Source organism: Sphingomonas sanguinis, from assembly GCF_001476905.1.
Lineage (GTDB): Bacteria > Pseudomonadota > Alphaproteobacteria > Sphingomonadales > Sphingomonadaceae > Sphingomonas > Sphingomonas sanguinis_B.
The window spans coordinates 1-56,041 of sequence record NZ_LDTE01000077.1 but is presented as its reverse complement, the minus strand read 5'-3'; the positions used below and the strand labels follow the sequence as shown (position 1 = coordinate 56,041).

Here is a 56,041-nt window from a genome sequence, read left to right as displayed (position 1 = left end):
CGCAGCGGTGCGAAGCAGCACGGCGGCGCGCTCCTGCGGCGCGGTCTTGCGCCACTGCTCGAAGCCGCGCGCGGCGGCCTCCAATGCGCGGTCCATATCGGCGGTGGTGGCCAGCGGCAGATCGCCGAGCGCTTGGCCGGTGGCGGGGTTCAGCACCGCTTGGGTCTCGCGCCCTTCCGCACCCAGCCATTCGCCGCCGATATACAGGCCGGTTTTCACGTCGAAATTAGGGGCGGTCATGCGCGTCCTTTCACAATGGTAAGCGATTGATGCGGGCGGAAGATCGTCCCTCATCCGTGCCGTTACAAGAGTTGGTCGTGCCAAACAGGGCGTCTGTCGGGATCGGGGGAGCAAAAGCAGGGCTTTGTGCGTCCCAAGCTTTCCGGCATTTCCTATCGGGGGGATCGAGATAGGGTGTGCGGCGAAACGAAAGGGACGGGTCCAGATGCGAGCACCATTTCCGGCCATGATGGCCGCCTTGATGATCGGTACGATTGGCCTGTCCGGCTGCTCAGGCGGAGGCAACGGCAAGGGCACGGTCGAGCTGCTGAACGTCAGCTATGATCCGACGCGCGAGCTGTACAAGGACGTCAACGCCGCCTTCGCCAAGGACTATCAGGCCAAGACCGGCAAGACCGTCTCGTTCCGCATGAGCCATGGCGGATCGGGCAAACAGTCGCGATCGGTGATCGACGGGCTGTCCGCCGATGTGGTGACGCTGGCGCTGGCCTATGACATCGACGCCATTGCCGAGCGCGCCAAGCTGCTGCCCGCCAATTGGCAGAGCCGTCTGCCCGACAATAGCTCGCCATACACCTCGACCATCGTGTTCCTGGTGCGCAAGGGCAATCCCAAGGGCATTCGCGACTGGGCCGATCTGGTGAAGCCGGGTGTGCAGGTCATCACGCCCAGCCCCAAGACGAGCGGCGGCGCGCGGTGGAATTTCCTGGCGGCCTGGGCCTATGGCAAGAAGGCGGGCGGATCGGACGCGGCGGCGCAGCAATATGTCGCCAGCCTCTACGCCCATGTGCCGGTGCTGGACTCGGGCGCGCGCGGGGCGACCACGACCTTTGTCGAGCGGGTGCTGGGCGACGTGCTGATCGCTTGGGAGAATGAGGCCTTGCTGTCCGAAAAGGAACTGGGTGCGGGCAAGTTCGACATCGTGGTGCCTTCCATCTCGATCCTGGCCGAGCCGCCGGTCGCGGTGGTCGACGCCAATGCCAAGGCGCATGGCACCGAACAGGCCGCGACCGAGTATCTGAAATTCCTCTACACGCCGGAAGGGCAGGAAATCGCTGCGCGTAACTTCTACCGTCCGCGCGACCAGGCGGTGCTCGCCAAATATGCAGCGACCTTTCCCAAGGTCGATATGGTGACGATCAAGGATTTCGGCGGCTGGGGCGCGGCGCAGAAGCGGTTCTTCGCCGATGGCGGGGTGTTCGACGCCATCTATGCCGGCGGCACGCGGCGCTGATCGCGGTGTTCGGAACGAAGCGCCGCTCGGCGCTGCCCGGTTTTGGCCTGACCATGGGGATGACCCTGTTCTGGCTCGGCCTGATCGTCCTGCTGCCCCTGTCCGCGCTGGTCATCCGTGCGGCGGGCATGGGGTGGGAAGGCTTTGCCGCGGCCGGGCTTTCGCCTCGGGCGCTCGCCGCCTATCGCCTCAGCTTCGGCGCGGCGCTGGCGGCGGCGGCGGTCAATGCGATGTTCGGGTTGCTGATCGCCTGGATTCTCGTGCGCTATGATTTTCCCGGCAAGAAGCTGATCGACGCGGCGGTGGATCTGCCATTCGCGCTACCCACGGCGGTGGCGGGTATCGCGCTGGTGGCGCTGTACTCGGACAATGGCTGGGTCGGGTCGCTGCTCGCACCATTGGGCGTCAAGGTGGCCTATACGCCGTTTGGTGTCGCGATTGCCCTTGTTTTCATTGGCTTGCCATTCATTGTTCGCTCGGTTCAGCCGGTTCTGGCCGATCTGGGCCGTGACGTAGAGGAGGCCGCCGCGACCTTGGGGGCGTCGCGTCTTCAGACCTTCGCCCGGATCATCCTGCCCGCGATCACACCCGCACTGCTGACCGGCTTCGCGCTCGCCTTTGCGCGCGGCGTGGGTGAATATGGGTCGATTATCTTCATCGCGGGCAACAAGCCCTTTCATTCCGAAATCGCGCCGCTGCTGATCATCACACAGTTGGAACAGTTCGATTATGACGGCGCGACGGCCATCGCTTGCGTGATGCTGGTTCTGTCCTTCGCGATGCTGTTGGTGGTCAATCTGCTCCAGGCGTGGCGCGCCAAGCGGGGGACGCGATGAGCGGCACCAACCCCACCACCGTCGAAAGCCCCTGGGCACGCCGGGCCTTGATCGGTTTGGGCTTCGTGCTCCTGGCGCTGTTTCTTTTTCTACCACTTGTCATGGTGTTTGCAGGTGGCCTTGCCAAGGGATGGCAGGTCTTTGTCGACGCGCTGGTCGACCCGGATGCACTGGCGGCGATCCGCCTGACCCTGCTGGTCGCGGCCATTGCCGTGCCCGTCAATGCCGTGTTCGGCGTCGCGGCGTCCTGGGCCATCGCCAAGTTCGACTTTCGCGGAAAAAGCCTTCTTATCTCCTTGATTGATCTTCCTTTCTCGGTGTCGCCGGTGGTATCGGGCCTGATCTTCGTACTGCTCTTCGGGGCGCAGGGCTGGCTGGGGCCATGGCTGACGGCGCATGGCGTGCGGATCATCTTCGCGGTGCCGGGCATCGTGCTGGCGACCGTCTTCGTGACCTTTCCCTTCGTTGCGCGGGAGCTGATCCCGCTCATGGCCGAACAGGGGCGCGACGACGAGGAGGCGGCACGGTCGCTGGGCGCAAACGGGTGGCAGACCTTCTGGCATGTCACGCTGCCCAATATCCGCTGGGGGCTGCTTTATGGCGTTCTGCTCTGCAATGCCCGCGCGATGGGCGAGTTCGGCGCGGTGTCGGTGGTGTCGGGGCATATCCGAGGGCTGACCAACACCATGCCGCTGCATGTCGAGATCCTGTACAATGAATATGACTTTGTCGGCGCGTTCGCGGTGGCGTCTCTGCTCGCCTCGCTCGCGCTGGTGACCTTGGGAGTGAAGACCGTGCTGGAATGGCGTTTCGGCATCCACCGGGCGGGAGCCGCGCATTGAGCATCGTTGTCGAGAATATTTCCCGTCGGTTCGGGGGCTTCACCGCGTTGGACCGCGTGACGCTGGAGACGAAACCGGGTGAGTTCCTGGCGCTACTCGGCCCCTCGGGTTCGGGCAAGACGACGCTGTTGCGGACCATCGCCGGGCTGGACTTCGCCGATGAGGGTCATGTCCTGTTCGATGGGCAGGACATGACCGGCACGCCCGCGGCCGAGCGCCAAATCGGCTTCGTCTTCCAGAATTATGCGCTGTTCCGCCATATGACGGTGGCCCAGAACATCGCCTTCGGCCTGACGGTCCGCAAGCGGCGCGACCGGCCAGCCAAGGCGGTGATTGCGGCCAAGGTCGCCGAGCTGCTGGAACTGATCCAGCTGCCGCAACTGGGCGACCGCTACCCCGCGCAGCTGTCGGGTGGCCAGCGCCAGCGCGTCGCGCTCGCCCGCGCCCTGGCCATCGAGCCGCGCCTGCTGCTGCTCGATGAGCCGTTCGGCGCGCTCGACGCCCAAGTGCGCAAGGATCTGCGCGGCTGGCTGCGGCGGATTCATGACGACACGGGCCTGACCTCGATCTTCGTCACGCACGACCAGGAAGAGGCGCTGGAGATCGCCGACCGCATCGTCGTGATGCGCGGCGGCGTGATCGAGCAGGTGGGAACGCCCGCCGAGGTGCAGGGCGCGCCCGCCACCGCTTTCGTCTCCTCGTTCATCGGTGAGACCAACCGGCTGCCCGTCACCCGCCAAGCCGGTGCAGCAGTGATCGGCGCGCAGCTCGCCACCGTCGCCGACGAGGCGCGAGGGCAGGGTGAGGGTGAAATCCATATCCGCCCGCACGACGTCGAACTGGCCGAACCCGACGCCGCGGATGCGCTGTCGATCCTGGTGCTGGCCAGCCGCCCGATCGGCCGTTCCCGCCGGATCACTGCCGAGCTCGCCGGTGTGCCCGAGCCGCTGACGTTTGACCTGCCCGTCTCGACCGAAGCGACGCCGGGCCAGTCCCTGTCGATCCGACCCGTCCGCTATCGCATCTTCTGAACGCCATCTGTGTTTGGACGGTCGCAACGTTTACGCACCGGCCCCCGTTTCGCCATTTGCCAGCGCGGGATCGCCGGGGCATGACGCGCGCGGACATGGGGAGATCGTCGTTGAAGGTCGGACAGGAATGCTGGCGGATCGAGCAGGCCGACCGGATGGCGGTCATCATCGATGCCGAGAAATATTTCCGCATGGCCCGGCGGGCAATGCTCAACGCCCGGCGCCAAATCCTGCTGATCGGCTGGGACTTCGACGCGCGCATCGTCCTCGACCATGACGAGGCGCCGGGCGAGACGGTCGGCGACTTCATCTATTCGCTGGTCCAGCGCCAGCCCGAGCTTGAGATATTCCTGCTCCGCTGGGATACCGGGGCGATCAAGTCGCTGTTCCGGGGGCGGACCTTCTTCACCGTGCTGAAGTGGATGGCGCATGACCGCATCCATACCAAGCTGGACGGTCATCACCCCATCGCCGCGTCGCACCACCAGAAGATCGTCATCATCGACGACCAGCTCGCCTTTTGCGGCGGCATCGACATGACCAGCGAGCGTTGGGACACGCGCGAGCATCGCGACGACGATCCTGGCCGCACGCGCCCCGGCGGCCAGCCTTACAAGCCCTGGCACGACGCGATCAGCGCGGTGGAGGGACCCGTCACCCATGCGCTGGGCGAGCTGTTCCGTGAGCGCTGGCATGCGGCGGGGGGCAAAGTGATGGGGCCCGCCGTGCCGGGCGCCAGCTGCTGGCCCGAGGGGCTGGAGCCCGACTTCATCGACCAGCCGGTCGCTATCGCCCGCACCATGCCCGAGATGGACGATCAGGCCCCGGTGCACGAGAATGAGGCGCTGTTCCTCGCCCAGATCGCGCGGGCCGAGCGATACGTTTATATCGAGAGCCAGTATTTCGCCTCGCGCCGCGTGGCCGAGGCGATCGCCCGGCGGCTGGACGAAGAGGATGGTCCCGAGTTCGTCATCATCAACCCGCTGACTGCGCAAGGCTGGCTGGAGCCGATCGCGATGGACACGGCGCGCGCAAGGCTCGTCGAGGCGTTGCGGCGGCGGGACCGACATGGACGGTTGCGCCTCTATCATCCCTTCACGGCGGGGGGCGAGGCGATCTATTGCCATGCCAAGATCCTGATCGCCGACGACCGGGTGTTCCGCCTGGGCTCCTCCAATCTCAACAACCGCTCAATGCGATTGGACACCGAATGCGATCTCGCCATCGCGGTCGAGCCGGGAAGTGAGACCGGACAGCGGATCGCGGCGATCCGCGACGATCTGCTCGCCGAGCATCTGGGCGTGCCGCCGGCAACCGTGACCGCCACCGTCGCGCGGACCGGCTCGCTGATCGCGGCCGTCGAGGTGCTGCGCGGCGGGGAAGGGCGCAGCCTTCGCCCCTATGAGGTGCCGGACCTGTCGAGCGTCGAGGAGTGGCTGGCCGACAATGAAGTGCTCGACCCGGAAGGGCCGGACGAAATGTTCGAGGCGTTCAGCCGCCGCAAGGGGCTGTTCCGGCGGCTGCGACGGCGCTGATGGGGGAGGTCGTCAACTTCCGCCAGGCGCGCAAAGGCCTGGCTCGCAAGGCCGCCGAGCAGCAGGCGGCGGAGAACCGGGCGCGGTTCGGACGGACCAAGGCCGAGAAGCAGCGCGATGCGTTGGAGCAAACGCGGCTTCGCAAGGAGTTGGATGGGGCCAAGCGCGAGGATATTCCTCCCCTGTAAGGGGAGGGGGACCATGCGCAGCATGGTGGAGGGGTGTCGCGCTCTCGATAGGGGGACACCCCTCCGTCAGGGCTTCGCCCTGCCACCTCCCCTTACAGGGGAGGAATTGCGTGTCACCGCGGCGTGGCGAACCAGATGGTGTGGGTCGCGCCCTTGCCGTTCTCGCGGGCGCGGACCTTCACTTCGTCGACCAGGAAGCCCGCGCGCGAAAGGCGGCGGGTGAAGACCGGGTCAGGCGCCGCCGACCAGATCGCCAGCACCCCGCCGGGGCGCAGCGCGACCCGTGCCTCGTCCAGGCCTCGATTGGAATAAAGCCCGTCATTGGCCGGACGAGTCAGTCCGTCCGGGCCATTGTCGACATCGAGCAGGATGGCATCATAGGTCCCGCGCCCCGCATAGATGGCGTTGCCGACATCGCCCATCGCCAGCGTCACGCGCGGATCGTCCAGGCACCCGGCGGTCACCTCGGCCATCGGGCCGCGCGCCCATTCGATGATGCCGGGGACCAGCTCGGCCACCGTCACCCGCGCATCGCGGCCCAGGCGAGCCAGCACCGCGCGCAAGGTAAAGCCCATGCCGTAGCCGCCGATCAGCAGATGCGGCGCGCTGCGCCCGCCCAGCCGGTCGCAGGTCATCGTGCCCAGCGCCACTTCCGAGCCGCTCATCCGCGTGCTCATCAGCTCGTTGCGGTCGAGCACGATCATGAAGTCCTTGCCCCGGCGGAACAGCCGCAGGGGCTCGCCGCCGGGCACCTCGGCGATGCCTAGCAGCTCGCGCGGGGTCATTTGCCCTGGCGCGCCTTGCGAGCAGCGTAGCGGGCGTCGCGCGCGGCTTTCAACTCGGCGGCGGTGGGGACCACCGGCGGGCGCGCAGCGGCGGCCGCTGCCTCGGCGGCGGCTTCCGCCTCGGCCTGTGCCTTGGCGCGGGCTTCCTCACGGGCGGCCTTTTCCTGCTCGATCGCGGCCTTATGGGCGGCACGACGCTCGGCTTCGGCGGCTTCCTTCGCTTCGCGCGCGGCGGCGCGGGCGGCGACGACCGCCGGGTCGGGCGCGGCCTTGTTGCGCAGTTTTTCCAATGCGGCGGCCTTGGCGTCGCGTGAGGCCGATGCACGATCGGCGAAACCGGGAACCTTATATCCTGCCATCAATCCTTCATCCCATTGGGAGGGCCGTACAGGCCCAATGCACAACGGCCCCGCATCGCTGCGGGGCCGTTGGAGAAACTGGTGAACGCACCGGAGACATCACGCAGAACCGCTATCTAGCGGCCCCATCCCAAGCGCACCGAAGCGCTTTCCATAGAGTTTTCCTCAAATCTGTCAACCTTTCGGCCTTCCTCGTCTCCCGTCAGCGGAAGGAAATACCCGCCGTCAGTAGGAAGGAGCGCGGCGGCAGGAAGTTGAACTGGTCCAGCTGGCCATAGCCGGACTGGTATTTCGTGCCGTTGATCGTCGTGGTCGGTGCGCCCGTGCTGCTGGTCGCGATCTGAGTCACCGCGCGGCTGTTGAAGACGTTGTTGACCGTCACACCCAGTTTCAGGCCGCCCTCGACCTGTTGGCTGATCGCGAACTGACCGATGCTGTAGGGGCGGATACGGTACAGGCGGAAGCCGGGGCTGCCATTGTAATCATTGGCATATTGCGGCCCGGTATATTTCTGGTCGAACGAGACGCGAAAGCCGTCCCGGCGAAAGATGAAGCCCGCCGCCGCCGTGCTGAACGGCGCCTTGCCGATCTGCGCATCGGTCTGCATGCTGCGCGCCTGATTGTAGCTGGCATTGCCGAACAGGGTCAGCCCCCGGATCGGCATGACGCTCAGCTGCCCCTCGACGCCCTTGTAGCGGACCTGGCCCTGGTTCACGAGCAGCGTCTGGTCGCAGCCTGTCGTGGTGCAGGTGCCGATCTTGTTGTCGACATTGATGATATAGCCGTCGACGTCCAGCGAGACGCTATGCCCGTGCCAGACGGTGCCGATCTGATAGTTGGTCGTCGTCTGCGGCTTCAGCTGATCGAGCGCGGTGACGAGCTGGCCCGAAGCGGAATAGAAGCTCGACAGGTCGGGCACGTACATGCCCTGCGCGTACTGGCCATAGAAGGACCAGCTGTTCGTCACCAGCCAATTGGCGGTCAGGAACGGCAGCGTCTTGGTCCAGGTCGCGCTGAGGTCGAGCGGCGTGCGGGTCTTCTGTTGCAGGACCGCATCCACGCCGCGCGTGAAATGGACGTATTTGACGCCCGGCGTGATCGACACGCCGTCGACCGGGCGGAGTTCGACCTCGCCGAACAGCTGATACTGGTGCCAAGTCGAATGCTGCGCGAAATTGATGTTCGCCTGCGAAATCGGCGGCAGCGTGCTGGTCGCCGCCGTGCCGCTGCTGAACTTTTCGTTGTAGCTCGGCTGGTTTGTCGTGCGGTCGAGATCGAAATTGTGGCGGTCGGTGACGGCATATTCATACCAGCCGCCGAGCCGCAGCTTGCCGAACCCGAAGTCGTAATCCGCCTGGCCGATATAGCCGAAGACGCGATATTTGTTGAGCTTGTCATAGCCCAGCACGTCCGTCGCGCTGGTCACGGCCGTATAGGGCGAGGCGGCGGTTCCCGCGCCGGTGAAGCCGGTGACGACGCCGGTCGACTTGACCTGGAACACCGGCAGGGTCCCGCCCTTGGGCACGCCAAAGGACGAACTGCCATTCCCGGACAGCGTGTTGTTGGTATAGCCGTACATGTACGCGCGGTTGTCGAGCGTCAGCCCGCCGCCCAGGTCGCTCTGCAGCCGTAGATACGAGAAGTCGGTCGTCTTGTCGGTGCGATTGTACCGCCAATAGTCATGCTGGGTCGGATCGTTGCCCAGGCCGTAGTTCAGCCCATATTGGCCAATCTGCGAGGTGGCCGAGCAACCCTGTCCGGTCAGCTGGCCCAGCGGCTGGCCATCGGCCCCCAGCGCGGTGGTCGTGATCGCCTTGGGATTGGCGGCGTTATAGGCATCGGTCGCCGCGCTGCCGCAGGTCGCGCCCTTCAGCACGTCCGACTGGTAATAGAAATTGCGGTTCCAGCTGCTCATCACGGTCAGCGTGTCGGCGCTGCCGATCGGCACCACCGCCTTGCCGAACAGGTTCTTCGAGCCGACCGGCGAATAGCTGAGCGCGCCATCCGAGGTTAGGTACTGGCCGGTCAGCACGACGCGCGCACCGCCCAGCTTGTCCAGCGTGCCGCTCTGGAACAGGGCACGGCCGATAAAGGTGTTCCAGTTGCCGACGATCGCCTCGCCGCGCACTTCCGAGTCCGGGGTCGCGGCGCGGGAATACATGTTGATGTTGCCGCCATAGCTGGCTTGGCCAAGCTGGCTCGCATTGCCGGGGCCGCGATCGACGACGATCGTCTCGATCGTGTTCGACGGGAAGAAGGCCGTCGAATGGTGCGTCGGGTTGTTGGTGTCGGCAAAGGGGATCGAGTCGTAGGTGACGTTATACTCGCCGTCCTGGAAGCCCCGGATCGTCGCCTTGGTTTCCGACAAGCCATAGCCGTTGCCTGCGCCCGAGATCGACACGCCGGGGGTCAGCGCGATCAGTTCGTTCACATCGGCGGTGGCGGCCATATTCTCGATATAGTCGCGGCTGACGGCCGATTGCGGCTGCGTGGTGGTAAGCGAGGCGGTGAGCGGCGCGGCCTCGGCGGTGCGCGATCCAGTGACGATGACGTCGGAGGTGGTCAGCGCCTGCTTGTCATTGGCCTGGCCCGCCTGGTTGGCGGTGGTCGACTGGGTGGCCGGGTCGTTGGTGGGATCGTTTGCGGCGACGCCCACCGGATCGGCATGGGCCAGCGTGGGCAGGGCGAGTGAGGTGGCGGCCAGCAGGGCCGCGCGGAACGCAAGCTTGGTCATCATCGGGTCCTCGAAGGAAAAATATGGGGCTCAGCGGCGGGCGAGTTCGGCGCGGGCGGCGGCGACCTGATCGGCGAGACGCGGATCGTGGAGCAGGTGGTCGGCGATCAACTGGCCCAGCGCGTGCCCGGCCTCTACGTCGGAGGGATAGTGGACGGCGCAGATCTGCCGCCCCTCGGCATAGTCGCGCGCCCGGCCGAGAATGGCGGCGGCGCGATCGGGCATCAGCTGCGCCAGCGTCCAGCCGGTTGACCAGGCGAACGCCGAGTGGCCGCTGGGATAGCTATCGTCGACACCCTTACCCTTGCCGCAATGGGGCAGGGTGGGATCGGTGCGATAGGGTCGGATGCGGCGGAAATGATCCTTGGCGCGATCGACGACCGCGTCCGTCTCGGCATCGACCCGCGCGAGCAGCGCGGCGGTGGCGGGTAGGGCGGTCAGGTCGCGGCCCGTCACCGCGTTGAAGGCATGGGGGCCCTTGTCATGCCCATCGGCATCGGCGCGCGCGATGCGCTCGGCTGGCGCGGCCCGATGCAGCGCGCGCAGATAGGCCAGTTCCTGCTTCGCCACGTCCGAGCCCGGGGCGGGCGGCGGTGCGACGATCCGCTCGGGCGCAAAGGCGGCGGGATCGAGCAGTTCGGCCACCGGGCGACCGTCATGCTTGGCCAGGGCAGCACTCGCCCATAGGCCGAGCGCGATCGCGATCGGCATCCTATTTCGGATCGACATCTTGGTTCCCCCCACTGGTCGGCGGCCCCTTCCCGTCGGGGCACGACCGTGTCGAGCGGCGCGCTAGGTCTGGTCCGTGACCGATCCGTGACAATGGATCGCGTTCGCCGCCAAAGCTGGCCAACATTGCAAACTTAGAATGCAATCATCGCCGCACTGTCACATTGCGGGTGTCAGGGCGGCCCACGCTTCACCGATCATGGATATTCGTCCGATGCGCCGTTGGCACCATATGCTCGCCCCTTGGTTCGCGCTCCTCCTGTTGCTGCTCGCCGCGACCGGACTGGCGACGCAGGCGACCGACCTGCTCGACAGCCCGGCGCCGAGCGTGGCTATGGCGGCCAAACCTGCGCCGACCAGCAGGATGAAAAGCTGGAATCGCTGGTTCAAGCATATCCATTCGGGCGAGACACTGGGGCCGGTCGGCATCGCGCTGAACATCGGCGGCGGTGTCGCGTTGCTGTTCTTTGCGGGCTCGGGCTTCTGGATGTATCTGACGATGTGGCTCAACCGGCGGCGGAATCGTCGCAGGCGCCGGGCGGCCTAAGCGGCAGCGCGATCTGGACGGCAAGGCCCGGCCGGGCGTCGTCCAGCCCCAGCGTGCCGCCATGGAAGCGGACGATCGCCTGGACGATCGCCAGCCCCAGGCCGCTGCCCCGCGTTTCCGCCTGTGCCGCGCGCTCGAACGCCTGGACCACGCGGGCGCGGTCGGGCTCGGCCAGGCCGGGGCCGTTGTCCGACACGGTGATGCGCGCAAACCCCCGGTCCGACGCCAGCGCCAGGCGCGCGGCGGTGCCGGGCGGGGTATGCGTCACCACATTGTCGAGCAGGTTGACCAGCATCTGCCCCAGCAGATCGGCATCGCCCGCCACCATCGGTCGCGCCCCGGCGTCGAGCGTCAGGGTGCCGCCATGATCGGCCAGCACCGGCTCCATCGTCTCCGCGACATCCTCGATCAGCGCGCCGAGATCGAGTGGGGCGAGTGCCACCGGATGCCGTCCGCCCTCGATCTCCGCCAGCCTTAGAAGCGCGTCGAAGATGCGGATGATCGCGACGCATTCGCGCTCCGCCCGCTCCAGCACGGTCGGATCGTCCGTCCCACCGCGCAGGATGCCACGCAGCCGGGTGAGGGGGGTGCGCAGGTCATGCGCCAGATTGCTGGCGAACAGTCGCTGGGTGCGGACCAGATCGTCCATGCGGTCGAGCATCCGGTTCAGGCTGTCGGCCTGTCCCGCGAACACGCCGTCCAGCCCTTGCGTCGGCACGCGGCGGCTGAGGTCGCCACCCGCGATCGCGTCCGCCGTTTCCTGCGTCGCGGCGAGCCGGACCGCGATCAACCGCGCGAACACCAGGGTCACCGCGACCCCCGTCACCGCCGCCGTCAGCGACAGCGCGACCACGACCCAGGGCAGGAGTTCGTGAAGCGATTCGCCCGCCTCGCTATGCTGGACGATCACGAGCAGGCTGCCGCTGGGCAGGCGCGTCGCCAGCGCGCGCCCCTTCTGCGTCGCCCGCCCGCCCGCGTGGAAGCGGACGTTGGAATAACCGAGCGGCGGCGGGGCGATGTCCAGCCGCCCGGCGATCCGCCTGCCGTCCGCGCCGAACAGGACATAGGTCCGCTGGCTCAGCACCTTGCGCTGCTGCCAGTCGGCGATCTTCGCGGCGACGATGGCATCGGTCACTGGTTGGCCATGGCCCAGCCCCAGATATTTCGCCGCATGGGCGTGCAGCGATGCGTCAACCCGGCGCGCGATCCAGGTGTCGGCCACGCTGAACCCGATCACCCCGACCAATGCCATCATCACGGTAAAGGTCAGCCCGACCTGGATGGGCAGCCGACCCAGGCCGCGCCGTATCGTCAGACGCATCGATCGGACCGCAGGATATAGCCCGCGCCGCGTTGCGTCTCGATCGGGTCGCAGTCGATGCCCATCAACGCCGTGCGCAACCGGCTGAGATTGCTTTCCACGATATTGGCGGTGGGGGCGAAGGCATAGCCCCATACCCCCTCCAGCAGCATCGAGCGGGTGACGAGCCGGTCGGCATGCCGCATCAGGTGCGCGAGCAGCGAATATTGCCGCCGGTTGAGCGCAACGGCCCGGTCGCGAAACCGGGCCTGGTGCCCGCTGGGATCGAGTTGCAGGCCGCCGACCTCGAGCCGGGGATTGTCGCTCGTCACCGTGCCGCGCCGGCTGATCGCGGCGATCCGGGCGGCGAGTTCATCCATGTCGAAAGGCTTGGCGAGATAATCGTCTGCACCGATCGCCAGCCCCTCGATACGGTCCTTCACCGATCCCAGCGCGCTCAGCATCAGGATCGGCGTCGCATGACCATCACGCCTTATCTGGTCGATGACCGACAGGCCGTTCAGGTCGGGGAGCATCCGGTCCAGCACAATGGCATCCCAATGTTCCTGTTGCAGCGCGAGCAGCGCCTCGGCCCCGGTCCGTGCCAGGTGCAACTGCCGGTCGGCCGAGCCCAAGCCGCGGGTGATCTGATCGGCGATAACGGGATCGTCCTCGACGATCAGCAGGCGCATGACGGGTCCATGGTTTGAGGCCTCCGGCCCTGCCACGCAGACATGACAGATATGAGGCAAAGCGCGAACCGCGCACGGTCACGGGCGGATCGGAGAGGCCCGAATGCACAACGGCCCCGCATCGCTGCAGGGCCGTTGGAGAAACTGGTGGACGCACTTGGGCTCGAACCAAGGACCCGCTGATTAAGAGTCAGCTGCTCTACCAACTGAGCTATGCGTCCATATCGTCACGCTTGTCAGGCCATCCAGCGGCCCGCCTTGCGATCGGGAGGCGCGCCTTTAGCAGGCTGTTTCGGCTTTGCAAATGCTTTTTGCGCGGGCGTGACGATTTTTCCTCACCAGCGGGTGGAGCGGCGATTTTCCCGGTCGATCGCCATCAATATGCCCAGGCACAGCAGCACCGTCATCTGCGACGACCCGCCATAGCTGACCAGCGGCAGGGGAATGCCGACCACCGGGGCGAGGCCCATCACCATCATCAGGTTGACCATCACGTAGATGAAGATCGTCGTCGACAGCCCCGCTGCGGTCAGCCGGGCAAAGCGCGTCGGCGCGGCCTGCGCCACGTTGAGGCCCCAGCGGATCACGAGCAGGAAGGCCAGGATCAGGAAGCACCCGCCGACCAGCCCCCATTCCTCGGCCATGGTCGCAAAGACGAAATCGGTGTGGCCTTCCGGCAGATAGTCCAGATGGCTCTGCGTGCCGTTGAGGAAGCCCTTGCCCCAGATGCCGCCCGATCCGATCGCGATCTTCGACTGGCTGATATGGTAGCCGGTGCCCAGCGGATCGCTCTCGGGATCGAGGAAGATCAGCACGCGGTTGCGCTGGTAATCGTGCAGGACGAAATTGACCGCCAACGGGGCCGCGACCGCCAGCGCCATCGCGCCGCCGATAAACAGGCGAAGGGGCACACCCGCCAGGAACATGACGGTCGCGCCGCCCGCACAGATCATCAGCGCGGTGCCGAGATCGGGCTGCTTCATCACGAGTGCGGCGGGCACCGCGATCATCGCGGCGACCGGCCATATGCCGGAAAAGCGCCGCGTCTCGCCCGGCGGCATCAATTCGTAGAATCGCGCCGCGCCCAGCACGATGAACAGCTTCATCAGCTCGGAGGGTTGCAGGCGGATGAAACCGACGTCCAGCCAGCGTTGGCTCCCCCCGCGCACCGCTCCGAGCAGTTCGACCAGCACCAGCAGGACGACCAGGATCAGATACCCCGGCATGGCGATGCGTCGCCACAGGTCGAGCGGCAGGCGCGACAGGACCAGCGATCCGGCGAGCAGCACGAAGAAGCGCACCCCCTGCGGCTTGGCCCAGGGGGTCAGCGAGCCACCGGCGGCGGAATAGAGGACGACCAGCCCGAAGCAGCCGATCGCGGTCACCAGCAGGATCACGCGCCAAGGAAGCCGGGCAATGGGTTCGGGAATGATGCGGGGGCCGCTCATCGATTGGGGTCGCTCGGCTCGTCGCTGGGATCGGCCTCGCGCGTGGCCATGGCTTCGGCCTGCGCGTCCGACATGTTGGTGGCGGCCGATACGGCGGGGGCATCGGTCGCGGCGCCCGCATCGGTTTTGGTCGCGGCGGAGGCGGGCTTGGGCGAGTGCGCCGCGCGGTAGGCGGCTTCGTCGGCCTTCATCCGCGTCGCGATGTCGCCGCCCCAGGTCGGCTCGTCCTGCGCCAGCGAGGCCAGCGCGCGGTCGCGGTCGAACAGATAGGTCATGATGTCGCGCCCAATCAACGGCGCGTCGAGGTTGCGCACGGTATGGCCGTTATGTTCGAGGACGACGGAAATCGCATAACGCGGATTGTCGGCGGGCGCGAAGCCGACGAACAGCGCGTGATCGCGCAGCTTGAAGGGCAGCTGCCCGTTCTTGAGCACGCCGGTGCTGCGTCGTTCCGCCATGGAAATCCGGCGCACCTGCGCGGTGCCGGTCTTGGCCGCCAGGCTGACGCCGGGGACCAGCATCCGCGCCGCGCCGCCCGTGCCGCCCTGGTTGACCACGCCGAACATCGCGTCGCGCACGATCGCCAGATGTTCGGAGGCGACGGGCAGGGCGGGGGCGTCGAGATGCACCTGATGCGACAACAGGCTCGGCTCCAGATGCCGCCCGGACGCTAGGCGGGCCGCCATGACCGCCAGCTGCAACGGATTGGCCAGCACATAGCCCTGGCCGATCGAGGCGTTCAGGCCGTCGGCGACGGTCCATTTCGTCTTGTATTTCTTCAGCTTCCACGCCGGATCGGGCACGGTGCCGTAACGCTGCGTGCTGAGCGGCAGGTCGAATTTCTGGCCCAGTCCGACCATGCGCGCGACCGGCGCGATCCGGTCATAGCCCATGCGCCGGATCATCTCGTAGAAATAGATGTCGCAGCTCTGCTCGATCGCGCCCTTCAGGTTCAGCGCGCCGTGACCGCCCCTTTTGTGGCAGTGGAAGATGCCGGTGCCGACCCGCATCGCGCCGGTGCACAGCACACGGTCGTTCTCGCCCACCCCCGCTTCCAGCAGCGCGAGGCCGTTCATCGGCTTGACCGTTGAGCCCGGTGGATAGAGCCCCTGGGTGACCTTGTTCATCAAGGGAACATGGTCGTTTTCCGACAGCATCGACCATTCCAGATGGCTGATCCCGTCCGAAAAGCTGTTGGGGTCATAAGCGGGCATCGACACCATCGCCAGCGTCTCGCCGGTGCGGCAGTCGAGCACCACCGCCGATCCCGAATTGGTGCCCAGGCGGCGGGCGGCATATTCCTGCAGCCCCGCATCGATGGTCAGGCGGATATTCTTGCCCGGCACGTCGGGGCGGGTGGCGAGTTCGGCGACCACCTTGCCGCGCGCGGTCACTTCGACCCGCTTGGCACCGGGCTTGCCGCGCAAATACGGCTCCAGCATCTTTTCCAGCCCGTCCTTGCCCAGCTTGAAGCCGGGGGTGACGAGCAACTGGTCGTGGGTCGCCTTGAACTGTTCGGCGGTCGGCGTGCCGACATAGCCGGTCAGATGCGCAACCGCAGGTCCGGCGGGGTAGAAGCGGGCGAAACCACGCGTCGGCTGGACGCCGGGCAGCTCGGGCAGGCGGACGCTGACCGCGGCGAAGCGTTCCCAGTCCAGCCGCTCGGCGACCTGCACCGGCTGGAATCCGGCGGCGCGGTCGAGGTCGAGGCGGATACGCTCCATCGCCTCGTCATCCAGCTTCAGGATCTGGCGCAGCAGGTTCAGGACGCGGTCCTTGTCCTCGTCAGCCAGCCGGTCGGGGATGATGTCGACACGGAAGTCGGTGCGATTGTTGGCGATCGGAATGCCGTGCCGGTCGATCAGCCAGCCGCGGCGCGGCGGGATCATCGTCGTGTTGACCCGGTTGCTTTCCGAGAGAAGATTGTACTTCTCGTTCTGCGCGATCGACAGCCACGCCATACGCCCGGCCAGCAACAGGCCGACGCCTGCCTGTGCCGTGCCCAGCACGAAGGCACGCCTGGAAAAGCTATAGGCCTGCGCGGCCTCCGTCATGATCCGCCCCGGGCGATCCATGCTTACGCCCCTACCTCATTCCGGCCGCGTTTGCGATCGATCCAGGCGACCAGCCGCGTCGCCAAGGGGAACAGCAGGATGGTGATGGCGATCTGGACGACCAGCGGCACGTCGACCTGCGCCCCCACCGGCACCGCCAGGAAGCGCCCGGCGATCAGGCAGAAGGCGATGGCCCCGCTGGCGATCAGCCAGTCCTGCCAGAAGTCGCGGAACACCAGCCGATGCTCGAACAGGTCGATGGCGAGCGAGGTCAGCGACCAGAGCAGCATCGCCGAGCCCAGCGGCTGGCCCGACAACAGATCGTCGAACAGCCCCAGCGGCGCCGCCGCCCAGAGCCGGAGCGCAAAGCGCGCCACCAGCCGCCAGGCGAGCAGCATCAGCAGCCCCATCGGCGGCTGCAACGGCACGATCGCTACCACCGGCACGATGGCGCAGAGCGATCCGGCCATCACGGTCAGCCAAGGCAGCGCGCGGGCGCGTGCGGGGGGCAGTCCGGGGTCGAAGGGGTTGCTGGTGTCGAGGGTCACGGCCGGGGTGCCGGCGCAGGTGGCGGCATCGGCATGAAGGCACGCTGAACGATCGCGAAATCCAGCGTGTCGGGGTGGATGAATGGCCGCGCGGTGGCCACGTCCCCGCCGTCGCTCTGGATGCGCGCGACGGGAATATTGGGGGCATAGAGCCCGCCCGTGCCCGAGGTGACGAACAGGTCGCCCTTGGCCAGCCGCACATTGGTAGTGACCGACCGGACCTCCAGCGTGCCGTCACCGCGCCCGACCGCGATGGCGGGCAGGCCGTCGCGCGTCCGGCGAACGGGCACGATGCTTTCGGGATCGGTCAGCAGCAGGACACGGGCGGCGGCAGGCCCCGCCTCGGTCACGCGCCCGATCAGCCCTTCGGGTCCCCGCACCGCCATGCCGGTGCTCACCCCCTGCCAGCGGCCCGCGTTGAGCAGCGCGAAGCGACGGCCGCTCGATCCGGTCGAGCTGACCAGCCGCGCGGTCGCCACCGTATCGGGCGTGCGGTCGCGCACGGCGAGCAGGCGGCGCAAGCGGACATTGTCATAGGAAATGGTGCGCGCGGTCAGCAGCAGCTTGCGCGACTGCACGAGTTCGGCGCGCAGCCGCTCGTTTTCGGAATGGACGAAGAAATAGTGGCCGATCGTGTCCGGCACGCCGCTGACCGCATCGCCGATCGCGACGAACGCGCCGGAGATCGGCGCGGTCACGCTGCCCAGGGTCATGCGCAGGGCGCCGAAGGCGGGCGGGTTGAAGGTCGATGCGACAAGCAGCACCGCGCCCACCACCGCACCCGCCACCGCGAGCACATAGGCCAGGAAAGCTCCATATTGCCGCCGTCGCGAGAAACCGGTGCGACGGTCGCGGGCGGGCGCCATGCGCCGGTCCCCTTATGCTGGAGGTTAGCCGTTCAGCAGGACGCCGCGATACATCGGATCTTCCAGCGCACGGCCGGTACCCAGCGCGACGCAGGTCAGCGGGTCTTCCGCCACCGTGACCGGCAGGCCGGTTTCGTCGCGCAGCACCTCGTCCAGCCCCTCGAGCAGCGCGCCGCCGCCGGTCAGGACGATGCCCTGATCGACGATATCGGCGGCCAGTTCGGGCGCGGTGTTCTCAAGTGCGACGCGAACGCCCTCGACGATGGTCGCGACGGGCTCGGACAGCGCCTCGGCGATCTGGCCCTGGTTGATCTGGATTTCCTTGGGCACCCCGTTGACGAGGTCGCGGCCCTTGATCTGGATCGTCACGCCGATGCCGTCCGCGGGCGGACGCGCAATGCCGACTTCCTGCTTGATCCGCTCGGCAGTGGCTTCGCCGATCAGCAGGTTATGGTTGCGGCGGACATAGGAGACGATCGACTCGTCCATCTTGTCGCCGCCGACGCGCACGCTCGTGGTGTAGGCCAGACCGCGCAGCGACAGCACGGCGACTTCCGTCGTGCCGCCGCCGATGTCGACGACCATCGAGCCGATCGGCTCGGTCACGGGCATGTCGGCGCCGATCGCGGCGGCCATCGGCTCCTCGATCAGGAAGACCTGGCTGGCGCCCGCGTTCGAGGCGGCGTCGCGGATCGCGCGGCGTTCCACCTTGGTCGAACCCGACGGTACGCAGATCACGATCTCGGGCCAGCGCGCGAACTTGCGCGGACCATGCACCTTCAGGATGAAGTGCTTGATCATCTGTTCGGCGACATCGATGTCCGCGATCACGCCGTCGCGAAGCGGGCGGATCGCCTCGATATTGCCCGGCGTTTTGCCCATCATCAGCTTGGCGTCGTCGCCGACCGCCTTCACGCGCTTTATGCCGTTGATCGTCTCGACCGCGACGACGGACGGCTCGTTCAGCACAATGCCGCGTCCGCGGACATAGACCACGGTGTTCGCGGTGCCGAGGTCGATCGCCATGTCTTGCGACATGAATTTCAGGAAGCGGGGGAGGGGCATCGAGGCTTTCGTTCCGTCTATGGACCGGGTGGGCGTGGACTCATATCCCGAACCGCCGCCAAGAGCCGTCACAGGCACCTGCACCGTCATTTGCGGGGTCGCGGGATGCCGTCGCTTGGGCTAGGGTTTGCCGCATGTCAATACGGCGTCTGCCTCCCCATCTCGTCAATCGTATCGCGGCCGGTGAAGTGGTGGAAAGGCCCGCCAGTGCGTTGAAGGAATTGGTCGAAAATTCCATCGATGCGGGCGCCACCCGGATCGCGGTGGCGATCGGGCAAGGCGGCATCGGCCGGATCGAGGTGGCCGACGACGGATGCGGCATGTCGGCCGAGGACATGGCGCTGGCGCTGGAGCGGCATTGTACGTCCAAGCTGCCGGACGAAGCGATCGAATCGGTCGCAACCCTCGGATTTCGGGGGGAAGCCTTGCCGTCCATCGCCAGCGTCGCGCGGGTCACGATCGAGAGCCGCCCGGCGGGGCGCGACGGCTGGAGCCGGGTGGTCGACAATGGCGAGGTGCTGCGCGACGGCCCCGCCGCCGTGCCGCCGGGGACCCGGATCGTGGTCGAGGACCTGTTCGCGCGGGTCCCCGCCCGGCGCAAGTTCCTCCGGTCGCCCCGCTCGGAATATGCCGCGTGTCTCGATACGATCCGCCGACTGGCGATGGCGCGGCCCGATATCGCCTTCACACTGGAGCATGACGGTCGTCGTGTCCTGACCGTGCCGGGCGGGGAGGAACGGCCGGGGCGAGTCGCGGGACTGACCGACCGGGCGCTGGCGGAAAACTCTGTCGCCATCGACTGGGTGCGCGACACGATTTCGCTGGGCGGGGTCGCTGGGTTGCCGACCTTCAACCGGGGAATCGCCGACCATCAATATCTGTTCGTCAACGGCCGACCGGTCCGTGACCGCCTGCTGATGGGCGCGATTCGAGGGGCTTATGCCGAGATGCTGCCACGCGATCGCCATGCGGTCGTCGCGCTGTTCCTCGACATGCCGCCGTCTGAAGTCGATGTGAACGTCCACCCGGCCAAGACCGAAGTCCGCTTCCGCGACCCCGCGCTGATCCGGGGCATGATCGTGTCCGGTCTGCGTCGCGCGCTGGACGAAGCCGGGCACCGTAGCGTCCAGCGCGCGCCCGACTCGGCGCTGGCAATGTGGCAGAGCGAGAGCGTCGTTGCACCCGCGGCCACGGCCCCCGTGGCGGATGACTGGAGCCATGCCGCCCCGGAGGCGCGGGTGATGGAGCGCCAATCGTTGTTCGCGCCGCGACCTGGCTTTTCCGCGCCCCCGCCACTGGCCCGCGCCGAGACCGCCTTCGCGCCGCCGCCGGAAGTGCGGCAATATCCGATGGGGGTCGCGCGCGGCCAAGTCGCTAAGACCTATATCGTCGCGGAGGCCGAGGACGGGCTGGTCCTGGTCGACCAGCACGCCGCGCACGAACGGCTGGTGCTGGAGCGGATGCGCGCCGCGCTGACCGGCGGGCGGGTCGCGTCGCAGGCGATGCTCATCCCCGAAGTGGTCGAGCTGGACGAAGCCGCCTGCGATCGGCTGGAGGCGCGTGCCGAGGAACTGGCCGAGTTCGGCCTGGACCTTGAACGCTTCGGCCCGACCGCAATGCTGGTCCGCTCCACGCCCGCGCTGCTGGGACAGAGCGATCCCAAGGGACTGGTCAGCGACCTGGCCGATGAACTCGCGGCGTTCGACCAGGCGCTGTCGTTGCGAGAACGCTTGGATCATGTTGCGGCGACCATGGCGTGCCACGGCTCGGTTCGGGCTGGCCGCATCCTGTCGGTCGCCGAGATGAACGCGCTTCTCCGCGAAATGGAGGTCACGCCGCACTCCGGCCAGTGCAATCATGGCCGCCCGACCTGGGTGAAGTTGCAGCATGGCGATATCGAGAAGCTGTTCGGGCGGAAGTGACAAGCTCCGTATTTGCCGATCGCATCAACGTTCGCGATGATGGCTGCGGCGCAGCATTGGGTGGTATGAAGGGTCTGGCAGAGATCGATGGGACCAAAAGGTACGTCGCTAGCTCAGCGGTCCATCCGCGCGCGACCCGCTGCCGCCTGCCCGTCATCTGGCTTTGTGCGGCGCTCTAGATAGGTGCCGACCCTCAACCGTGTGCCTGTGACCCGTCCCCCGCTGCGCTGATATTTCATGCTGTAAGTCGTGGTCATGGTCTGGCTGCGTACAATTTGGCCATGACGTGATGCAACCTACGGTATTTGCACGTTTATCGCCGCTGGCTAAGAGGGTGGGCGGACGCAGGTGTGAACAGGCTAGGCACCAGCTCGCTCAATACGAGTTCCGCGTGCCGTATTGGGCCGTGCGAGATCGGGCGCGGTCGGCTTTTAGGCCCTGCGATCAAAATTGCTCAGTGCAATGGCACTCCCGTCCGACACGCCTTCAGCGCGTCTTGGATCACATCGTCGAGCATCGCATTACCCGACGGGTAGGTCCATTGCTCCAGCGGTTCAACGAGGGTGGCATCTGCGACCATTCCAGCGGCTTCAAAGGTCGGACAGCTGACATGATCGCCTTGTAGCGCCGCCAATACGAGTGGCAGGGCCAAGGCTCGGTCGCGCCGGGCGATGCCGACCAGGGCTTCCGCCCGGACGTCCGGGTCAAGATCGTCGGCGGCTCTCAAAAGGGCTTTCCGCGTTTCCGGCGTATCGACATCCTCTTGCGATAGCAGCATCGTTGCCCAATCGCGGTTGGACTTATCACAATCTTGGGTCAGCACGATCAGGTGTCGCAGATTCGCGTCGGCATAGGCCGATCCCGTGAGCGGGATTTCTTCGGCGATCACCTCTTTGAGGAAATCGGAGACGGGTTCGTATGACGCGCTCATGGATGCAAGCTACCATGATCTCGCCGCTTTGCCAGATCGCACACGCTCTGCCGCACTGCATCAAAAAGTGCCTGATCCAGGCTAAGTGGCTCTTGTTTTGCCGGTGAGCCGAGCCCATAGAGCGATGAGTTGAAAAATTTCGCGTTCGTGCGTTCATCGTAACGAAACTTTTGCACTTGGCCGTGTATTAAATGGCCATGGATAGGCTTTGGCAGTTTTGATCATGAAACATATCATGCCGCTCTTCTTCGCCCTGATCCCCCTAGCGGCGGTCGTTGGCGCCTGCGTTACCTGCCCCTGAGGCTTCTCGCGCGCTGGTGAAGGCGCGCTTTTCCTTTCCGTCTTTCAAGACGCAAAAAAGGGCCGCCCGGACATGCCGGGCGGCCCTTCTTGTTTCGGCGGAAGGCCGAAGCGCTGGGGCTTAGCCCTGCGCTTCTTCTTCCTGCTCCGGCTGAACCTCGGCGGTGGCGCCGGGCTCTGCGTTGGGATCGTAATCCTCGGTGAAGCCGGCTTCGTCACGCTCGAACATCGAGGCCATGACGTCGACGCCCTGCGCCTGCATTTCGGCTTCTTCCGGCGAGCGGGCGACGTTGACCTTGACGGTCACGGCCACTTCCGGGTGAAGCGCGACGCGCACGTCGTACAGGCCGATCGCCTTGATCGGACGGTCGAGCACGATCTGGCTCTTGTTGACCTTGTGGCCGTCGGCGACCAGCGCCTCGACCAGGTCACGCACCGCGACCGAGCCGTACAGCTGGCCGACGTTCGACGCCTGACGGATCAGGGTGACGGTGGCGTTCTCGAAGGTCTTCGACTCGACCTCGGCCTCGGCGCGACGGTTCGCGTTCTCGGCTTCGATGCGGGCGCGGTTGGCCTCGAACACCTTCTTGTTGGCTTCGTTGGCGCGCAGCGCCTTCTTGCGCGGCAGCAGGAAGTTACGGGCATAGCCGTCCTTCACCGTGACCACGTCGCCGATGGCGCCGAGCTTTTCGACGCGCTCAAGCAGAATAACGTTCATCTGTAAGACCCCTTACTTCACGACGTAGGGCAGGAGGCCCAGATGACGCGCGCGCTTGATCGCCTGGGCGAGTTCGCGCTGCTTCTTGGCCGACACGCTGGTGATGCGCGAGGGCACGATCTTGCCGCGCTCGGACACGAAGCCCTGCAGCAGACGGACGTCCTTATAGTCGATCCGGGGCGCGTCCTTCGCGGAGAAGGGGCAGCTCTTGCGGCGACGGAAAAACGGGCGGGCCATTATGCGGCTTCCTCTTCACGATCACGACGGGGGCGGTCAGCGCGGTCGGGGCGTTCGCCACGATCGGCACGACGCTCACGGTCGCGCTCCTGCTTGCGCATCATCACCGACGGACCTTCTTCATGGCCGTCCACCTTGACGGTCATGTAGCGGATCACGTCTTCGTTGATCTGGGTCTGGCGCTCCAGCTCGGCGACGACACCGGCGGGGGCGTCGATTTCGAGCATGACGTAGTGCGCCTTGCGGTTCTTGGCGATCTTGTACGCCAGCGAACGCAGGCCCCAGGTCTCGGTCTTCACGACCTTGCCCTGATTGTCCTCGACGATCTTCGTGGCGGCTTCCGCCAGCGCGTCCACCTGCGCCTGTGCCAGATCCTGGCGCGCAAGGAACACGTGCTCGTAAAGAGCCATGCAGCTTACCTTATGTTGGCCGATCGCTGATGCCCACCCCATGTGGGACACCCCTCCGGCTGTCTTCCATACTTCAATACCGTCACGCCAAAATGGCATGAGGGCGGGTGAAGCAGGTGCTTCCCGCCCAATGGTGCGCTGGCTCATAGCGATTTGACGGCAAAAGGCAAGCGGGCAAGGGCCTCGGACTTGCCAGCGGCGGGCGACCTTTCTACCGCGCGGGCCATCCTATTACTGTTTGATGGCAGAACCGACATGCGTGCATTCATCTTTCCGGGCCAGGGTAGCCAGGCCGTCGGCATGGGCAAGGCGCTGGCCGAAGCGAGCCCCGTCGCCCGCGAGATGTTCCAGGAGGTCGACGAGGCGCTGGGCCAGCACCTCTATCGCCTGATGGTCGAGGGCCCTGCCGATGAGCTGACGCTGACCGAGAATGCCCAGCCCGCGATCATGGCGAACGCCATCGCGACGCTGCGCGTGCTGGAAAAGGAAGGCGGCGTCCGTCTGTCGGAAAAGGCCGATTTCGTCGCTGGTCATTCGCTGGGCGAATATACCGCGCTGTGTGCGGCCGATGCGATCGACCTGCCGACGACGGCGCGCCTGCTGAAGCTGCGCGGCCGAGCGATGCAGGCGGCGGTGCCGGTGGGTGAGGGGGCGATGGCCGCCCTGCTTGGTGCGGACCTGGAAAAGGCCAAGACCATCGCGGGTGCGGCGGTCGATGCGATCCTGGCCGAGGGTGGCGAGGAACTGGTCTGTACGGTCGCCAATGACAACGACCCGAGCCAGGTCGTGATCTCCGGCCACCGCGCGGCGATCGAGAAGGCGGTGGCGCTGGCCAAGGACCTGGGCGCCAAGCGCGCGGTCCTGCTGCCGGTGTCGGCGCCATTCCACTGCCCGCTGATGCAGCCTGCCGCCGATGCGATGGACGCGGCCTTGGCCGAGGCGACAATCCGAGCGCCGCTGGTGCCGGTCTATGCGAATGTCGAGGCTGCGCCGGTCGCCGATCCGGGCGCGATCCGTGCGCTTCTGGTCGCGCAGGTGACCGGCATGGTCCGCTGGCGCGAATCGGTGCTGGCGATGCAGGAGGCGGGCGTGACGCAGTGCGTCGAGTTCGGCGGCAAGGTGCTGGGCCCGATGGTCAAGCGCATCGCCCCCGACGTCGATGCGGTCAGCGTGGTGACGATGGACGATATCGAGGGGCTGCTCGCCAAGCTCTGATTTTTGTTCACACGAAGGCGCGAGGACGCGAAGATGACGGACATCGAAACGATAGCGTTTGATGTGATTGATCTGTCCTTGCGCCTTCATCGTGAGCTGGGGCCCGGGCTGCTGGAAAGCGTCTATGAGACGGTTCTCGCTGCTAAGCTCGGTAACATGGGCTATCACGTGGAGCGGCAGCGTGCCGTCGATTTCAGTTTTGAAGGGCTGCAATTTAACGGGGCATTTCGCATTGATCTGCTGATCGAGCAGAGCCTCTTGGTTGAAATCAAGTCGGTGGAGCGGCTGAACGCCGCTCATGCGAAACAATTGCTGACTTATCTGCGCCTGACCAAGCAGCCCCTGGGGCTGCTTATCAATTTTGGCGGTGCTACTTTGAAGTAAGGGCTCCGCCGCGTCGTCAACGACTACACGCCCATCGCGTCTTCGCGGCTTCGCGTGAACCAAAGAATCGGAGAATAAGCATGTTCGACCTGACAGGAATGACCGCCCTCGTGACCGGCGCATCGGGTGGCCTCGGCTCGGCGGTCGCCAAGGCGCTGGCGGCACAGGGCGCGAAATTGGCGCTGTCCGGCTCCAATATCGACAAGCTGGAGGCGTTCCGCGCCGAGCTCGGCGGCGATCATGTCGCGGTGCCGTGCAACCTGTCCGACCCCGCCGCCGTCGATGCGCTGATCCCGCAGGCGGTCGAAGCCTTGGGCGGCAAGCTTGACATCCTGGTCAACAATGCGGGCGTCACCCGCGACAACCTGACCATGCGGATGAAGGACGAGGAATGGGATCAGGTCATCAGCGTCAACCTGGAGGCGACCTTCCGCCTGATCCGCGCCGCCGCCAAGCCGATGATGAAGGCGCGCTTCGGCCGCATCATCTCGATCACCTCGATCGTCGGCGCGACCGGCAATCCCGGCCAGGCGAACTATGCCGCGTCCAAGGCGGGCATCGTCGGCATGTCGAAGGCGGTCGCGCAGGAACTCGCCAGCCGCAACGTTACGGTCAACTGCGTGGCGCCCGGCTTCATGCGCTCGGCGATGACCGACGTGCTGCCGGAAGCGCAGAAGGCCGCGCTGCTGGGCAAGATCCCGGCGGGCGACCTGGGCAAGGGCGAGGATATCGGTGCCGCCGTCGTCTATCTGGCGTCGAAGGAAGCAGGCTATGTCACCGGCCAGACGCTGCACGTCAATGGCGGCATGGCGATGCTGTAACCGGGCCTATAAAGGGCTTAATTTGCACGAATGATCCGATCTGTCGGTAAGTCCGTCGCTGGACGGGCTTGCCAGACTTGGACGCGCGTTCTACGTGCGTTCAGGAAGTATCAACCCCCGATGAATTACGAGAAGGGATTACCATGAGCGAGACCGCCGACCGCGTGAAGAAGATCGTCGTCGAGCATCTCGGCGTCGAAGCCGACAAGGTGACCGAGGACGCGAGCTTCATCGACGACCTCGGTGCCGACAGCCTCGACATCGTCGAGCTCGTCATGGCGTTCGAGGAAGAGTTCGGTGTCGAAATCCCGGACGATGCCGCCGAGAAGATCACGACCGTCAAGGACGCGATCACCTATATCGACGAGAACAAGGCCTAATTCCGGGGCCTCGGCCCGCAGGTGATGCGGGCCGAACGGGCCGCCAAGGCCAGGTTTCAAGCGGCTCCCCGACCCCGACATAGCGGGCGGGGAGCCGTTTTCGTTTGGGAATGGAGTGGAATATGCGGCGCGTCGTCGTCACCGGTCTGGGTCTTGTCACGCCACTGGGCGCGGACGTCGAGACCGCCTGGGCCAATCTGATTGCTGGCAAGTCGGGTGCGGGAACGATCACCCGCTTCGACACGACGGGGCAGAAATGCACCATCGCCTGCGAGGTGAAGCCCAAGGACCATGAATATGGCTTCGACCCCGACAAGCGCGTCGACCACAAGGTCCAGCGTCAGGTTGATCCGTTCATCGTCTATGGCATCGACGCCGCCGGACAGGCGCTGGAAGATGCCGGCCTGACCGAGATGGACGAGGCGACGCGCTTGCGCGCTGGCGTGTCGATCGGCTCGGGCATCGGCGGCCTGCCGGGTATCGAGATCGAATCGGTCAACCTGCACGAGCGCGGCCCCGGCCGGGTCAGCCCGCACTTCGTCCATGGCCGCCTGATCAACCTGATCTCGGGCCAAGTCAGCATCAAATATGGCCTGATGGGCCCGAACCACGCGGTCGTGACCGCCTGCTCGACCGGTGCCCACTCGATCGGTGACGCGGCGCGGATGATCCGTGACGACGATGCCGACATCATGCTGGCAGGCGGTGCGGAAAGCACGATCAACCCGCTGGGCGTTGCGGGCTTCGCCCAGGCGCGTGCGCTCAACATGAGCATGAACGACCGTCCGACCGAGGCCAGCCGTCCCTATGACAAGGGCCGCGACGGCTTCGTGATGGGCGAGGGCGCGGGCGTCGTCGTGCTCGAAGAGTACGAACACGCCAAGGCGCGCGGCGCGAAAATCTATGCCGAGGTTGTCGGCTATGGCCTGTCGGGCGACGCCTATCACGTCACCGCGCCGCATCCCGAGGGCAAGGGTGCCGAGAATGCGATGCGCATGGCGCTGCGCAAGGCAGGCATGGAGCCGTCGGACATCGACTATATCAACGCGCACGGCACCTCGACGATGGCCGACACGATCGAGCTGGCCGCGGCCAAGCGCGTGTTCGGCGACGATCTGTCGGGCGCGTCAATGTCGAGCACCAAGTCTGCGATCGGCCATCTGCTGGGCGGCGCGGGTGCGGTGGAGAGCATCTTCTGCATCCTGGCGCTGCGCGATCAGATCGTGCCCCCGACGCTGAACCTCGACAATCCCGATGAGGGCACCGAGGGCGTCGACTTGGTGCCGCACACGGCCAAGAAGCGGGAAGTGAAGGCGGTGCTGAACAACTCGTTCGGCTTCGGCGGCACCAATGCCTCGCTGGTCATGAAGGCGATCTAAACCCCTCGATACCCGTTCCGCCTGCGCGAAGTCGCGGGCCACGGGGTTTGAGGGGAGGCCCAGGCACCCATTTCGGCTTCGTTTCTTGCGAACGAAATGGGTGGCGGAGCAAAATGCCAACCCCGGTGATGGCCGGGCCCGGTTGCAAATTCATTCGGCTCGCGTCATCGGGCGGAATGGCAAACGGACCCGGCCACCACCGGGGTTGTTTCCTGTCCGGGGCCCAGCGCCCTCGTCATAACCGGGTGAGATATGCGCAAGGTCGGCTGTATCGGGTTACTGCTGGGGCTGATCGGCATCGCCGTCTTTGCCTGGGTCGCGCATGACTGGGCGGGCAGCGGCCCGGCGGACAAGCCGCTTGCGGTCGTAGTGCCCGAGGGGGCAAGCCTCGCGCGCGCCGCCAATGAATTGCATAAGGCGGGCGCGATCCGTTCGGCCAGTCGCTTCCGCTTGTACGCACGGGTCTTCGGCAACGGCGGGGCGATCAAGGCGGGCGAATATGCCATCCCCGAACATGCCAGCGCGCATGATGTTCTGACCCTGTTGCAGGAGGGCAAGGTCCGCCAGCGGCTGGTGCCGGTGCCGGAGGGTTATCCGTCGGTCCTGGTCCATGACGCCCTGATGCGCGCCGATGGCCTGACCGGCGATGTGGCCGTTCCCGCCGAGGGATCGGTCCTGCCCGACAGCTATGCCTATCAGAAGGGCGATACCCGCGCTTCGGTGGTGGCGCGGATGCAAAAGGCGATGAAGGATTATCTCGCCCAGGCTTGGGCCGACCGGAAGCCCGGCATCGCCGTCAAGTCGCCGCAGGAGGCGATCATCCTCGCGTCGATCGTCGAGAAGGAGACGGGCAAGCCGTCCGAGCGCCGCACCGTCGCGGCGGTCTATGGTAACCGTCTGCGGATCGGTATGCCGCTTCAGGCCGATCCGACCGTGATCTATCCGATCACCAAGGGCCGCCCGCTGGGGCGTCGCATCCTGCGCTCCGAACTCCACGCCAAGAACGGCTACAACACCTATGCCAGCCCCGGCCTGCCGGTCGGGCCGATCGCCAATCCGGGGCGTGCCTCGATCGACGCGGTGCTGAACCCGGCGGACAGCAAGGCACTGTATTTCGTGGCGGACGGATCGGGCGGCCATGTCTTTGCCGACACGCTGCCGCAGCATAACGCCAATGTGCAGAAATGGTACGCGATCCGTCGCCAGCGCGGCGAGATGTGACGATCAGCGCGCCTCTTGCCTGAGTCGTTGGGCAAGCTTGCGCTGGGACGAAGCCGCATAAGCGCGACAAGCGCCGGGCGTCGTCAGAAACCGCTCTGTCGCGTCGTCCTGATCGGCATGGGCGGTGATCAAGATGTCGCAGGGCAGGGCGCGCATTGCCGCCTGCCCGCGTGCGAAGGCGGCTACGACGGTTTTATGCGAGGGGGCCGAGAAGCGATAATCGTCGGTCGACACCGGGTTCAGGCTGGCGGCGAAGACGATCGCCTTGCACCGCTGGCCTTCGCAGGCGCGCCAGCTCCAGCTCATGCTGCCCATGGTATGGCCCGGCGTTGCGTGCGCGGTAACGATGGTGTTGCCGAGCCTCAGCCTTTCGCCGTCGCGGATGATGCGGACGGACCGGACGGCGGGGAAGCGGCTGTCATAACCGCGCTGCGGATCATCGGCCGCCAATCGCCCGTTGCGCAGGCCCTTCGCGCCGCGAGGGCTGGCGACGACCGTCGCGCCGGCATCGCGGGCCAGCGCGGCGAGGCCGCCCGCATGATCGAAATGCGGCTCTGTGCTGAGAATATATTTGATGTCGCGCGGGCGGAAACCGAGCTTGGCGACATTGGCCAGGATCGCGGGCGCGGCTTGCGGCAGCGCGCCATCGATCAGGATCAGGCCCTGTCCGGTATCGATCAGAGCGACGCTGAGACCGCCGAAGCCCACCAGATAGGTGGTGCCGAAGACCTTTATCGGCGGGCGCGGGGCGAGCCATTCGGCCGTATGTTCGGTGACGATCGGCTGGGTCAGCGGGTCGGGTGTCTGCGGCGTGGCTGGCGCGGCGACGATGGCGATCAGCGAGAGCAGGGTCGGTCTGGCGAGCATGGCGTGTCTCCTCGTCCGGCAAGATGAATGGCTTTGTGCCGCACCACAAAGCATCTTCCCTCGACAGAGCCATGAACCAATTTCATGATGGGGCATGGACCGCGCCCAACTCCCGCTCAATGCGCTGCGTGCCTTCGAGGCGGCGGCGCGGCATTTGAACTTCACCCGCGCCGCGATCGAATTGTGCGTCAGCCAGGGCGCGGTCAGCCATCAGGTCGCCAGCCTCGAGAAGAGGCTGGGCGCGCGGCTGTTCCATCGTTTGCCGCGTGGGCTGGCGCTGACCGATGACGGGCAGGCGCTGGTGCCGGTGCTGGCTGAGACGTTCGACCGGATCGGGGCGACGCTGGACCGGTTTGCCGATGGGCGTTTCCAGCATGTCGTCAACATCGGCGTGGTGGGGACCTTTGCCACCGGCTGGCTGCTGGCGCGGCTGGACGATTTCGCGTCGACCCATCCGCACATCGATTTGCGGGTGTCGATCAACAACAACCGGGTCGATCTGGCGGGCGAGGGGCTGGACTGCGCGATACGCTTCGGCGACGGCGCGTGGCATGGGACACATGCCGAACCGCTGATGGCCGCGCCGCTGACACCGCTCTGCGCCCCCTTGGTTGCCGCGCGGTTGCAGGGGCCGGGCGATCTGGTGAGGGAGCGGCTGCTGCGATCCTACCGGGTCAGCGAATGGGAGAGCTGGTTTGCGGCCGTGGGTGTCCTGCCACCAAACTTGCGGGGGCCGATGTTCGACAGCTCGGCGCTGATGGTCGGCGCGGCGATGGCGGGGCTTGGCGTAGCGCTCGCGCCCAAGGCGATGTTCGGCCATGAACTCACGACCGAGCGGCTGGTTCAGCCCTTTGCCGTCGAGATCGATGCCGGGCGCTACTGGCTGACGCGGTTATTGTCGCGGAAAGAAGGCTTGGCGATGAAGGCGTTTCGGCAGTGGCTGATGGAGGCGGTCAGTGCCTGAGCGTACCACCAACCGATCACCCTCACCCTTCCGGCGCTTCGCGCCTCCCTCCCTCTCCCGGTGGGAGAGGGAAGGGGCCCGCCCGCAATATCGGGTGGGAAGGGTGAGGATGTTCGTCCTTGATCAGCCCCGCAGCGCTGCCGCCGCGCGGGCCTTGGCCTCCACATCGGCCATCGACCCACCCGTCACCCAGCTGCCGCCGACGCACAGGACGCGGTCGAAGGCCAGCCAGTCGGGGGCGCTGGCTTCGGTGATGCCGCCGGTCGGGCAGAAACGCGCCTGATAGAAGGGTGCGGCCAGCGCCTTCAGCGCCTTCAGGCCGCCACTCGTCTCGGCCGGGAAGAACTTGAAATGGGTCAGGCCCAGGTCCAGCCCACGCATGATGTCGCCCGCATTGGCGATACCGGGCAGATAGGGGATGCCGCTCTCGATCACCGCCGCGCCCAGCCGGTCGGTCAGGCCCGGCGAGACGATGAACTCCGCGCCCGCATCGGCCACGTCGCGCAGCTGCGCTTCGTTGACGACGGTGCCCGCTCCGACGATCGCGCCGGGGACCTTCTTCATCTCGGCCATGGCCTCCAGCGCGGCGGGGGTGCGCAGCGTCACCTCCAGCACCTTCAGCCCGCCCGCGACCAGCGCCTCGGCCAGCGGCTTGGCGGTGGCGGCGTCGTCGATGACCAGCACGGGGATGACCGCGCTGGTGCGCATGATGGTGGCGATGTCGGTCATGAATGCTCCTGGGCAAAGGCCGCGGCCGCGCCGAACAGGCCGGGCTGGGGATGGGTGATGAGCTTGACGGGGATGCGCGCCATCAGCGACTGGAAGCGGCCCTTGGCGACAAAGCGCTGGTCGAAGCCCGAACGCAGCAGCTTGTCCTTGATCCGGTAGCCGAGGCCGCCCGCGATCACGACGGTCTTGGCACCCTGCGCCAGTGCGAAGTCGCCCGCCACCGCGCCGAGCGCGAGGCAGAAACGATCGAGCGCGGCCAGCGCGATCGAATCGGTGCCCTCCAGCGCCTCGGTCCAGATTTCACGGTCGTCGCGGCTGGGCACGGCGCGGCCCTCCAGCGAGGCGAGTGTCTCATAGATGGCGACGATGCCGGGGCCCGAACAGATCCGCTCGCACGACACGCGGGTATAGGTGCGGCGCAGGCGCTTCAGGATCGCATCCTCGATGCCGTCGAGCGGGGCATAGTCCATATGCCCACCCTCGGTCTCGATGACATGGTAGCGCTGCGGCGTCATCAGCACCTGCGCGACGCCCAGGCCCGTGCCGGGGCCGCAGACGGTGACCACGCCCTGTTCGGGCATCGGCTCCTCCGGGCCGCAGATGTGGAGGAAGTCTTCCTGCGGCACCTGTGCGACGGCATGGCCGACCGCGCCGAAGTCGTTGATGACGGTATAGATGTCCGCGCCCAGCCGCTCGGGGATCAGCGAGGGGCGAATGACCCAGGGATTGTTGGTCATGCGGATCACGTCGCCGGTGATCGGCGAGGCGATGGCGAGCGAGGCGGCCTTGGGCAGCGGGCGGCCCAGATGCGCCTCGAACGCCTGCCACGCGGTCTGGAGCGAGGCGTGCTCGGCGGTCTTCTGCGTGCACGGTTCGCCCAGCTTCACCACCCGGCCATTCTCGACCTCGGCGATCGCGAAGCGGGCGTGGGTGCCACCGATATCGACGGCTACGATTTCCATGATGTCCTCCCCCTTATTCTTTTACAGGCCAGCGCCCGCGAGAATGGGCGATGCGCCCTTCTCGGCCTCGTCGGCGGCCTGGCGGAACAGCGCGAACAGCTCGCGGCCCATGCCCTGGACCGGCGCGGGCGTCGCGGCCTGTTCGCGCGCGGCCCATTCCGCCGGGTCGACCAGCGCGTTGAGCGTGCCCTCGACCGCGTCCAGTCGGACGATGTCGCCGTCGCGGATCAGGCCGATCGCGCCGCCGCCGATCGCCTCGGGGCTGAGATGGATGGCGCAAGGGACCTTGCCGCTGGCGCCCGACATGCGGCCGTCGGTGACCAGTGCGACCTTGAAGCCGCGATTCTGAAGCACGCCCAGCGGCGGAGTCAGCTTGTGCAGTTCGGGCATGCCGTTGGCCTTGGGGCCCTGGAAGCGGACCACGACGACCACGTCGCGCTCCAGCTCGCCCGCCTTGAAGGCGGCCTGCACTTCGGACTGGTCGGAGAAGACGCGGGCGGGGGCCTCGATGACCCAGCGCTCGCGCTCGACCGCCGACACCTTGATGCAGGCGCGGCCGAGATTGCCCGACAGGATGCGCATGCCGCCATCGGCAGAGAAGGGCGCAGAGGCAGGGCGCAGGATCGTCTCATCGCCGCTGTCGCCGATCGGGGTCCAGGCGAGCTTGTCCTCGGCAATGACCGCCGTCTGGCCGTAATCGGACAGGTCCTTGCCCGCCACCGTCAGGATGTCGCGGTGAAGCAGCCCGGCCGAGAGCAGTTCGCGGATGACATAGGGCATGCCGCCCGCCGCCTCGAACCCGTTCACATCGGCCGAGCCGTTCGGATAGACGCGCGCGATCAGCGGCACCGCGGCCGACAGGCGGTCCATATCCTCCCAGTCGATGATGATCCCCGCCGCGCGCGCGATGGCGGGCAGGTGGATCAGGTGGTTGGTCGAACCGCCGGTCGCGAGCAGGCCGACCGCCGCGTTGACGATCGCCTTTTCATCGACGCACCGGCCAAGCGGGCGATAGTCGTCGCCCCGCTGGCCGATCGCGGCCAGCCGGTGGACGGCGGCGCGGCTGAGTTCCTGGCGCAGCTTGGTGCCCGGATTGACGAAGGCGGCGCCCGGCATGTGCAGGCCCATCACTTCCATCATCATCTGGTTGGTGTTGGCGGTGCCGTAGAAGGTACAGGTGCCCTTGGAATGATAGGCGGCGATCTCGGCGTCGAGCAGTTCGTCGCGGCCCGCCTTGCCCTCGGCAAAGGCTTCGCGGACGGCGGCCTTCTGCTTGTTGGGCAACCCCGTAGGCATCGGGCCGCCGGGTACCAGGATCATCGGCAGATGACCGAAACGCAGCGCGCCCATCAGCAGGCCGGGTACGATCTTGTCACAGATGCCGAGCAGGGCCGCACCCTCGAAGGTGCCGTGGCTCAGCGCGACCGCCGTCGACAGCGCGATCGTGTCGCGGCTGAACAGCGACAGCTCCATGCCCGCATAGCCCTGCGTCACGCCGTCGCACATGGCGGGCACGCCGCCCGCCACCTGCGCGGTCGCGCCGACTTCGCGCGCCCAGACTTTCATCAGTTCGGGATAGCGATAATAGACGGCATGCGCCGACAGCATGTCGTTATAGGCCGACACGATGCCGATATTCATGCCGCGATCCGCCTTCATGGCGTCGCGGTCTTCCTCGGTCCCGGCATAGGCATGGGCGAGGTTGGCGCAGCCCAGATTGGGGCGGCGCACCGCCGTCTCGGCCTCATGCGCGATCAGGTCGAGATAGGCCTGGCGACCCGGACGCGAGCGTTCGATGACCCGGTCGGTGACGGCAGAGACGGCGGCGTTGAGGCTCATTGCTCGCTCCAGTGGATGTCGATCGGCAGCTCGACCTCAGCCAGGACGCGACCGACCGGATAGGGCGACGATGCGCCTTCCTTGATCGCGTCTTCCAGCACCTTCTTCTTGGCGGGGCCCGAGATGGCGAACATGATCGAGCGGGCCGAGACGATCCCGGCACGGCTGAGCGTCACGCGCGCGACAGGCGCTTCCGGGGGCAGCGGATCGGGCATCAGACCCAGCGCGCGGCGCTCCTTGGGGCCGTTGAGCGCCTCGTCATAGTCGGGGCCGGGGAAGATCGAGGCGGTGTGCCCGTCCGCGCCCATGCCCAGCAGCACCAGGTCCAGCGGCCAGTGCAGTTCCTGCATCAGCGCATCGGCCGAGCGACCGGCGGCCTTATAGTCCGACGTGGCCTGCGGCACGATCGGCATGACGCGCGCGCCCTTGGGCAGGAAGATCTTGCCGATCATGGTGACGTTGGACAGCGGATCGCCCAGCGGCACGATACGCTCGTCGGCGGGGACGATGGTCACCCGCTTCCAGTCGAGCTTGGCCTGGGCCAGCTTCTCATAGACGGGAATCGGCGTCTTGCCGCCCGACAATGCGATCACCGCCGCGCCGCGGGCCTCGATCGCGCTTTCGATGATGAACTGGATGTCGCCCGCCAGCGCGTTCGCCATCTCGGTGGTGTCTTCGTAATCCCACCATTCGATTTCGTCGGTCATGTCACTTACGTCCTAGATAGTCTTTGCGCGAAGCAGGCCAGCCGTCGGGCCGTGCCGTGCTCGCGTCGATGTCGTTCGCCTCCGCGCGGGAGGCGGGGGATCAGTCGTCCTGCCAGTGTACCCCGTCGCGCTCGGTCAGCGCGATGGCGGAGGAGGGACCCCAGCTGCCGCTCGGATAGGTCTTGGGCTTGACGTCGTTGGCGTCCCAACCGGCGCGGATGGCGTCGATCCAGGTCCACTGCGCCTCCACCTCGTCGCGACGGACAAACAGCGTCTGGTCGCCCTCGATCAGGTCGAGCAGCAACCGCTCATAGGCGATGCGGCGGCGGGTGCCCGCGAACTCGGCATCCAACGACAGGTTCAGCGGCACTTCGCGCAGGCGGATGCCGTCGCGGTCGAGGCCAGGCTCCTTCGCCATCACCAGCAGCTGGATATATTCCTCGGGCTGCAAGCGGATGACCAGCGTGTTGGGCTGGAGCAGGCCGCCGCGCCCGGCGAACATCGAGTGCGGCACCGGCTTGAACTGGATGGCGATTTCCGAGCGGCGCGCCGCCATGCGCTTGCCGGTGCGCAGGTAAAAGGGAACCCCCTGCCAGCGCCAATTGTCGACATGCGCCTTGATTGCGACGAAGGTTTCGGTCTTGGACGGCTTGCCCAGCTCGTCGGCATAGGAACCGACGATCTTGCCGCCGACCGCGCCGTCCGAATACTGCCCGGTGACGGTGTTGTTGGGCACTTCCTCCGGCGTCATCAGACGCAGCGAGCGAAAGACCTTGGCCTTTTCGTCACGGATCGCGGTGCCGTCATAGCGGGCGGGCGGCTCCATCGCGACGAGCGCGAGCAGTTGCAGGATGTGGTTCTGCACCATGTCGCGCAGCGCGCCTGCGCCCTCGTAATAGCCTGCGCGATCTTCCAGACCGACTGTCTCGGCGATGGTGATCTGCACATTGTCGATGCCGTGCGCGTTCCAAATCGGCTCGAAGAAGAAATTGCCGAAGCGCAGCGCCAGGATGTTCTGGACGGTTTCCTTGCCCAGATAATGGTCGATGCGGAAGGTCCGCTCCTCGGGGAAGCCGAAGGCAACCGCGTCGTTGATCTCCTTGGACGAAGCGAGGTCGTAGCCGAGCGGCTTTTCCAGGCCGATCCGCACCGTCTCGCCCGCCAGGCCGACCGATTCGAGGCCCTTGATGGTGGACTCGAACAGGCTGGGCGCGGTCGACAGATAGATGGCGAGACCGTTCGATACGTCGCCGACCTTCTCCGCCAGCGCCGGGAAGCCGTCCGTCGAGGAGGCATCGAGCGACTGATACTGCACCCGCTCGAGGAAGCTGGCGATCTTGTCGGTGTCCTTGCGGTCGTCCGGCAGGAAGGTGTCCAGAGCCTTGGCCGCGAATTCGCGGAAGCTGACATCGTCATGGTCCGACCGGGCGGTGCCGGTGATCGTCAGCCCCTCGGGCAGCAGCCCGTCCGAATGCAGGTTGAACAGCGAGGGCAGCAGCATCCGCTGCGACAGGTCGCCGGTCGCGCCGAACAGCAGCAGCTTGCCAACGGGATTGCGCGTCATGACGTCTCCTTAGAGCACGAGGCCGGCGGTCGGATCGAGCCCGGCCATGATATTCAGGTTCTGGACCGCCGCACCCCCGGCACCCTTGCCCAGATTGTCGAGCGTGGCGATCAGTCGCGCCTGTCCCGTGGCCGCATTGCCGCAGACACGCAAGGTCATCCGGTCGGTTCCGGCATTTTCCTCGATATTCACCGCCGCTACGGCATCCGCCCAAAAACGCACGATGCGGCTGTCGGCATAGGCCTCGGCCAGCACCTGGGTCGCTTGGTCGAGCGAGGGCGCGCCTGGCAGGGCGTAAAGGGGCAGGGGCACCTCGACGACCATGCCGCGATAGGTGTCGACCACGGCGGGCGCGAAGATCGGTGCATGGGTCAGGCCCGAATGACGCTGCATCTCGGGCGCATGCTTGTGCGCGAGGCTGAGGCCATAGGGGCGGAAGGCGCGCTCGGTGGCGGTCTCATATTCGGCGATCATCGCCTTGCCGCCGCCCGAATAGCCCGAGGCGGCATTGACCGTCACCGGGAAGTCCGCCGGAATGATCCCGGCGCGCACCAGCGGACGAACGAGCGCGAGAAAGCCGGTCGGATAGCAGCCGGGATTGGACACGAACCGCGCTGCGCCGATTTTGTCCAGTTGCTCCGGCTCCAGCTCGGCGAAACCATAGATCCAGCCATCCGCGGTGCGATGCGCGGTCGAGGCGTCGACCACGCGCGTCCGGTCATTGGCGATCAGCGAGACAGCTTCACGCGCGGCATCATCAGGCAGGCAAAGAATGACGAAATCGGCGTCGTTGATCGCTTCGCGCCGGGCGTTGGCATCCTTGCGGCGATCATCGGGCAGGGTCAGGATCGACAGGTCGGGGCGACCAGCCAGCCGGTCGGCGATCTCGAGGCCGGTGGTGCCTGCGCCGCCATCGATGAACACCGTCTTGGTCACTGCACCCGCTCCAACAGACCCGCTTCGCAATAGCCGACCAAGCCCAGATGCGGCGCGATGCCCCATGCGTGCCCACCGGCGAGTTCCAGCACCTCGAACGTCTCGCCCGGCGCCAGCTCGGCCAGCACCGCACTGTCGAGCGGGCGGCCCTCGCGCAAGGTCACGGCGCTTCTCGTCCTATAGGGCAGGGGCGCGGCATAATGCGGGGCGAATACGTATTCAGCGAGCCGGACATCGGCCAGATCGGGCCGGACCGCATGGGTACGAGGGTCGAGACCGACGGTCCGCCCCTGGAGCGCAAAGCTCTTACGCGCTGGCTCGCTGGAGGGCAGGGGCGTCGCCAGCGCCGATGAAATGTCCGAATTCTTCAAGAAAGTCCGCCCCTTCAGGTGTCCTGGCGACAAAGATGTTACGCTTGTCGCTATCATCGCGTTGGCGGCGCAGATAGCCCAGCGTTCCCAGTCTATTCAAGGCGCGGGTGACGACAGGTTTCGAGACGTTCAAAGCGCGCGCCAAACCGCGCACCGTATGGGGCCCCGGACGCAGGTAGACGACGAGCAGCAAGGCCATCTGCCGATTGGTCAGATCGGGCTCGCCCGAACGGACATAATCGACAAGAGCGCTCATCCAGGCGAACAGCGACTGCGGGTCGTGTGGATTGGACACGGGTGGCGGTTCCAATGGCTGGGCCGGGCTTTGCCGGGCGTTGTTTCGAGGTCATAACGCCCTTTAACCGTGCTGGTTTCCACGGATGTTCCGCTTTGATGCACATCTTTTCGGGGCGCGGGGGCGGGGGGCGTGAAGCCGCCGAGGTTGATCGGCGCGGCTTGCTCGCCTATGTGCGCGCTTTCGCACACCCTCCATCGGGATCACACGCGCCTCATGTTCGCATTCCTGCTCGTCATCCACGCCATCATCGCCGCGACCCTGGTCACGGTGATCCTCATGCAGCGGTCGGAAGGCGGCGGTCTGGGCATGGGGGGCAGCCCGTCGGGGCTGATGTCGGCGCGCGGCGCGGCGGACTTCCTCAGCCGGGCGACCGCGGTGCTGGCGACCCTGTTCGTCGGCTTCTCGATCCTGCTGGCGGTCATGGCCGCGACCCGCAGCGCGCCGACCATCGATACCTCGCTGGCCCGCACGCCCGCGACTCAGGCGCCGATCACCCAGCCTGCGCCCGCTCCGGTTCCGTCGGGCAACGCGGCGGCCCCCGCCCCATCGGCCCCGGCCGACAATTCGGCGGTTCCGCTCGCCCGCTAAACCGGGCTTTCCCCATAGCTTAGGCCAACGTGCCGCCGCAAAATGACGGCGGCGCGCATCTTTGCTGTTGTCGTATCCACCCCATCCAAGCTAGGCGATTCTTCCCATGGCGCGGTATATCTTCATCACCGGCGGCGTGGTTTCGTCGCTCGGCAAGGGCCTCATGGCGGCCTCTCTTGCGGCTCTCTTGCAGGCACGCGGCTACAGCGTGCGCATCCGCAAGTTCGATCCCTATCTCAACGTCGATCCGGGCACGATGAGCCCGTATCAGCACGGCGAGGTTTACGTGACCGACGACGGGGCCGAGACCGATCTCGACCTGGGTCACTATGAGCGTTTCACTGGTGTAGCCTCGCGCCAGTCGGACAACGTCACCTCGGGCCGCATCTACAAGACGATCATCGAGCGCGAGCGGCGCGGCGACTATCTGGGCGCGACCGTCCAGGTGATCCCGCACGTCACCGACGCGATCAAGGCCTTTGCGCGCGCCGATACGGTGGACGAAAATGGCGAGGATCTGGACTTCGTTCTCTGTGAGATCGGCGGCACGGTCGGCGATATCGAATCGTTGCCCTTCATCGAGGCGATCCGCCAGCTGAAGAACGAGCTGGGTCGCGGCAAGTCGATCAGCATCCACGTCACGCTGGTGCCCTACATCGCGGCGGCGGGCGAACTGAAGACCAAGCCGACCCAGCATTCGGTGCGCGAGATCGCGGCGCTGGGCGTGGCGCCCGACGTGCTGGTCTGTCGCTGCGAGCATCCGCTGCCCGCGTCGGACCGCGCCAAGATCGGCCTGTTCTGCAACGTGCCGCCCTCGGCGGTCATCCCCGCGCTGGACGCGGCGAGCATCTATGCGGTGCCGCTGCAATATCATGCCGAGGGTCTCGATTCGGAAGTGCTGCGCGCATTCGGCATCGAGCCGGAGGGCGCACCCAACCTGTCGCGTTGGACCGAGATCGTCGATCGCCTGTTCAACCCGGAAGGCGAGGTCACGATCGGCGTGGTTGGCAAATATGTCGGCCTGCAGGACGCGTACAAGTCGCTCAACGAGGCGCTGGTGCATGGCGGCATCGCGAACAAGGTGAAGGTCCGCATCCGCTGGATCGACGCCGAATTGTTCGAGGGCGACGAAAGCGAGATCGCACAGCAGCTCGAACCCTGCCACGCCATCTTGGTCCCCGGCGCGTTCGGCGAGCGCGGTGCGCAGGGCAAGATCGAGGCGGTTCGCTTCGCCCGTGAACGCCGCGTACCGTATTTCGGTATCTGCTTCGGCATGCAGATGGCCTGCGTCGAGGGCGCTCGCAACCTGGCGGGTATCGCCGACGCCTCCTCGACCGAGTTCGGTCCGACCTCCGAGCCGATCGTCGGTCTCATCACCGAATGGATGGGCCGCGACGGCCTGGAGAAGCGCGAGGCCAGTGGCGACCTTGGCGGCACGATGCGGCTGGGCGCCTATCAGGCGAAGCTGGCGGGCAACAGCGTCGTCGCGTCCATCTATGGCAGCGAGGATATCTCCGAACGCCATCGCCACCGCTATGAGGTGAACACCACCTATAAGGATGCGCTGGAAAAGGGCGGCCTGGTGTTCAGCGGCATGTCGCCCGACGGCACGCTGCCCGAAATCGTCGAGCGGCCGGACCATCCCTGGTTCGTCGGCGTGCAATTCCACCCGGAACTCAAGTCCAAGCCCTTCGACCCGCACCCGCTCTTCGCCAGCTTCGTCGAAGCGGCGGTGAAGCAAAGCCGGTTGGTGTGATTTCGAAAACCCCGCCTCCAGACTATGGAGGCGGGGTTTTCTTTATCCCAAATCCCCTCCGGCCTCAGCGGTAGCATGAAAAACAAAAGGCGCCCGGACCCGTCGGTCCGGACGCCCCGCGACGTCTTTAGGGAGGGAAAGACGTCGAGCTTGCTTACGCCGCCTTGGCCTCGTCGGCCTCACCGGCGTTATGTTCCACCGCGGCGAGCGGCTGGCCCGTCTTGATCGCGATCGTCTTGGGCTTCATCGCCTCGGGCACCTCGCGAACGAGGTCGACGACGAGCAGGCCATCGTTCAGGCGCGCATCCTCGACGAACACGAAGTCCGCCAGCTCGAAGCGCCGCTCGAACGAGCGATTGGCGATACCGACATGCAGGAAGTTGGGCGAGTTCGCCTTGTCATCCTTCTTGCCGGTGACGAGCAGCATGTTCTGCTGCGCAGTGATCTCGATCTCGTCGCGCGAAAAACCGGCCACCGCCAGGGTGATGCGATACCGGTCCTCGGCCAGACGCTCGAGGTTGAAGGGGGGATAATTCTCCGCCGAATTGGCCCGCGAATTGGCCTCCAGCAGATCGAACAGCCGGTCGAAGCCAATGGTCGAACGGCGGTACGGGGTCAGATCGATACGCATGTCAAAACCTCCATCAGAAGCGAATTGAAACGGGATCGGCCCGTCCACCCCGGCGCGGGGCGGTTAGGACCCATCCGTACGGCCCGTGATAGGCACCGCACGCGAACCGATATGGTTCGTAAGAAATCGTCTTCAAGAGCCTTTACGGATCGAAAAGCAAATCTTCCGATGGCCCAAGCCATGGCTGGCTTGAATGCCTACTAAAACGATGTGTGAATGGGGGATGAAACCATAAGGGGAGCTTCCATGTCCTTGACCCTCGCACTCATGCTGGCCGCCCAAGCCACATCGCCAGCCGCCGATCCGCAGGATACCTCCGTCGTCACCGCGCCCGCCGGAGAGGCGCGCCGCGATGAAGGGCGGCTTGGCACCGCGCAGCAGGGCGGGGGGGATGTCGTCGTGACCGCGCGCAGGCGTGCCGAGACGATCCAGAGCGTGCCCATCGCCATGTCGGTGATCGGAGGCACCGCGCTGGCCGAGACGGGGACGTACAATGTCAACCGGCTGACCCAGATCCAGCCGACGCTGCAATTCTACTCGACCAACCCACGCAATTCGGCCGCGAATATCCGTGGACTGGGCGCGCCGTTCGGGCTGACCAATGACGGGATCGAGCAGGGCGTCGGCATCTATGTCGACCAAGTCTATTACAGCCGTATCGCCTCGGCGACGTTCGACTTCACCGATACCGAGCGGATCGAGGTGCTGCGCGGGCCCCAGGGTACGCTTTACGGCAAGAACACGACGGCGGGCGCGATCAACATCATCACCCGCGCGCCGAGCTTCAGCCCCGAGGCCCGGGTCGAGCTGAGCGCGGGGAATTACGACTTCTTCCAGGCCAAGGCGTCGGTGTCCGGCCCGCTGGTCGACGACAAGGTGGCGGTGCGGCTGTCGACCTCGATCACCTCGCGGCGCGGCACCATCTGGAACACGCGCCAGCAGGAGTGGCAGAACTCTCAGGATAATCTGTCGCTGCGCAGCCAGTTCCTCTGGCATGCGACGCCGAACCTCGACCTGACCCTGTCGGGCGATTATGCGCGCCAGAACCCCAATTGCTGCGTCCAATATTACGCCCGGGTGGGGGCGACCCAGCGGCCGATCAACCGGCAATATGCGGCCCTGGCGGCGGCGCAAAGGTATAGCGTGCCCTCGACCAACGCCTTCGACCGGGTGACCGATGTCGATACCGATCTGCGCGCCAAGCAGGAACTGGGCGGCCTGTCGCTGGTCGCGAACTGGGATGTGGGGAGTGCGACGCTGACCAGCGTGTCGGCCTGGCGCTTCTGGCACTGGGACCCGTCCAACGATCGCGACTTTATCGGCCTGCCCATCACCACCGTCTCGGCCAATCCGTCGCAGCAGAGCCAGGTGACGCAGGAAATCCGCATCGCCTCCAACGGCAAGCGGACGCTCGATTACGTTCTGGGTGCGTTTTACTTCTGGCAGTCGATCGATACGCAGGGGGTGCAGGTGCAGGGGCCGGCGGCCAGCGCTTTTCTGCTCAATCCCACGGGCGCGGGCGGGCGCAATCCGGCGACGCTGAACGGCCTGACCTCGCGCAACACGATCGGTTTCACCAATATCTCGGCGGCGCTGTTCGGCAAGCTGACCTGGCATGTCGACGATCGCCTGTCGGTGTCGCCGGGCCTGCGGCTGAACTATGACCGCAAGGACGGTTCCTATGTCTCGACCGTGACCAACGGGGCGGGTTCGACGATCCTGACCAGCGACCAGCGCGGGGTGCTCGCGCCGCAGAACTACACGCCGCGCTTCACCAACTGGAACCTGTCGGGCGACCTGACCATCGCCTATGAGTTTAACCCCAACGTCCATTATTACGCGACCTATGCGCGCAGCTATAAGTCGGGCGGCATCAACCTGTCGGGCCTGCCCCTCGATGGACAGAACAACCCGATCCTGGCGACGCAGACCGTCCGCCCCGAAAAGGTCAATCATTTCGAGCTGGGCCTGAAGACCCAGTTCGCCGACCGCCGCGCGACGGTGAACATCGCGGGCTTCTGGACCGAGATCGCCGATTATCAGGCGACGGTGAACAACTTGCAGGTCAACGTCCTGCGCGGTTACCTCGCCAATGCGGGGCGGGTGCGGACGCGCGGGATCGAGATCGACTCGGCCTTCCGCCCGACGCAGCGGTTCAACGTCTATGCCAATGCCGCCTTCACCGATGCGCGCTACACCCGCTTCACCAACGCGCCTTGCCCGCCCGAACTGTCCGGCGGGACCGCGCTACCGGTCGTCAACGGCCAGATCGTCGGTACCCCGGCGGCAGCGGGCACGCCGGGGGCGTCGCTGCCCTATTGCAATATCTCCGGCCAGTGGCTGCCGGGCGTGTCGCGCTGGGCCTTTTCCTATGGTGCGGAGTATGACCTGCCCGCGACTGTGGCGGGGACCGAGGGGCAATTCTATCTGGGTTACGACGGCAGCTACCGGTCCAAATTCTCGTCCAACCCGTCGCGATCGGCCTATACCGATATCAACGGCTACAGCCTGTCCAACCTACGCGCCGGGTTCAAGGCGCCGGGCAGCTGGAACGCCTTTGTCTGGGTGCGCAACCTCTTCGATCACGATTATTACGAGTTGCTCGCCACCCAGTCCGGTTCGACGGGCTTGATCGTCGGACAGCCGGGCGATCCGCGTACCTATGGGTTTACCATCTCCAAATCGTTCTAAGGCCACGCGTCGGTGTGGGCGAATCACAGGATTCGTCCACATTCGGTTCATCTTGATCTGCTATAGCCGAGGTCCCGTGAACGGGCGCCGGGCCGGCATCTGGGGACGGAGTCTGGAAGCTCCCCGTTTCCTCGTCGGTTCCGGCGGCTTTTCCTGAGGGGATGCGTGTCGCTGTGGCCGAAATGACAAACGCCCGGACCGTCTCCGATCCGGGCGCCTGCGTGACGATCGCTCGTCAGCCCCCTTTTTCTGCTCCCGCATCAACCTCGTTGGGTGAGCGTTGGAGCAATCCCCGAACCACGGCCGTTGCTGCCTGTGTCTCAGTAAGAGTGTGTTACGGTACGGCAGGGCGGCTTGTCATCCCTCTTGCGGCATCCGCGCTACGATTGGCGCGGCTGTGTGGCGCTGACGCAACAATTACCGGAGTCGCCGGTTTTGTCCGCCGGGCCGGGCGCGGCATTGCCAGCACCCGGCGCCGCTCCTACAGCCTCACGGCAATTCGCTTTCTTCATGGATCGATCGGACTTCAATGATCCTGTCTCGTTACGAACGGATGATCGCGCGGCGCTATCTGCTGCCGGGCAAGGGAGAGGCCTTCATCTTCCTCGTCGCCTCGATCAGTCTGGTCGCGGTCATGCTGGGCGTCGCCGCGCTCGTCATCGTCATGAGCGTGATGAACGGCTTCCGTGCCGAGCTGTTCGACAAGATCGTCGGGCTGAACGGCCATGCGGTGGTGCAGGGGGTGGGCGGTCGCCTGCCCGACTGGCGCGATATCGTGCGCGAGGCCAAGGCGACGCCGGGCGTCACCAGCGCGGTGCCGATGATCGAGCAGCCCTTGATGTCCAGCTATAACGGCCGGGTCGAGGCGGTGCTGGTGCGCGGCATGCGCGTCGCCGACATGCGCGGCAATTCGGCGATCCGCTCCAAGATCGTGATGGGCAGTCTGGCCAGCGTCACGCCGGGCAGCGGCCGCATCGCCATCGGCAGCCGCCTGGCCGAGGCGCTGGGCGCAAGCGTCGGCTCCGAAATCTCGCTGATCAGTCCGCAGGGGCAGACGACGCCCTTCGGCACGGTTCCGCGCATCGTCAGCTATACGGTTGGCGCGATCTTCGAGATCGGCGTGTACGACTATGACAAGGCCTATATCATCATGCCGATCCAGGATGCGCAGACGCTGCTCCTGATGGGCGACACGGTGGGCATGGTCGAGATTCAGACGGTCGACGCCGATCGGGTGGGGCAGATCCTGGCGCCGCTTGCGGACAAGCTTGGCGGTCGCGCGGTGATCGCCGACTGGCGGTCGATGAACGCGCAGCTGTTCGAGGCGCTGGCGGTCGAGCGGGTGGCGATGTTCACCGTGCTGTCGATCATCATCCTGGTCGCGGTGTTCAATATCCTGTCCTCGCTCATCATGTTGGTCCGTGCCAAGACGCGCGACATCGCCATCCTGCGGACGATGGGGGCGACGCGCGGCGGCCTGATGCGCATCTTCATGACGGTGGGCACCATCATCGGCGCGCTGGGCACGGTCGCCGGACTGGGGCTGGGCGCGCTTTTCCTGTTCTATCGACAGGCGGTGGTGAATTTCGTCCAGTTCGTGACCGGGCAGAACCTCTGGGATCCCTCGATCCGCTATCTCACCGAGCTGCCGTCCAAGCCCGATCCCGTCGAGATCATCGTGATCGCGTCGATGGCGCTCGTCTTTTCCTTCCTCGCCACGCTCTACCCCGCCTGGAAGGCGGCGAGCACGGACCCGGTTCAGGTGCTGCGTTATGAATGATCCCATCATCCGCATGGGCAGTGCCGTGGCGTCGGGCGCCGTGGAGCCTCGCGCCGTCCAGCCGGTGCTGGAGACGACCGGCCTGTCGCGAAGCTTTACGCAAGGGGGCCAGACCATCGAGGTGCTTCGCGGCGTCGACCTGGCCATCGCGCCCGGTGAGATCGTCGCGCTGCTCGGCCCCTCGGGTTCGGGCAAGTCGACCCTGCTTCAGGCGGTCGGCCTGCTGGAGGGCGGCTTTTCGGGCTCGATCCGCATTGCGGGCGAGGAGGTGTCGAAGCTCGACTCGCATGGTCGCACCATCGCGCGGCGCGACTATTTGGGCTTCGTCTATCAGTTCCACCATCTGCTGCCCGACTTCAACGCGATCGAGAATGTCGTCCTGCCGCAGCTGGTACAGGGCAAGCTGCCCGCCGCCGCCGATGCGCGCGCCAAGGGGCTGCTGACGGCCCTGGGCCTAGGCCATCGCCTGACCCATCGGCCCAGCCAGCTGTCGGGCGGCGAGCAACAGCGCGTGGCGGTCGCCCGGGCGCTCGCTAATCAGCCGCCTTTGGTGCTGGCGGACGAGCCGACCGGCAACCTCGACGAACATACGTCCCAAGTGGTGCTGGCCGAGTTCCTGCGACTGGTGCGCGGCGAGGGCTCGGCGGCGCTGGTCGCCACGCACAACGAGCGGCTGGCGCTGAAAATGGACCGGATCGTCCGCCTGCACGAAGGGCGTCTGCAGTGACCGTCTGGACCGAGACGCCCACGCTGACCGGTCGCCATGTCACGCTCCGCCCCTTCGTCGAGGCCGATATGCCCGCGCTGGTCGAGGCGGCGCGCGAGGGCGAGCTGTGGAACATCTTTTACGCCAATGTCTCTATGATGAAGACGCCGGACCGCTGGCTGGCGGCGGCGGTCAAGGAGCGGGATGTCGGCCGAGCCCTGCTGTTCACGGTCGAGACGCCCGGGGGAGAGGTCGTCGGCACCACGCGCTATATGCGGATGGCGCCGCAGCACCGGCGGCTGGAGATTGGGGGCACCTTCTACGCCACCCGCGTCCAGCGCACCGGCGTGAATACCGAGGCGAAGCGGATGCTGCTGACCCACGCCTTCGACGTGATGGAGTGCCAAGCCATCCAGATCCGTACCGATGCGCTCAACAAGCGCAGCCAGGCAGCGATCGAACGCCTGGGCGCGAAACAGGACGGCGTGCTGCGCGGGCATCAGGTGATGGCCGGCGGTCGGGTTCGCGACACCGTGGTCTATTCGATCCTTTGCCATGAATGGCCAGGCGTCCGCGCCAATCTCGACTATCTGCTGGGGAAGCACCGATGAGCGGTGTAACGGATTTCACCGTCAAGGCGGCGGACGGCTCGGCCGTCGACCTGTCGCGCTATGCCGGACGCGTCCTGCTGATCGTCAACACCGCGTCGAAATGCGGTTTCACCCCGCAATATGAAGGACTGGAGGCGCTGCACCGCCGCTATGAGGAGCAGGGGCTGACCGTGCTGGGCTTCCCCTGCAACCAGTTCGGCGCGCAGGAACCCGGCGATGCAGTGGAGATCGCGAATTTCTGTTCGCTGACCTATGACGTGACCTTTCCCGTGCTGGGCAAGGTTGACGTCAATGGCGATCATGCGGAGCCGCTGTTCCAGTGGCTGAAAGCACAAGTCCCCGGTATTCTGGGGACCAAGGCGATCAAGTGGAACTTCACAAAATTCTTGGTCAACCGGAACGGGAAGGTGGTGGACCGCTACGCGCCCACTGCGAAACCCGAGGACCTGGCTAAGGACATCGAGAGACTTCTTTAGCGTTCCTCAAAGTGTGATTCCGGCGAGGTGGGGAGCATGCTCCCCACTCCGGCGACGTCAGAGTGCAAAGGCGCTCGCACCCTTTTTGTGATCCAGTGCCGAGGCGATGGCCGTGATGCCGCCGAACAGGAAGCTGAGGCCCAGAATATAGCCCGGCAGGGTCATGGCGCTCAGCGGGAGGGTGGCCAGCACGAACAGCGCCAAGAGGATGTTCACCACCCCCAGCGCAATCATCAGCCCGCGCCGCCGCCGCATCCGCGCGCCCAGTCCGATTTCGAGTGCGCCGCGCAGGCCCAACCACACCGCGACGAGAAGTGTGATCGAGATCGCCCCCGTCGCAGGCTCGAACGCCATGATCAGGCCGATGATCAGCGAGACGAGACCGAAGCCGATGGCATAGCCGCGCCCTTCATGCCCTTTGCCGAAAATCCCCGCAGCGATCGACACGATCCCGGCGGCCAGAAAAAAGGCCCCGATGACCAGCGTCGCGGCCAGGGTTGCGGGCACCGGAAACAGGAACGCGGCCAGCCCCAGCAGCGCCGACAAGACACCGTAAGCGAGAATCCAGCCCCACCCGGCGCCGGGCCGAAGTGAGGTGGCGAAAGAACGATCGGTATCGGTCATGGTCTACGCGCCCTTCGTTCAAAGTCCTTCTGTCACCGTAACGGTTTGCCCATGGCCGGGTTCCGTGCTGGTCGAATCACGCGGTTTCGGCTAGGGGTATGCCATGCATTCTGGATATGTGCCGCTTCGCATCTTCTCTTCCTTCACGATGCTCGACGGCGCGATCGATCCCAAGGCGATTGCGGCGCAGGCCAAGGCGAATGCCTTTCCCGCCGCCGGGCTGACCGACCGCAACGGGCTTTACGCCGCGATGGCCTTTTCGGATGCCGCGAAGAAGGCGGGGGTGCAGCCGATCATCGGCACGATGCTGGGCGTCGCGCGGCCAGACATGCCGGACAATGTCGCGCCGGTGGTCGACTGGATCGCGCTCTATGCGCAGGACATGACCGGTTATGACAATCTGTGCGCGCTGGTGTCGGCGGCGCATCTCGATCGTCCGATCGAATTGGCGGCGCATGTCGGGTTCGACACGTTGGAGACGTTCAGCGGCGGGCTGATCGCGCTGACCGCCGGGGGAGAGGGCGGCGTCGCCCGCCTGTTCGCCGAGGGCCAGCCGGATCGCGCGAAGGCCTATGCCGATCGGCTCCAGGCGATCTTCGGCGACCGGCTCTATGTCGAACTGGCACGCCGCGATGACGCGATCGAGATGGCGGCGGAGCAGGACCTGATCGACCTGGCCTATGACCGCGACCTGCCCCTGGTCGCGACCAACCCCTGTTGCTTTACCGATAGCGGTTTCCGCGACGCGCATGACGCCATGCTGTGCATCGCCAACTCGACCTATGTCGAAATGGACGACCGTCCGAAGAGCTGTCCCGAGGCGTGGCTGAAGCCCGCCGAGATGATGAAGCATTTGTTCGCCGACCTGCCCGAGGCGATCGAAAACACGCTGGTCGTCGCCCAGCGCTGCGCAGTGATGGCCCCGTGGCGCAAGCCCATCCTGCCCAGTCTTGCGGGCGACCGCGAGGGCGAGGCGGCGATGCTGCGCCGGGACGCGACCGCCGGTCTGAACGCCCGGCTGGACCGTATCGCCGAGCTGGAGGGAGAGGGCGAACCCGGCTGGCGCGAGGCCTATCACGAACGATTGAAGTTCGAGGTCGACATCATCATCCAGATGGGCTTTCCCGGATACTTTCTGATCGTCGCCGACTTCATCAAATGGGCCAAGGATCACGATATCCCGGTGGGGCCGGGCCGTGGTTCGGGCGCGGGCTCGGTCGTTGCTTGGGCGCTGACCATTACCGATCTCGATCCCCTGAAGCTGGGCCTGTTGTTCGAGCGATTCCTGAACCCGGAACGCGTGTCGATGCCCGACTTCGACATCGACTTTTGCGAAACCCGGCGTGGCGAGGTCATCCGCTACGTCCAGGAGAAATACGGCCGCGATCAGGTCGCGCAGATCATCACCTTCGGTAAGCTGAAGGCGCGCGCGGTGCTGAAGGACACCGGGCGCGTGCTCCAGATGAGCTATGGCCAGGTCGACCGCCTCGCCAAGCTGGTGCCCAATCACCCGACCGATCCCTGGGACCTGAAGCGCGCGCTGAACGGCGTGCCGGAGTTGGCGAAGGAATATGCCAACGACAATCAGGTCCGCCGCCTGCTCGACCTGGCGACCAAGCTGGAGGGCCTGCCGCGCCACAGCTCGACCCACGCCGCCGGTGTGGTGATCGGCGACCGGCCGCTGGCGCAGTTGGTGCCGCTCTACCGCGACCCGCGCTCGGACATGCCGGTGACGCAGTTCGACATGAAATTCGTCGAGGGCGCGGGGCTGGTGAAGTTCGACTTCCTCGGCCTGAAGACCCTGTCGGTCCTGCAAAAGGCGGTGCAGTTGCTCGCCAAGCGCGGGGTCGAGGTCGATCTGGGCGCGCTCGCCTGGGACGACGAGGCGACCTATGGCCTGCTCCAGAAGGGCGACACGGTCGGCGTGTTCCAGCTGGAATCGGAAGGCATGCGGCGTACCCTGTCCGCCGTGCGGCCGTCGAATTTCGGCGACATCATCGCGCTCGTGTCGCTCTATCGGCCGGGTCCGATGGACAATATTCCCAGCTTCGGTCGCCGCAAGCAGGGGACCGAGGAGATCATCTACCCGCACCCCCTGCTCGAACAGATCTTGTCCGAGACGTACGGCATCTTCGTCTATCAGGAACAGGTGATGCAGGCCGCCCAGATCCTGGCGGGCTATTCGCTGGGCGGCGCGGACCTGCTGCGGCGCGCGATGGGCAAGAAGGTCAAGGCGGAGATGGACGCGCAGCGCGCCATTTTCGTCAAGGGCTGCGCGGAGGTGAATGACATCCCCGCGCAAAAGGCCAACGAGCTGTTCGACTTGATCGACAAGTTCGCTGGTTATGGCTTCAACAAGAGCCACGCGGCGGCCTATGCGCTGCTTGCCTATCAGACCGCATGGTTGAAGGCGCATCATCCGCATGAATTCTACGCCGCGTCGATGTGCTACGACATGGCGCTGACCGACAAGCTGGCCATCTTCGTCGATGACGCGCGCCGCATGGGCGTGACGATGCTGCCCCCCTGCATCAACGCCAGCCAGGCCGAGTTCGACGTCGAGGCGCATGAGGATGGCCTGGCCGTCCGCTATGCGCTGGGCGCGCTGAAGTCGGTGGGCGAGGGGGCGATGGAGAAGCTGGTCGTCGAGCGCGAGGCGGGCGGGGCCTTTGCCAGCCTCGACGCGCTGGCCAAGCGGGTCGACCCCCGCCTGATGAACAAGCGCCAGCTGGAGACGCTGGCCTCTGCGGGCGCGTTCGACGGGATCGAGCCGAACCGGGCGGGCGTTCATGCGGTCGCCGAAACCGTCCTCGCCATCGCCGCGCGCACCCATGAGGGGCGGACGAGCGGGCAGGGCGGGCTGTTCGGCGAGACGGAGGTAGCGGGCGATGCGATCAAGCTGCCGACTGGCACCCGCTGGTCCCTGTCGCAGCGGATGGAGCAGGAGAAGGAGGCGTTCGGCTTCTATTTCTCGGCGCATCCCGTCGACCGCCACGCGCATATCGCCAAGATGCACGGCGCGCGGACCTATACCTCGCTGACCGAGCTGATCATTCCCGATGACGGCGCGCGGATCGGCGCGACCATGGCGGCACTGGTCGAAGACGCGCGCTGGCGCACCTCGGCGCGGGGCAAGCGTTACATGATGGCGCAACTGTCCGATGCGACCGGGCAGTTCCTGGCGACATGCTTCGACGATTCGGTCGCCGCCGACCTGGAAAAGGCGGCCAAGGACGGCGATTGCGCGCTCATCACCGTCGAACTGGACCGCCGCCCCGGCGAGGAAGCGCCGCGGGTCAGCATCAAGCGGGTCCAGCTGTTCGACGGTCTCGCCAGCACCGCCAAATTCGTGGTTGAGGTGACGGTGACCGACAAGGTGGCGTTCAAGGCGCTGCACGCCATGCTCGACCCCTTGCGCAACGGTCGGGGCGAAGTTCGTGCGCGGATCGAGGGGCAGGCCGGTGACACGCTGCTGACGCTGGGCCGCAACTTTCTGCTCGATGCCGAACTGGCCAGCCATATCGAGGATTTGCCTGGCGTGAAGGCGGTGGCGATGAAGTCGTCCGAGGCGCGACTAGCGCTGGTCGGCTAAGGCCTTGTAACCCTATTCTCCGCCCGGGCCTTTGTGGCGGGCGGAGAATAGGGCCGCGACGGGTTAGCCCCCGACTTCGCGTCGGTCCTGCTCATCCTCACCGGCTTCGCCATGATTTCCATAGCCGCCGCCCGAGTGATCGGCGTCGTCGTCATTCTGTGTCGGCTGGGGCGTGGTCTGTTCGGGGTCGTGGGTCATCGCATCTCTCCTTCCATGTCTCAACGCATCAACACAGGCCCGCGATCCTCAGAACAACTCACCCTGCGCGCCGCTGGGCGGACGGAACTGGCTGGTGTCGAGCAGCGGCCGGTCCTGGTTGAGGCCGTGCAGCCGACACGCCCGGTGAAAGCGGACACGCAGCAACTCGGCCCAGGGCCCTTGCCCCTTCATCCGGGTAAAGAAATCCGGGTCATTGTCGCGACCGCCGCGCAAGGACTGGATAATCGCCATCACCTTACCCGCCCGATCGGGAAAATGCTCGGCCAGCCAGGCGCGGAACAGCGGTGCGACTTCGTGCGGCAGGCGGACGGGAATGAAGAAGGCATGGCGCGCTCCGGCCCTTGCCGCCCGCTCGACCAGATGCTCGATCTCGTGATCGGTGATCGCAGGGATGACTGGCGCGATCGAGACATAGGTGGGGATGGCCGCCTCGGCCAGCTTCGTCACCGCCGCCAGCCGCCGCTCCGGCGTCGGCGCGCGCGGCTCGACGGTGCGGGCGACCTTTGCGTCGAGCGAGGTAACCGAAACGCAGACCGTGGCGAGACCCTTGGCGGCCATCGGCGCGAGGATATCGATATCGCGCACCACCCGGTCCGACTTGGTGGTGATCGCGACCGGATGGTTCGTCTCGGCCAGAACTTCCAGGATCGCCCGCGTGATCCGCCACTCTCCCTCGATCGGCTGATAGGGATCGGTGTTGGTCCCGAGCGCGATCGGCGCAACCCGATAACCGGGCTTGCCGAGTTCCGCACGCAGCAGTTCGGCAGCGTCGGGCTTGGCGAACAACCTGCTCTCGAAATCCAGACCCGGCGACAGATCATGATAGGCATGAGTTGGCCGCGCAAAGCAGTAGATGCAGCCATGCTCGCAACCCGCATAGGCGTTGATGGACAGGCTGAACGGCACGTCGGGCGAGCTGTTGCGGGTCAGGATCGTGCGCGGCTTCAGCATGGTCACGCTGGTGCGGAGAGGCGGCGGTGCGCCGTCGACTAGCCCTTGCGCGTCGAGCCAGTCGCCGTCCGCCTCGCGTTCCGGCAGCGCAAAGCGTTTGCTGGTCGCGTTCCCGGTTGAGCCGCGTCCGGCGGGCTTCACCATGATCGAAGCGTCTTGCCCATGGGTCGATAATATGGGAATGTCGCGAACATATCAAGAACGGAAGGTTGATATGGCGCGCTTCGACTATCTGGAATTGCCGGTCGCTGATCGGGCCGAGGCCAAGCGTTTTTATGCGGCGGCGTTCGGTTGGACCTTTACCGACTTCGGGCCCGATTATGCCGCGACGATGAGTGGGGATACCGATCTGGGACTCGACGCCGCGCCGGATAAGGTCAAGGCGCCGCTGCCGGTGATCCGGGTAGCCGATCTGGAAGCCACACTGGCGGCGATCGAAGCGGCGGGCGGGACGATCGCGGTGCCGATCTTCACCTTCCCCGGCGGGCGGCGCTTTCATTTTCGCGATGTCGACGGGCATGAGATCGCGGCGATGCAGCCCGACTGATCAGCGTTCCAGCAGGCGCGGCATCAGCTCGACGAAGTTGCAGGGGCGGTGACGGCTGTCGAGCTGGTCGCGCAGTATGCCGTTCCACGCGTCCTTGACCGCGCCGGTCGAGCCGGGCAGCGCGAAGATATAGGTGCCGCGCGCGACGCAGGCGCAGGCGCGCGATTGGATGGTCGAAGTGCCGATCGTCTGGAAGCTCAGCCAGCGGAACAGCTCGCCGAAACCGGGGATCATCTTCGTCGCGACCCGCTCGACCGCTTCGGGGGTGACGTCGCGGCCTGTGACGCCGGTGCCGCCGGTGGTCAGGATACAGTCGATGCTCGTATCGTCGATCCAGCGATGGAGTTGCGCCACGATATGATCGGCGTCGTCACGCAGGATGGTGCGCTCGGCCAGCTCGTGCCCTGCCTCGGTCAACAATGCGACCAGCGTATCGCCCGAGCGATCCTCCGCCAGCGAGCGGGTGTCGGATACGGTCAGCACCGCGACGCGGACGGGGAGAAAGGTGCGGGTCGTGTCGATGGGCATGGGATCGGAACGTCTCGGAATCATTTTGGGTGCGCTAGGATAAGGCGTCGGTCAAATCCCGGGGCAGACCGGGCGTGGTTCAAGGCCGGGGACCATCGGGTCGCGATCATTCCGCCCAAAAGCCGCCCGGCGCTCCGAGCGTCCCTCTACCCCGCAATCCCCGTCAGTTCGCCTGCGGCACCGTGGTATTCGACTGCAGGCTGACGGTGGCGTTCAGCGCGATCGTCGTGCGTGGGGCTACGGTGGCCTGTGCGACGTTCGGGCGTTGCAGGCGGATAGCGGTTGCGCCCGGCAGGCCGGGGAAGCGCGGCCACATACCTTGCGCCAGCGCGGCGCGGCTGGGCGACTTGGTCTTGCCGGTCTGGCTTTCGTACATCCAGTAGTTGCGCAGGACCATGGTGACGTAGCCGCGCGTCTCCCAATAGGGGATGCTCTCGATATAGAGGAGCGGGTCGCCGCCGTCGCGGACCAGGCTGTTCCACTCGCCCACCGGCTTGGGCCCCGCATTATAGGCCGCGATCACCTTGGGCAGCAGGCCGCCGGTGATGCCGGTCATGTCGCGCAGCCGCTCCAGATGGCGCTGGCCGATATCCATGTTCGTCGACGGCTTGGTCAGCGCGCTGCGGTCGATCGACACGCCGCGTTCGCGCGCGAAGTCGGTCGCGGCGGCGGGCATGATCTGCATCAGGCCATAGGCACCCGCCGGGCTGACCACCTTGTTGCGGAAGCCGCTTTCCTGGAGCGTATGGGCATAGACCAGCGCCTTGTCGACGCGCCAGCCGCTGTCGGGGGCCCAGTTGGGCGTCGGATAGCGCGCCTCGGCGGTGGCGGTGACGCCCGCCGGGCAGTTATGGGCGAGCCAGACGGTTGTAGCGGGCAGGTCGAGCGATTCGGCGAGGCGCACCAGGCTGCGGAATTCGGTCGGCTGGCCGATCCGCGCCTGCTGGCGGATCACCTGATCGGCCAGGTCGGTTTCACCGATCTCGACCAGCGCGGCGGCGACCAGGATGTTGGGCCGCCGGTCCAGCGCGGCCCAGTCGGTCGCCACCAGCTGTCCGGCGGGTTCGCGGTCGGCGTGCATCCCCAGCGCCTGGCGCGCGAGCTGGCCGTAGAAGCTCTCGCGGAACTGCGAGGCGGAGCGCAGGCGTCCTTCGATCTTGTCGGGGCGGCCGCACACCATGTCGGCACGCGCGGCCCAGTAGAGCGCGGCGGCGCGAAGGTCGACATCGGTCGCGCGGGCGGCCGTGCCCTCGAACGCGGTTTCGGCGGCCTGGCAGTCATTCTGCCGCCATGCCGACAGCGCCACGGTCCAGCGGCCCTGCACCGCCCAGTCGCCCGATCCCTCGGCCGCCTGGGCGGCAAGCGTGCGGGCATGCGCGTCGTCGCCCATCAGGAAATAGATCCAGGCGACCTTCTGCTGCCACTCGGTCAGCGCCTCGGGCGACAGGCCCTGCGTCGATTCGAGGAGCGCCTGGGCCGATGGGCCGTCATCCGCCTTGACGAAGGGCTGCATCCGGGCGGCGAGTTCGGCGGCGATCTGATCGCTGCGAACGCTCTTGGCGCGGATGCGGCGGGGCGCGCCGTCCTGCCAGATCAGGGTATGCGCTTCCGGGAGCGGGGGCAGGTCTCGCGCGCCGCGCGAACGGGCGAGGCGGGCCAGCTGCTCGGCCTGGGGCAGTTCGGGGGCTTCGTTGAGAAGCGCGACCAGACGCTCGACATCGACCTTGGGCGAGCCCTTGGCGGTGTAGAGTTCGGCGCGGGCGATGGCGTGGAGGGGGCCGGGCTTCAGCGCGTCGAGCTGTAACTGCGCGTCGGTCCAGCGGCTGTCGCGGATCGCGGCGAAGACACGGGCGTAACCGGCCTTCTGGTCGGCATCGAGCAGGGCGGGGATGCTGGGCGGGGCCTTGATCGCGGCCGGGCTGCGGGCGTCGGTGGTGGCGGCGGGTTCGGCGGCGATGGCGGCGCTTGCCCCGGCCAGCAAAGCCCCGATGGTCGCTCCTCGCGCGATCGCCCGGCTCAGCTTCATGCGTCCAATTCCCCCATGACCCTTTGCAAATCTTTCCAGCTTTCCGCCTTTGCCATCGGCTTTTCGATCAGAAAGCGCGGATGGAAACTGGCGACAGCACGAGACTTGCCGCTTTTATGGTCAACAG

55 protein-coding genes and 1 tRNA gene (1 of these 56 cut by a window edge) are annotated in these 56,041 nt (G+C 66.2%); 24 read left to right on the top strand and 32 right to left on the bottom strand.

Features of this window, described 5'->3' with window-relative positions:
• A protein-coding gene (locus tag SB4_RS12590; protein WP_058752834.1) for an NAD-dependent succinate-semialdehyde dehydrogenase crosses the window boundary here: on the bottom strand, positions 1-240 show its start. The gene continues 1,200 nt to the left of window position 1, outside the view; 240 of the gene's 1,440 nt are visible here — the first part of the coding sequence; the start codon lies at positions 238-240; its stop codon lies beyond the left edge, outside the window.
• 241 nt (positions 241-481) lie between these two features.
• On the opposite strand from SB4_RS12590, the gene SB4_RS12585 reads away from it, so the two are divergent.
• The 6 genes from SB4_RS12585 to SB4_RS12560 all read left to right on the top strand — a co-directional run bounded on the left by SB4_RS12585 (position 482) and on the right by SB4_RS12560 (position 5,906).
• Positions 482-1,474 carry a sulfate ABC transporter substrate-binding protein gene (locus tag SB4_RS12585; protein WP_058752851.1) on the top strand — a complete coding sequence of 331 codons (993 nt, stop codon included), beginning with the start codon at positions 482-484 and terminating at the stop codon, positions 1,472-1,474.
• 5 nt (positions 1,475-1,479) lie between these two features.
• Entirely contained in the window at positions 1,480-2,310 is an 831-nt protein-coding gene (gene cysT, locus SB4_RS12580; RefSeq protein ID WP_153006199.1) for a sulfate ABC transporter permease subunit CysT, read from the top strand.
• A complete protein-coding gene (gene cysW / locus SB4_RS12575) occupies positions 2,307-3,152 on the top strand; it encodes a sulfate ABC transporter permease subunit CysW (protein WP_058752850.1) in 846 nt (281 codons plus the stop codon). Before cysT ends, cysW begins: the two co-directional genes overlap by 4 nt.
• Positions 3,149-4,183, top strand: a complete 1,035-nt coding sequence (locus SB4_RS12570) for a sulfate/molybdate ABC transporter ATP-binding protein (protein WP_058752832.1) — start codon at positions 3,149-3,151, stop codon at positions 4,181-4,183. The genes cysW and SB4_RS12570 overlap by 4 nt, the downstream gene beginning before the upstream one ends.
• An 80-nt stretch (positions 4,184-4,263) precedes the next feature.
• Positions 4,264-5,718, top strand: a complete 1,455-nt coding sequence (locus SB4_RS12565; RefSeq protein ID WP_420893891.1) for a phospholipase D-like domain-containing protein — start codon at positions 4,264-4,266, stop codon at positions 5,716-5,718.
• Positions 5,718-5,906, top strand: coding sequence for a DUF4169 family protein (locus SB4_RS12560; RefSeq protein ID WP_058752831.1), 189 nt, complete (start codon positions 5,718-5,720; stop codon positions 5,904-5,906). Before SB4_RS12565 ends, SB4_RS12560 begins: the two co-directional genes overlap by 1 nt.
• 113 nt (positions 5,907-6,019) lie before the next feature.
• On the opposite strand, the gene SB4_RS12555 is transcribed toward SB4_RS12560, so the two are convergent.
• The 4 genes from SB4_RS12555 to SB4_RS12540 form a co-directional block, all read right to left on the bottom strand.
• On the bottom strand, positions 6,020-6,691 hold the full coding sequence (locus SB4_RS12555; RefSeq protein WP_058752830.1) for a spermidine synthase: 672 nt from the start codon (positions 6,689-6,691) through the stop codon (positions 6,020-6,022).
• Positions 6,688-7,050 carry a DUF6481 family protein gene (locus SB4_RS12550; protein WP_058732145.1) on the bottom strand — a complete coding sequence of 121 codons (363 nt, stop codon included), beginning with the start codon at positions 7,048-7,050 and terminating at the stop codon, positions 6,688-6,690. Before SB4_RS12550 ends, SB4_RS12555 begins: the two co-directional genes overlap by 4 nt.
• A 202-nt stretch (positions 7,051-7,252) precedes the next feature.
• Positions 7,253-9,784: a TonB-dependent receptor gene (locus SB4_RS12545; protein ID WP_420893892.1), complete on the bottom strand. Its 2,532-nt coding sequence runs from the start codon at positions 9,782-9,784 to the stop codon at positions 7,253-7,255.
• Between the two features lie 30 nt (positions 9,785-9,814).
• Entirely contained in the window at positions 9,815-10,513 is a 699-nt protein-coding gene (locus SB4_RS12540; protein ID WP_241488609.1) for a phosphatase PAP2 family protein, read from the bottom strand.
• Between the two features lie 214 nt (positions 10,514-10,727).
• Between SB4_RS12540 and SB4_RS12535 the strand changes: the two genes are divergently transcribed.
• Complete coding sequence (locus tag SB4_RS12535) at positions 10,728-11,060, top strand: hypothetical protein (protein WP_058752848.1); 333 nt, start codon at positions 10,728-10,730, stop codon at positions 11,058-11,060.
• Here the strand turns inward: SB4_RS12535 and SB4_RS12530 are convergent.
• From SB4_RS12530 to SB4_RS12495, 8 genes are all read right to left on the bottom strand, one after another.
• On the bottom strand, positions 11,020-12,381 hold the full coding sequence (locus SB4_RS12530; protein WP_058752827.1) for a sensor histidine kinase: 1,362 nt from the start codon (positions 12,379-12,381) through the stop codon (positions 11,020-11,022). The genes SB4_RS12535 and SB4_RS12530 overlap by 41 nt on opposite strands.
• Positions 12,372-13,052 carry a response regulator transcription factor gene (locus SB4_RS12525; RefSeq protein WP_058752826.1) on the bottom strand — a complete coding sequence of 227 codons (681 nt, stop codon included), beginning with the start codon at positions 13,050-13,052 and terminating at the stop codon, positions 12,372-12,374. Before SB4_RS12525 ends, SB4_RS12530 begins: the two co-directional genes overlap by 10 nt.
• Positions 13,053-13,197: 145 nt before the next feature.
• Positions 13,198-13,273, bottom strand: a tRNA-Lys gene (locus SB4_RS12520).
• Positions 13,274-13,387: 114 nt separating this feature from the next.
• Complete coding sequence (gene rodA, locus SB4_RS12515) at positions 13,388-14,500, bottom strand: rod shape-determining protein RodA (RefSeq protein WP_058717655.1); 1,113 nt, start codon at positions 14,498-14,500, stop codon at positions 13,388-13,390.
• A complete protein-coding gene (gene mrdA / locus SB4_RS12510) occupies positions 14,497-16,575 on the bottom strand; it encodes a penicillin-binding protein 2 (protein WP_058752825.1) in 2,079 nt (692 codons plus the stop codon). The genes rodA and mrdA overlap by 4 nt, the downstream gene beginning before the upstream one ends.
• Before the next feature lie 2 nt (positions 16,576-16,577).
• Complete coding sequence (gene mreD / locus SB4_RS12505; protein WP_058752824.1) at positions 16,578-17,102, bottom strand: rod shape-determining protein MreD; 525 nt, start codon at positions 17,100-17,102, stop codon at positions 16,578-16,580.
• On the bottom strand, positions 17,099-17,968 hold the full coding sequence (locus tag SB4_RS12500; protein WP_058752823.1) for a rod shape-determining protein MreC: 870 nt from the start codon (positions 17,966-17,968) through the stop codon (positions 17,099-17,101). Before SB4_RS12500 ends, mreD begins: the two co-directional genes overlap by 4 nt.
• Before the next feature lie 24 nt (positions 17,969-17,992).
• Complete coding sequence (locus SB4_RS12495) at positions 17,993-19,033, bottom strand: rod shape-determining protein (protein ID WP_042482832.1); 1,041 nt, start codon at positions 19,031-19,033, stop codon at positions 17,993-17,995.
• 134 nt (positions 19,034-19,167) lie between these two features.
• Here SB4_RS12495 and mutL point away from each other — a divergent pair, with 134 nt between their 5' ends.
• Positions 19,168-20,955: a DNA mismatch repair endonuclease MutL gene (gene mutL, locus SB4_RS12490; protein WP_058752822.1), complete on the top strand. Its 1,788-nt coding sequence runs from the start codon at positions 19,168-19,170 to the stop codon at positions 20,953-20,955.
• 454 nt (positions 20,956-21,409) lie between these two features.
• Here the strand turns inward: mutL and SB4_RS12485 are convergent, their stop codons facing one another.
• The 4 genes from SB4_RS12485 to rpsF form a co-directional block, all read right to left on the bottom strand.
• On the bottom strand, positions 21,410-21,886 hold the full coding sequence (locus SB4_RS12485; RefSeq protein WP_058752821.1) for a HEAT repeat domain-containing protein: 477 nt from the start codon (positions 21,884-21,886) through the stop codon (positions 21,410-21,412).
• A gap of 421 nt (positions 21,887-22,307) precedes the next feature.
• Positions 22,308-22,904: a 50S ribosomal protein L9 gene (rplI, locus tag SB4_RS12480; protein ID WP_058717660.1), complete on the bottom strand. Its 597-nt coding sequence runs from the start codon at positions 22,902-22,904 to the stop codon at positions 22,308-22,310.
• Between the two features lie 12 nt (positions 22,905-22,916).
• Positions 22,917-23,141, bottom strand: a complete 225-nt coding sequence (gene rpsR, locus SB4_RS12475; RefSeq protein ID WP_007403456.1) for a 30S ribosomal protein S18 — start codon at positions 23,139-23,141, stop codon at positions 22,917-22,919.
• Positions 23,141-23,551 (bottom strand): 30S ribosomal protein S6, encoded by a 411-nt coding sequence (rpsF, locus tag SB4_RS12470; protein ID WP_037567458.1) that lies wholly within the window; start codon positions 23,549-23,551, stop codon positions 23,141-23,143. Before rpsF ends, rpsR begins: the two co-directional genes overlap by 1 nt.
• Before the next feature lie 255 nt (positions 23,552-23,806).
• On the opposite strand from rpsF, the gene fabD reads away from it, so the two are divergent.
• The 6 genes from fabD (at position 23,807) to mltG (ending at position 28,951) form a co-directional block, all read left to right on the top strand.
• Positions 23,807-24,766, top strand: a complete 960-nt coding sequence (fabD, locus tag SB4_RS12465) for an ACP S-malonyltransferase (RefSeq protein ID WP_058752820.1) — start codon at positions 23,807-23,809, stop codon at positions 24,764-24,766.
• Between the two features lie 33 nt (positions 24,767-24,799).
• Positions 24,800-25,150 carry a GxxExxY protein gene (locus SB4_RS12460; protein ID WP_058752847.1) on the top strand — a complete coding sequence of 117 codons (351 nt, stop codon included), beginning with the start codon at positions 24,800-24,802 and terminating at the stop codon, positions 25,148-25,150.
• Between the two features lie 80 nt (positions 25,151-25,230).
• Positions 25,231-25,971: a 3-oxoacyl-[acyl-carrier-protein] reductase gene (gene fabG, locus SB4_RS12455; protein WP_058732098.1), complete on the top strand. Its 741-nt coding sequence runs from the start codon at positions 25,231-25,233 to the stop codon at positions 25,969-25,971.
• Positions 25,972-26,114: 143 nt separating this feature from the next.
• Positions 26,115-26,351 (top strand): acyl carrier protein, encoded by a 237-nt coding sequence (locus SB4_RS12450; protein ID WP_007403554.1) that lies wholly within the window; start codon positions 26,115-26,117, stop codon positions 26,349-26,351.
• Between the two features lie 122 nt (positions 26,352-26,473).
• Positions 26,474-27,730, top strand: a complete 1,257-nt coding sequence (gene fabF, locus SB4_RS12445; protein WP_058752819.1) for a beta-ketoacyl-ACP synthase II — start codon at positions 26,474-26,476, stop codon at positions 27,728-27,730.
• A 252-nt stretch (positions 27,731-27,982) separates the two neighbouring features.
• A complete protein-coding gene (mltG, locus tag SB4_RS12440; RefSeq protein WP_058752818.1) occupies positions 27,983-28,951 on the top strand; it encodes an endolytic transglycosylase MltG in 969 nt (322 codons plus the stop codon).
• Between the two features lie 3 nt (positions 28,952-28,954).
• On the opposite strand, the gene bla is transcribed toward mltG, so the two are convergent.
• On the bottom strand, positions 28,955-29,818 hold the full coding sequence (gene bla, locus SB4_RS12435) for a subclass B3 metallo-beta-lactamase (protein ID WP_058752817.1): 864 nt from the start codon (positions 29,816-29,818) through the stop codon (positions 28,955-28,957).
• A 94-nt stretch (positions 29,819-29,912) separates the two neighbouring features.
• Here bla and SB4_RS12430 point away from each other — a divergent pair, with 94 nt between their 5' ends.
• Entirely contained in the window at positions 29,913-30,782 is an 870-nt protein-coding gene (locus SB4_RS12430) for a LysR family transcriptional regulator (protein WP_058752816.1), read from the top strand.
• 123 nt (positions 30,783-30,905) lie between these two features.
• Here the strand turns inward: SB4_RS12430 and eda are convergent, their stop codons facing one another.
• From eda to SB4_RS12390, 8 genes are all read right to left on the bottom strand, one after another.
• Positions 30,906-31,511, bottom strand: a complete 606-nt coding sequence (gene eda / locus SB4_RS12425; protein WP_058752815.1) for a bifunctional 4-hydroxy-2-oxoglutarate aldolase/2-dehydro-3-deoxy-phosphogluconate aldolase — start codon at positions 31,509-31,511, stop codon at positions 30,906-30,908.
• Entirely contained in the window at positions 31,508-32,473 is a 966-nt protein-coding gene (gene glk, locus SB4_RS12420) for a glucokinase (RefSeq protein WP_058752814.1), read from the bottom strand. Before glk ends, eda begins: the two co-directional genes overlap by 4 nt.
• 21 nt (positions 32,474-32,494) lie before the next feature.
• Positions 32,495-34,312 carry a phosphogluconate dehydratase gene (edd, locus tag SB4_RS12415; RefSeq protein ID WP_058752813.1) on the bottom strand — a complete coding sequence of 606 codons (1,818 nt, stop codon included), beginning with the start codon at positions 34,310-34,312 and terminating at the stop codon, positions 32,495-32,497.
• Positions 34,309-35,019: a 6-phosphogluconolactonase gene (gene pgl / locus SB4_RS12410; RefSeq protein WP_058716759.1), complete on the bottom strand. Its 711-nt coding sequence runs from the start codon at positions 35,017-35,019 to the stop codon at positions 34,309-34,311. The genes edd and pgl overlap by 4 nt, the downstream gene beginning before the upstream one ends.
• A gap of 100 nt (positions 35,020-35,119) precedes the next feature.
• Positions 35,120-36,583, bottom strand: coding sequence for a glucose-6-phosphate dehydrogenase (gene zwf / locus SB4_RS12405; protein WP_058752812.1), 1,464 nt, complete (start codon positions 36,581-36,583; stop codon positions 35,120-35,122).
• 9 nt (positions 36,584-36,592) lie between these two features.
• Positions 36,593-37,519 (bottom strand): N-acetyl-gamma-glutamyl-phosphate reductase, encoded by a 927-nt coding sequence (gene argC, locus SB4_RS12400; protein ID WP_058752811.1) that lies wholly within the window; start codon positions 37,517-37,519, stop codon positions 36,593-36,595.
• Complete coding sequence (locus SB4_RS12395; protein WP_338112951.1) at positions 37,516-37,890, bottom strand: SH3 domain-containing protein; 375 nt, start codon at positions 37,888-37,890, stop codon at positions 37,516-37,518. The genes argC and SB4_RS12395 overlap by 4 nt, the downstream gene beginning before the upstream one ends.
• On the bottom strand, positions 37,826-38,146 hold the full coding sequence (locus tag SB4_RS12390) for a MarR family transcriptional regulator (RefSeq protein WP_058732142.1): 321 nt from the start codon (positions 38,144-38,146) through the stop codon (positions 37,826-37,828). The genes SB4_RS12395 and SB4_RS12390 overlap by 65 nt, the downstream gene beginning before the upstream one ends.
• A gap of 255 nt (positions 38,147-38,401) precedes the next feature.
• Between SB4_RS12390 and secG the strand changes: the two genes are divergently transcribed.
• Positions 38,402-38,776, top strand: a complete 375-nt coding sequence (gene secG, locus SB4_RS12385; RefSeq protein ID WP_058716762.1) for a preprotein translocase subunit SecG — start codon at positions 38,402-38,404, stop codon at positions 38,774-38,776.
• Between the two features lie 106 nt (positions 38,777-38,882).
• Positions 38,883-40,532 carry a CTP synthase gene (locus tag SB4_RS12380; protein ID WP_058716763.1) on the top strand — a complete coding sequence of 550 codons (1,650 nt, stop codon included), beginning with the start codon at positions 38,883-38,885 and terminating at the stop codon, positions 40,530-40,532.
• 154 nt (positions 40,533-40,686) lie between these two features.
• On the opposite strand, the gene SB4_RS12375 is transcribed toward SB4_RS12380, so the two are convergent.
• Positions 40,687-41,163, bottom strand: a complete 477-nt coding sequence (locus SB4_RS12375) for an Hsp20 family protein (RefSeq protein ID WP_058752810.1) — start codon at positions 41,161-41,163, stop codon at positions 40,687-40,689.
• Between the two features lie 246 nt (positions 41,164-41,409).
• On the opposite strand from SB4_RS12375, the gene SB4_RS12370 reads away from it, so the two are divergent.
• The 5 genes from SB4_RS12370 (at position 41,410) to SB4_RS12350 (ending at position 47,427) form a co-directional block, all read left to right on the top strand.
• On the top strand, positions 41,410-43,854 hold the full coding sequence (locus SB4_RS12370) for a TonB-dependent receptor (protein WP_058752809.1): 2,445 nt from the start codon (positions 41,410-41,412) through the stop codon (positions 43,852-43,854).
• Positions 43,855-44,383: 529 nt separating this feature from the next.
• Positions 44,384-45,634 carry a lipoprotein-releasing ABC transporter permease subunit gene (locus SB4_RS12365; protein ID WP_058716766.1) on the top strand — a complete coding sequence of 417 codons (1,251 nt, stop codon included), beginning with the start codon at positions 44,384-44,386 and terminating at the stop codon, positions 45,632-45,634.
• A gap of 13 nt (positions 45,635-45,647) precedes the next feature.
• Positions 45,648-46,361, top strand: a complete 714-nt coding sequence (locus tag SB4_RS12360; protein WP_058752845.1) for an ABC transporter ATP-binding protein — start codon at positions 45,648-45,650, stop codon at positions 46,359-46,361.
• Complete coding sequence (locus SB4_RS12355) at positions 46,358-46,951, top strand: GNAT family N-acetyltransferase (protein WP_058752808.1); 594 nt, start codon at positions 46,358-46,360, stop codon at positions 46,949-46,951. The genes SB4_RS12360 and SB4_RS12355 overlap by 4 nt, the downstream gene beginning before the upstream one ends.
• On the top strand, positions 46,948-47,427 hold the full coding sequence (locus SB4_RS12350) for a glutathione peroxidase (RefSeq protein WP_058752807.1): 480 nt from the start codon (positions 46,948-46,950) through the stop codon (positions 47,425-47,427). The genes SB4_RS12355 and SB4_RS12350 overlap by 4 nt, the downstream gene beginning before the upstream one ends.
• Positions 47,428-47,484: 57 nt before the next feature.
• Here SB4_RS12350 and SB4_RS12345 read toward each other — a convergent pair whose 3' ends face one another.
• Positions 47,485-48,051, bottom strand: a complete 567-nt coding sequence (locus tag SB4_RS12345; protein ID WP_058716769.1) for an HdeD family acid-resistance protein — start codon at positions 48,049-48,051, stop codon at positions 47,485-47,487.
• A 103-nt stretch (positions 48,052-48,154) separates the two neighbouring features.
• Between SB4_RS12345 and dnaE the strand changes: the two genes are divergently transcribed.
• The gene (gene dnaE / locus SB4_RS12340) at positions 48,155-51,643 is read left to right on the top strand and encodes a DNA polymerase III subunit alpha (RefSeq protein WP_058752806.1); all 3,489 of its coding nucleotides are present in this window, start codon (positions 48,155-48,157) and stop codon (positions 51,641-51,643) included.
• 63 nt (positions 51,644-51,706) lie between these two features.
• On the opposite strand, the gene SB4_RS20520 is transcribed toward dnaE, so the two are convergent.
• The gene (locus tag SB4_RS20520) at positions 51,707-51,841 is read right to left on the bottom strand and encodes a hypothetical protein (protein ID WP_275044984.1); all 135 of its coding nucleotides are present in this window, start codon (positions 51,839-51,841) and stop codon (positions 51,707-51,709) included.
• Positions 51,842-51,889: 48 nt separating this feature from the next.
• A complete protein-coding gene (locus SB4_RS12335) occupies positions 51,890-52,957 on the bottom strand; it encodes a PA0069 family radical SAM protein (RefSeq protein ID WP_058752805.1) in 1,068 nt (355 codons plus the stop codon).
• Between the two features lie 70 nt (positions 52,958-53,027).
• Between SB4_RS12335 and SB4_RS12330 the strand changes: the two genes are divergently transcribed.
• Positions 53,028-53,360: a VOC family protein gene (locus SB4_RS12330; RefSeq protein WP_058752804.1), complete on the top strand. Its 333-nt coding sequence runs from the start codon at positions 53,028-53,030 to the stop codon at positions 53,358-53,360.
• Here SB4_RS12330 and moaB read toward each other — a convergent pair whose 3' ends face one another.
• Positions 53,361-53,888, bottom strand: a complete 528-nt coding sequence (gene moaB / locus SB4_RS12325; protein WP_058752803.1) for a molybdenum cofactor biosynthesis protein B — start codon at positions 53,886-53,888, stop codon at positions 53,361-53,363. It abuts the gene before it with no gap.
• Between the two features lie 163 nt (positions 53,889-54,051).
• Positions 54,052-55,914: a lytic transglycosylase domain-containing protein gene (locus tag SB4_RS12320; RefSeq protein ID WP_082670149.1), complete on the bottom strand. Its 1,863-nt coding sequence runs from the start codon at positions 55,912-55,914 to the stop codon at positions 54,052-54,054.
• Positions 55,915-56,041 lie beyond the last annotated feature (127 nt).

Bases quoted from the DNA above. Each gene is read 5' to 3' on its own strand.
- SB4_RS12565 (WP_420893891.1), top strand. From the start codon at position 4,264: ATGACGCGCGCGGACATGGGGAGATCGTCGTTGAAGGTCGGACAGGAA.
- SB4_RS12380 (WP_058716763.1), top strand. From the start codon at position 38,883: ATGGCGCGGTATATCTTCATCACCGGCGGCGTGGTTTCGTCGCTCGGC.
- SB4_RS12360 (WP_058752845.1), top strand. From the start codon at position 45,648: ATGGGCAGTGCCGTGGCGTCGGGCGCCGTGGAGCCTCGCGCCGTCCAG.
- SB4_RS12560 (WP_058752831.1), top strand. From the start codon at position 5,718: ATGGGGGAGGTCGTCAACTTCCGCCAGGCGCGCAAAGGCCTGGCTCGC.
- moaB (WP_058752803.1), bottom strand. From the start codon at position 53,888: ATGCCCATCGACACGACCCGCACCTTTCTCCCCGTCCGCGTCGCGGTG.
- SB4_RS12370 (WP_058752809.1), top strand. From the start codon at position 41,410: ATGTCCTTGACCCTCGCACTCATGCTGGCCGCCCAAGCCACATCGCCA.
- rpsR (WP_007403456.1), bottom strand. From the start codon at position 23,141: ATGGCCCGCCCGTTTTTCCGTCGCCGCAAGAGCTGCCCCTTCTCCGCG.
- SB4_RS20520 (WP_275044984.1), bottom strand. From the start codon at position 51,841: ATGACCCACGACCCCGAACAGACCACGCCCCAGCCGACACAGAATGAC.
- SB4_RS12585 (WP_058752851.1), top strand. From the start codon at position 482: ATGATCGGTACGATTGGCCTGTCCGGCTGCTCAGGCGGAGGCAACGGC.
- SB4_RS12555 (WP_058752830.1), bottom strand. From the start codon at position 6,691: ATGACCCCGCGCGAGCTGCTAGGCATCGCCGAGGTGCCCGGCGGCGAG.
- SB4_RS12335 (WP_058752805.1), bottom strand. From the start codon at position 52,957: ATGGTGAAGCCCGCCGGACGCGGCTCAACCGGGAACGCGACCAGCAAA.
- secG (WP_058716762.1), top strand. From the start codon at position 38,402: ATGTTCGCATTCCTGCTCGTCATCCACGCCATCATCGCCGCGACCCTG.
- rpsF (WP_037567458.1), bottom strand. From the start codon at position 23,551: ATGGCTCTTTACGAGCACGTGTTCCTTGCGCGCCAGGATCTGGCACAG.
- eda (WP_058752815.1), bottom strand. From the start codon at position 31,511: ATGACCGACATCGCCACCATCATGCGCACCAGCGCGGTCATCCCCGTG.
- SB4_RS12525 (WP_058752826.1), bottom strand. From the start codon at position 13,052: ATGCGCCTGCTGATCGTCGAGGACGATCCCGTTATCGCCGATCAGATC.
- fabF (WP_058752819.1), top strand. From the start codon at position 26,474: ATGCGGCGCGTCGTCGTCACCGGTCTGGGTCTTGTCACGCCACTGGGC.
- cysW (WP_058752850.1), top strand. From the start codon at position 2,307: ATGAGCGGCACCAACCCCACCACCGTCGAAAGCCCCTGGGCACGCCGG.
- SB4_RS12375 (WP_058752810.1), bottom strand. From the start codon at position 41,163: ATGCGTATCGATCTGACCCCGTACCGCCGTTCGACCATTGGCTTCGAC.
- SB4_RS12350 (WP_058752807.1), top strand. From the start codon at position 46,948: ATGAGCGGTGTAACGGATTTCACCGTCAAGGCGGCGGACGGCTCGGCC.
- edd (WP_058752813.1), bottom strand. From the start codon at position 34,312: ATGAGCCTCAACGCCGCCGTCTCTGCCGTCACCGACCGGGTCATCGAA.
- SB4_RS12540 (WP_241488609.1), bottom strand. From the start codon at position 10,513: ATGTCGATCCGAAATAGGATGCCGATCGCGATCGCGCTCGGCCTATGG.
- SB4_RS12460 (WP_058752847.1), top strand. From the start codon at position 24,800: ATGACGGACATCGAAACGATAGCGTTTGATGTGATTGATCTGTCCTTG.
- dnaE (WP_058752806.1), top strand. From the start codon at position 48,155: ATGCATTCTGGATATGTGCCGCTTCGCATCTTCTCTTCCTTCACGATG.
- SB4_RS12430 (WP_058752816.1), top strand. From the start codon at position 29,913: ATGGACCGCGCCCAACTCCCGCTCAATGCGCTGCGTGCCTTCGAGGCG.
- SB4_RS12495 (WP_042482832.1), bottom strand. From the start codon at position 19,033: ATGCCCCTCCCCCGCTTCCTGAAATTCATGTCGCAAGACATGGCGATC.
- SB4_RS12345 (WP_058716769.1), bottom strand. From the start codon at position 48,051: ATGACCGATACCGATCGTTCTTTCGCCACCTCACTTCGGCCCGGCGCC.
- SB4_RS12320 (WP_082670149.1), bottom strand. From the start codon at position 55,914: ATGAAGCTGAGCCGGGCGATCGCGCGAGGAGCGACCATCGGGGCTTTG.
- SB4_RS12450 (WP_007403554.1), top strand. From the start codon at position 26,115: ATGAGCGAGACCGCCGACCGCGTGAAGAAGATCGTCGTCGAGCATCTC.
- SB4_RS12330 (WP_058752804.1), top strand. From the start codon at position 53,028: ATGGCGCGCTTCGACTATCTGGAATTGCCGGTCGCTGATCGGGCCGAG.
- glk (WP_058752814.1), bottom strand. From the start codon at position 32,473: ATGGAAATCGTAGCCGTCGATATCGGTGGCACCCACGCCCGCTTCGCG.
- pgl (WP_058716759.1), bottom strand. From the start codon at position 35,019: ATGACCGACGAAATCGAATGGTGGGATTACGAAGACACCACCGAGATG.
- SB4_RS12365 (WP_058716766.1), top strand. From the start codon at position 44,384: ATGATCCTGTCTCGTTACGAACGGATGATCGCGCGGCGCTATCTGCTG.
- SB4_RS12550 (WP_058732145.1), bottom strand. From the start codon at position 7,050: ATGGCAGGATATAAGGTTCCCGGTTTCGCCGATCGTGCATCGGCCTCA.
- bla (WP_058752817.1), bottom strand. From the start codon at position 29,818: ATGCTCGCCAGACCGACCCTGCTCTCGCTGATCGCCATCGTCGCCGCG.
- rodA (WP_058717655.1), bottom strand. From the start codon at position 14,500: ATGAGCGGCCCCCGCATCATTCCCGAACCCATTGCCCGGCTTCCTTGG.
- SB4_RS12485 (WP_058752821.1), bottom strand. From the start codon at position 21,886: ATGAGCGCGTCATACGAACCCGTCTCCGATTTCCTCAAAGAGGTGATC.
- SB4_RS12545 (WP_420893892.1), bottom strand. From the start codon at position 9,784: ATGACCAAGCTTGCGTTCCGCGCGGCCCTGCTGGCCGCCACCTCACTC.
- mutL (WP_058752822.1), top strand. From the start codon at position 19,168: ATGTCAATACGGCGTCTGCCTCCCCATCTCGTCAATCGTATCGCGGCC.
- fabD (WP_058752820.1), top strand. From the start codon at position 23,807: ATGCGTGCATTCATCTTTCCGGGCCAGGGTAGCCAGGCCGTCGGCATG.
- zwf (WP_058752812.1), bottom strand. From the start codon at position 36,583: ATGACGCGCAATCCCGTTGGCAAGCTGCTGCTGTTCGGCGCGACCGGC.
- SB4_RS12390 (WP_058732142.1), bottom strand. From the start codon at position 38,146: ATGAGCGCTCTTGTCGATTATGTCCGTTCGGGCGAGCCCGATCTGACC.
- mrdA (WP_058752825.1), bottom strand. From the start codon at position 16,575: ATGGATCGCCCGGGGCGGATCATGACGGAGGCCGCGCAGGCCTATAGC.
- fabG (WP_058732098.1), top strand. From the start codon at position 25,231: ATGTTCGACCTGACAGGAATGACCGCCCTCGTGACCGGCGCATCGGGT.
- mltG (WP_058752818.1), top strand. From the start codon at position 27,983: ATGCGCAAGGTCGGCTGTATCGGGTTACTGCTGGGGCTGATCGGCATC.
- SB4_RS12535 (WP_058752848.1), top strand. From the start codon at position 10,728: ATGCGCCGTTGGCACCATATGCTCGCCCCTTGGTTCGCGCTCCTCCTG.
- rplI (WP_058717660.1), bottom strand. From the start codon at position 22,904: ATGAACGTTATTCTGCTTGAGCGCGTCGAAAAGCTCGGCGCCATCGGC.
- SB4_RS12530 (WP_058752827.1), bottom strand. From the start codon at position 12,381: ATGCGTCTGACGATACGGCGCGGCCTGGGTCGGCTGCCCATCCAGGTC.
- SB4_RS12500 (WP_058752823.1), bottom strand. From the start codon at position 17,968: ATGGCGCCCGCCCGCGACCGTCGCACCGGTTTCTCGCGACGGCGGCAA.